This is a genomic window from Ideonella lacteola, from assembly GCF_038066555.1.
Classification (GTDB): Bacteria; Pseudomonadota; Gammaproteobacteria; order Burkholderiales; family Burkholderiaceae_C; genus Ideonella; species Ideonella lacteola.
The window spans coordinates 115,344-173,014 of record NZ_JBBUTG010000013.1 but is presented as its reverse complement, the minus strand read 5'-3'; the positions used below and the strand labels follow the sequence as shown (position 1 = coordinate 173,014).

The 57,671-nt window shown below is 67.4% G+C and carries 46 protein-coding genes (2 of these 46 cut by a window edge); 24 read left to right on the top strand and 22 right to left on the bottom strand.

What is annotated here, in order from left to right; translation table 11 throughout:
* The 3 genes in view from tssM to AACH06_RS19660 are tightly spaced (at most 2 nt apart) and all read left to right on the top strand, a layout consistent with a single transcriptional unit that may run on beyond the window.
* Window positions 1-887, top strand: the final stretch of a protein-coding gene (tssM, locus tag AACH06_RS19670; RefSeq protein WP_341427469.1) for a type VI secretion system membrane subunit TssM. It extends 2,899 nt beyond the left edge of the window; 887 of the gene's 3,786 nt are visible here — the last part of the coding sequence; its start codon lies off the left edge, out of view; it ends in the stop codon at window positions 885-887.
* Complete coding sequence (tagF, locus tag AACH06_RS19665; protein WP_341427468.1) at window positions 884-1,882, top strand: type VI secretion system-associated protein TagF; 999 nt, start codon at window positions 884-886, stop codon at window positions 1,880-1,882. The genes tssM and tagF overlap by 4 nt, the downstream gene beginning before the upstream one ends.
* A gap of 2 nt (window positions 1,883-1,884) precedes the next feature.
* Window positions 1,885-2,688, top strand: a complete 804-nt coding sequence (locus tag AACH06_RS19660; protein WP_341427467.1) for an OmpA family protein — start codon at window positions 1,885-1,887, stop codon at window positions 2,686-2,688.
* Window positions 2,689-2,694: 6 nt separating this feature from the next.
* On the opposite strand, the gene AACH06_RS19655 is transcribed toward AACH06_RS19660, so the two are convergent.
* The 4 genes from AACH06_RS19655 to AACH06_RS19640 form a co-directional block, all read right to left on the bottom strand.
* Window positions 2,695-3,144, bottom strand: a complete 450-nt coding sequence (locus tag AACH06_RS19655) for a hypothetical protein (protein ID WP_341427466.1) — start codon at window positions 3,142-3,144, stop codon at window positions 2,695-2,697.
* 94 nt (window positions 3,145-3,238) lie between these two features.
* Complete coding sequence (tssA, locus tag AACH06_RS19650) at window positions 3,239-4,315, bottom strand: type VI secretion system protein TssA (protein WP_341427465.1); 1,077 nt, start codon at window positions 4,313-4,315, stop codon at window positions 3,239-3,241.
* Window positions 4,316-4,392: 77 nt separating this feature from the next.
* Window positions 4,393-5,298 (bottom strand): DUF4424 family protein, encoded by a 906-nt coding sequence (locus AACH06_RS19645; RefSeq protein ID WP_341427464.1) that lies wholly within the window; start codon window positions 5,296-5,298, stop codon window positions 4,393-4,395.
* A gap of 80 nt (window positions 5,299-5,378) precedes the next feature.
* Entirely contained in the window at window positions 5,379-6,116 is a 738-nt protein-coding gene (locus tag AACH06_RS19640; protein WP_341427463.1) for a flavin reductase family protein, read from the bottom strand.
* Window positions 6,117-6,259: 143 nt separating this feature from the next.
* On the opposite strand from AACH06_RS19640, the gene AACH06_RS19635 reads away from it, so the two are divergent.
* Entirely contained in the window at window positions 6,260-7,297 is a 1,038-nt protein-coding gene (locus AACH06_RS19635) for an SMP-30/gluconolactonase/LRE family protein (protein WP_341427462.1), read from the top strand.
* A gap of 144 nt (window positions 7,298-7,441) precedes the next feature.
* Here the strand turns inward: AACH06_RS19635 and AACH06_RS19630 are convergent, their stop codons facing one another.
* A complete protein-coding gene (locus tag AACH06_RS19630; RefSeq protein ID WP_341427461.1) occupies window positions 7,442-8,407 on the bottom strand; it encodes a helix-turn-helix transcriptional regulator in 966 nt (321 codons plus the stop codon).
* Between the two features lie 144 nt (window positions 8,408-8,551).
* Between AACH06_RS19630 and AACH06_RS19625 the strand changes: the two genes are divergently transcribed.
* Entirely contained in the window at window positions 8,552-9,769 is a 1,218-nt protein-coding gene (locus tag AACH06_RS19625; protein WP_341427460.1) for a pyridoxal phosphate-dependent aminotransferase, read from the top strand.
* 469 nt (window positions 9,770-10,238) lie between these two features.
* Window positions 10,239-13,523 carry a carbohydrate binding domain-containing protein gene (locus AACH06_RS19620; RefSeq protein WP_341427459.1) on the top strand — a complete coding sequence of 1,095 codons (3,285 nt, stop codon included), beginning with the start codon at window positions 10,239-10,241 and terminating at the stop codon, window positions 13,521-13,523.
* Between the two features lie 16 nt (window positions 13,524-13,539).
* On the opposite strand, the gene chrA is transcribed toward AACH06_RS19620, so the two are convergent.
* A complete protein-coding gene (gene chrA / locus AACH06_RS19615; RefSeq protein WP_341427458.1) occupies window positions 13,540-14,769 on the bottom strand; it encodes a chromate efflux transporter in 1,230 nt (409 codons plus the stop codon).
* A gap of 19 nt (window positions 14,770-14,788) precedes the next feature.
* Window positions 14,789-15,799 (bottom strand): sulfotransferase family protein, encoded by a 1,011-nt coding sequence (locus tag AACH06_RS19610; protein WP_341427457.1) that lies wholly within the window; start codon window positions 15,797-15,799, stop codon window positions 14,789-14,791.
* A 375-nt stretch (window positions 15,800-16,174) separates the two neighbouring features.
* On the opposite strand from AACH06_RS19610, the gene AACH06_RS19605 reads away from it, so the two are divergent.
* Both AACH06_RS19605 and AACH06_RS19600 read left to right on the top strand, forming a co-directional pair.
* Window positions 16,175-16,729: a hypothetical protein gene (locus tag AACH06_RS19605; protein WP_341427456.1), complete on the top strand. Its 555-nt coding sequence runs from the start codon at window positions 16,175-16,177 to the stop codon at window positions 16,727-16,729.
* Between the two features lie 105 nt (window positions 16,730-16,834).
* Window positions 16,835-18,376: a methyl-accepting chemotaxis protein gene (locus tag AACH06_RS19600; RefSeq protein WP_341427455.1), complete on the top strand. Its 1,542-nt coding sequence runs from the start codon at window positions 16,835-16,837 to the stop codon at window positions 18,374-18,376.
* A gap of 107 nt (window positions 18,377-18,483) precedes the next feature.
* Here AACH06_RS19600 and pdxR (AACH06_RS19595) read toward each other — a convergent pair whose 3' ends face one another.
* Window positions 18,484-19,956, bottom strand: a complete 1,473-nt coding sequence (gene pdxR, locus AACH06_RS19595) for a MocR-like pyridoxine biosynthesis transcription factor PdxR (RefSeq protein ID WP_341427454.1) — start codon at window positions 19,954-19,956, stop codon at window positions 18,484-18,486.
* A 79-nt stretch (window positions 19,957-20,035) separates the two neighbouring features.
* On the opposite strand from pdxR (AACH06_RS19595), the gene AACH06_RS19590 reads away from it, so the two are divergent.
* Window positions 20,036-20,842 carry an MBL fold metallo-hydrolase gene (locus AACH06_RS19590; protein WP_341427453.1) on the top strand — a complete coding sequence of 269 codons (807 nt, stop codon included), beginning with the start codon at window positions 20,036-20,038 and terminating at the stop codon, window positions 20,840-20,842.
* Here AACH06_RS19590 and AACH06_RS19585 read toward each other — a convergent pair.
* A complete protein-coding gene (locus AACH06_RS19585; protein WP_341427452.1) occupies window positions 20,818-21,177 on the bottom strand; it encodes a thioredoxin family protein in 360 nt (119 codons plus the stop codon). The two genes, AACH06_RS19590 and AACH06_RS19585, sit on opposite strands and share 25 nt — an antisense overlap.
* 28 nt (window positions 21,178-21,205) lie before the next feature.
* A complete protein-coding gene (locus AACH06_RS19580) occupies window positions 21,206-22,351 on the bottom strand; it encodes a response regulator (RefSeq protein WP_341427451.1) in 1,146 nt (381 codons plus the stop codon).
* A gap of 290 nt (window positions 22,352-22,641) precedes the next feature.
* Here AACH06_RS19580 and AACH06_RS19575 point away from each other — a divergent pair, with 290 nt between their 5' ends.
* The 6 genes from AACH06_RS19575 to AACH06_RS19550 all read left to right on the top strand — a co-directional run bounded on the left by AACH06_RS19575 (window position 22,642) and on the right by AACH06_RS19550 (window position 33,541).
* Window positions 22,642-26,070 (top strand): response regulator, encoded by a 3,429-nt coding sequence (locus AACH06_RS19575; RefSeq protein WP_423222063.1) that lies wholly within the window; start codon window positions 22,642-22,644, stop codon window positions 26,068-26,070.
* A complete protein-coding gene (locus tag AACH06_RS19570) occupies window positions 26,055-26,930 on the top strand; it encodes a CheR family methyltransferase (RefSeq protein WP_423222062.1) in 876 nt (291 codons plus the stop codon). Before AACH06_RS19575 ends, AACH06_RS19570 begins: the two co-directional genes overlap by 16 nt.
* Window positions 26,927-27,556 carry a chemotaxis protein CheB gene (locus AACH06_RS19565; RefSeq protein ID WP_341427448.1) on the top strand — a complete coding sequence of 210 codons (630 nt, stop codon included), beginning with the start codon at window positions 26,927-26,929 and terminating at the stop codon, window positions 27,554-27,556. The genes AACH06_RS19570 and AACH06_RS19565 overlap by 4 nt, the downstream gene beginning before the upstream one ends.
* On the top strand, window positions 27,553-28,650 hold the full coding sequence (locus tag AACH06_RS19560; RefSeq protein WP_341427447.1) for a hybrid sensor histidine kinase/response regulator: 1,098 nt from the start codon (window positions 27,553-27,555) through the stop codon (window positions 28,648-28,650). Before AACH06_RS19565 ends, AACH06_RS19560 begins: the two co-directional genes overlap by 4 nt.
* A gap of 168 nt (window positions 28,651-28,818) precedes the next feature.
* Window positions 28,819-31,155, top strand: coding sequence for a WD40/YVTN/BNR-like repeat-containing protein (locus AACH06_RS19555; protein WP_341427446.1), 2,337 nt, complete (start codon window positions 28,819-28,821; stop codon window positions 31,153-31,155).
* Between the two features lie 58 nt (window positions 31,156-31,213).
* Window positions 31,214-33,541, top strand: coding sequence for a glycosyl hydrolase family 28-related protein (locus AACH06_RS19550; RefSeq protein ID WP_341427445.1), 2,328 nt, complete (start codon window positions 31,214-31,216; stop codon window positions 33,539-33,541).
* Window positions 33,542-33,722: 181 nt separating this feature from the next.
* Here the strand turns inward: AACH06_RS19550 and AACH06_RS19545 are convergent, their stop codons facing one another.
* Window positions 33,723-35,540, bottom strand: a complete 1,818-nt coding sequence (locus AACH06_RS19545) for an ATP-binding response regulator (protein WP_341427444.1) — start codon at window positions 35,538-35,540, stop codon at window positions 33,723-33,725.
* A 166-nt stretch (window positions 35,541-35,706) separates the two neighbouring features.
* Here AACH06_RS19545 and AACH06_RS19540 point away from each other — a divergent pair, with 166 nt between their 5' ends.
* The gene (locus AACH06_RS19540) at window positions 35,707-36,663 is read left to right on the top strand and encodes an MBL fold metallo-hydrolase (protein ID WP_341427443.1); all 957 of its coding nucleotides are present in this window, start codon (window positions 35,707-35,709) and stop codon (window positions 36,661-36,663) included.
* A 329-nt stretch (window positions 36,664-36,992) separates the two neighbouring features.
* Window positions 36,993-38,048 carry a pectate lyase family protein gene (locus tag AACH06_RS19535; protein ID WP_341427442.1) on the top strand — a complete coding sequence of 352 codons (1,056 nt, stop codon included), beginning with the start codon at window positions 36,993-36,995 and terminating at the stop codon, window positions 38,046-38,048.
* Window positions 38,049-38,120: 72 nt separating this feature from the next.
* On the opposite strand, the gene AACH06_RS19530 is transcribed toward AACH06_RS19535, so the two are convergent.
* From AACH06_RS19530 to AACH06_RS19520, 3 genes are read right to left on the bottom strand one after another with little or no spacing between them, the layout of a single operon-like run.
* Window positions 38,121-38,423: a hypothetical protein gene (locus AACH06_RS19530; RefSeq protein ID WP_341427441.1), complete on the bottom strand. Its 303-nt coding sequence runs from the start codon at window positions 38,421-38,423 to the stop codon at window positions 38,121-38,123.
* A complete protein-coding gene (locus AACH06_RS19525) occupies window positions 38,411-38,707 on the bottom strand; it encodes a hypothetical protein (protein ID WP_341427440.1) in 297 nt (98 codons plus the stop codon). The genes AACH06_RS19530 and AACH06_RS19525 overlap by 13 nt, the downstream gene beginning before the upstream one ends.
* Before the next feature lie 26 nt (window positions 38,708-38,733).
* Window positions 38,734-38,982: a hypothetical protein gene (locus AACH06_RS19520; RefSeq protein ID WP_341427439.1), complete on the bottom strand. Its 249-nt coding sequence runs from the start codon at window positions 38,980-38,982 to the stop codon at window positions 38,734-38,736.
* Between the two features lie 253 nt (window positions 38,983-39,235).
* Here AACH06_RS19520 and AACH06_RS19515 point away from each other — a divergent pair, with 253 nt between their 5' ends.
* Genes AACH06_RS19515 through glgA form a run of 3 tightly spaced genes read left to right on the top strand, consistent with a single transcriptional unit; the run spans window position 39,236 to window position 42,646 of the window.
* Window positions 39,236-40,924, top strand: coding sequence for an FAD-dependent oxidoreductase (locus AACH06_RS19515; protein ID WP_341427438.1), 1,689 nt, complete (start codon window positions 39,236-39,238; stop codon window positions 40,922-40,924).
* A gap of 22 nt (window positions 40,925-40,946) precedes the next feature.
* Window positions 40,947-41,195: a DUF2783 domain-containing protein gene (locus AACH06_RS19510; protein ID WP_341427437.1), complete on the top strand. Its 249-nt coding sequence runs from the start codon at window positions 40,947-40,949 to the stop codon at window positions 41,193-41,195.
* A complete protein-coding gene (gene glgA / locus AACH06_RS19505) occupies window positions 41,192-42,646 on the top strand; it encodes a glycogen synthase GlgA (RefSeq protein WP_341427436.1) in 1,455 nt (484 codons plus the stop codon). The genes AACH06_RS19510 and glgA overlap by 4 nt, the downstream gene beginning before the upstream one ends.
* Window positions 42,647-42,682: 36 nt before the next feature.
* Here the strand turns inward: glgA and AACH06_RS19500 are convergent, their stop codons facing one another.
* The 5 genes from AACH06_RS19500 to AACH06_RS19480 form a co-directional block, all read right to left on the bottom strand.
* Window positions 42,683-42,934, bottom strand: a complete 252-nt coding sequence (locus AACH06_RS19500) for a hypothetical protein (RefSeq protein WP_341427435.1) — start codon at window positions 42,932-42,934, stop codon at window positions 42,683-42,685.
* Between the two features lie 20 nt (window positions 42,935-42,954).
* Window positions 42,955-43,896, bottom strand: coding sequence for a DMT family transporter (locus AACH06_RS19495; protein ID WP_341427434.1), 942 nt, complete (start codon window positions 43,894-43,896; stop codon window positions 42,955-42,957).
* Window positions 43,893-44,804, bottom strand: coding sequence for a PHP domain-containing protein (locus AACH06_RS19490; protein WP_341427433.1), 912 nt, complete (start codon window positions 44,802-44,804; stop codon window positions 43,893-43,895). The genes AACH06_RS19495 and AACH06_RS19490 overlap by 4 nt, the downstream gene beginning before the upstream one ends.
* Before the next feature lie 139 nt (window positions 44,805-44,943).
* Complete coding sequence (locus AACH06_RS19485) at window positions 44,944-46,860, bottom strand: M48 family metalloprotease (RefSeq protein ID WP_341427432.1); 1,917 nt, start codon at window positions 46,858-46,860, stop codon at window positions 44,944-44,946.
* A 279-nt stretch (window positions 46,861-47,139) separates the two neighbouring features.
* On the bottom strand, window positions 47,140-48,348 hold the full coding sequence (locus AACH06_RS19480; protein ID WP_341427431.1) for a PQQ-dependent sugar dehydrogenase: 1,209 nt from the start codon (window positions 48,346-48,348) through the stop codon (window positions 47,140-47,142).
* 173 nt (window positions 48,349-48,521) lie between these two features.
* Between AACH06_RS19480 and AACH06_RS19475 the strand changes: the two genes are divergently transcribed.
* Window positions 48,522-49,232 (top strand): hypothetical protein, encoded by a 711-nt coding sequence (locus AACH06_RS19475; protein WP_341427430.1) that lies wholly within the window; start codon window positions 48,522-48,524, stop codon window positions 49,230-49,232.
* A gap of 68 nt (window positions 49,233-49,300) precedes the next feature.
* Here the strand turns inward: AACH06_RS19475 and AACH06_RS19470 are convergent, their stop codons facing one another.
* Together AACH06_RS19470 and pdxR (AACH06_RS19465) are read right to left on the bottom strand one after the other, a co-directional pair.
* Window positions 49,301-50,377: a glycoside hydrolase family 5 protein gene (locus AACH06_RS19470; RefSeq protein WP_341427429.1), complete on the bottom strand. Its 1,077-nt coding sequence runs from the start codon at window positions 50,375-50,377 to the stop codon at window positions 49,301-49,303.
* A 107-nt stretch (window positions 50,378-50,484) separates the two neighbouring features.
* Window positions 50,485-52,068, bottom strand: coding sequence for a MocR-like pyridoxine biosynthesis transcription factor PdxR (gene pdxR, locus AACH06_RS19465; protein WP_341427428.1), 1,584 nt, complete (start codon window positions 52,066-52,068; stop codon window positions 50,485-50,487).
* Window positions 52,069-52,185: 117 nt separating this feature from the next.
* Between pdxR (AACH06_RS19465) and AACH06_RS19460 the strand changes: the two genes are divergently transcribed.
* Window positions 52,186-53,592 carry a glutamine synthetase family protein gene (locus tag AACH06_RS19460; protein WP_341427427.1) on the top strand — a complete coding sequence of 469 codons (1,407 nt, stop codon included), beginning with the start codon at window positions 52,186-52,188 and terminating at the stop codon, window positions 53,590-53,592.
* Window positions 53,593-53,748: 156 nt separating this feature from the next.
* Window positions 53,749-55,044, top strand: a complete 1,296-nt coding sequence (locus AACH06_RS19455) for an NAD(P)/FAD-dependent oxidoreductase (protein WP_341427426.1) — start codon at window positions 53,749-53,751, stop codon at window positions 55,042-55,044.
* A gap of 58 nt (window positions 55,045-55,102) precedes the next feature.
* Here AACH06_RS19455 and AACH06_RS19450 read toward each other — a convergent pair whose 3' ends face one another.
* Window positions 55,103-56,986 carry a DUF3857 domain-containing transglutaminase family protein gene (locus AACH06_RS19450; RefSeq protein WP_341427425.1) on the bottom strand — a complete coding sequence of 628 codons (1,884 nt, stop codon included), beginning with the start codon at window positions 56,984-56,986 and terminating at the stop codon, window positions 55,103-55,105.
* Window positions 56,987-57,355: 369 nt separating this feature from the next.
* On the opposite strand from AACH06_RS19450, the gene AACH06_RS19445 reads away from it, so the two are divergent.
* Window positions 57,356-57,671: the beginning of a hypothetical protein gene (locus AACH06_RS19445; RefSeq protein ID WP_341427424.1), read on the top strand. It continues 602 nt past the right edge of the window; only the first 316 of its 918 coding nucleotides appear in the window; the start codon lies at window positions 57,356-57,358; the stop codon falls past the right edge of the window.

Below are 57,671 nucleotides of genomic sequence, written 5' to 3'. Positions count from 1 at the left end.
CCGAGGCGCTGCGCTACGTCGACGAGCAGATGCTCACGGGCCTGAGCGATACCGCCAAGGCGGCGCTGCGGCCGCTGTTGGTGCGGCCACTGATGCAGTCGTTCGCGGTGATCGTGCCGCCGACCGAAGTCGAGCTGAACCGCCTCTGGCAAGCGCAGGTGATTCAGCCCTTCCAGGCGTCGCTGGCCGGCAAGTACCCGTTCGAGGTCAGCTCCAAGGTGGAGGCATCCCCCCAGGAAGTGGCCAAGGTCTTCGGCCCGACCGGGGCCATCGCCAAATTCGCCAACGAGTCGATCGGGCCGCTGGCCACGCGCCGCGGTGAGACCATCTCGGCCCGCACCTGGGCCGACATGGGTGTGCGGATGCGGCCGGAGTTCGTCAACGGATTCGCCACGTGGGTGATGCCGCTGGAGGGGGCCGCGGGCGCCGCGCCGACACCCAGCGCGCCGGCACCCACGCAAACGACCTTTCAGCTGATGCCCACGGGCGCTCCGGGCTACATGGAGTACACGGTGGAGATCGATGGCCAGGTGCTGCGCTATCGCAATGGTGCCGCACAGTGGACCAGCTTTGCCTGGCCCAACCCGGGCGCGGCCCAGGGCGCACGCATCTACGGCCGAGCGCTCGACGGCAGCACCGTCGAGCTGTTCAACCAGCCGGGCGCATACGGGTTCGAGAAGCTGATCGACGCGGCCAAGGTTCGCAAGCTGCCGGATGGGGTGCGCGAACTCAGCTGGGGCGTGGGCCTGCAAACGATCACGTTGCACTATCGCGCGATCACCAGCCCAGGGCCTGCCGCCACCTCGGCCGGGACGGGTGGTGGGGGCAGCAACAGCGGTCTGCGCGGCCTGAGCCTGCCGGCCTTGGTGGTGGGGGTGTCGTCATGAGCCGCACGTCTTCCGTCCGCCCGGCGTACTTCGGCAAGCTCGCTTCACGAGGCGATTTCATCCGCAGTTCTCATAACGGTGCCTTGCTGCAGATGCTGGACACCTGGTTGACCCAGGGCCTCGAGCTGCTGTCGACCGATCCGCAATGGAAGCACTTCTACGACCAGACGGCGGCCACCCATTTCGCCTTTCTGTCGGCGCGGTCTCACCAGGCGTTGGCGGGGCATCTGGTCCCCAGCATCGATGCCTCTGGCCGACGCTTCCCGTTCGTGACCACTGGAGCCTTCGAGGTCGAGCAGCCCTTGGCCTTCATGAAGCATGCTCCGATGGCCTTGGCGCGGCTCTGGGCGCGCCTCGAATCGTTGGCGAAGCAAGCCCACCAGGCCCAGGATGCGACAGCGGTTCTGGCCAGTGCTGCGCAGCAGCAGAGCTCGATCGAGGTGGCGCCGGAAGCCTATGCCGCGAGCTTTCGCGATTTCGTCGAGCTGCAAACCATGGGGTCGCTCGAAGCGCTGTTGAAGTCGATGCACCCCGAGGTAGACCTGCGCCGCGTGCTGCTCGGCTTGGGCATGCTGCTTCAGCCGGTGCCCGCGAGTGGCAAGTCGCAGCTGGACAAAGGCTTGCGGCTGCCTTTGCCGCGTGATCCGCTTTACGCGCCGATGGTGGGCGGCCTGTGGCTGCACCTCATCTGCCCGTTTCTCTCGCGGGGCGACTTTGAACTGGTCATCTTCGTGCCGGGTGCGGATGTGGCGGCCTCCGGCGAAGCACCGTGGTTGTCGATTGGCTTTGCAGGCGGCGCCGCTTCGACCGTGCAAGCCTTGTTCGATCCGCAGAAGTCCCAACAGGCTTTCATCACCCTGTCGTCACCCGAGTGGGCCGAGGCGCAGAGCCACGACGACCATGCGATGAAGAAGCTGTCCAGCTACTTGCAGCAGCCGCAGTTGTCGATGGCGCAGGCCCTGTCGACCTTCGGCGAATGTTTTCTGGGAACCTGAGCATGACGTCGATTGCAACGCAGGGCCGCGCGGCAGCCCTCGTCTTCTTCGTGGCCGGCCTCGCGGGCTGGGGCGCCTGGGCGCAAACGCCTGCGCCTGCGGCGCGCGCCGCTGACAAGGTCGTCGTCTCGGGCGTGGTGCCCGATGAAGCCACCCGCAGTGCCATCGTTGCGCGCATGCGCGAGCTGTACGGGGCCGATCGCGTCGTCGATCAATTGGGCGTCGACCGCCTCGTGGCGCCGCCCAATTGGAACCAACACATCCAGCGCTTGTTGACACCCGATCTGAAGCGGGTGACGAAAGGGCAGCTCAGCATCACGGGCAACGTGGTCGAGCTGAGTGGTGAGGTCGACAACGAAGCCACGCGGCAGCAACTGCTCAGCCAGATGGCCACGCAACTGAACAATCCCACCTACACGGTGCGCGATCAGCTGCGCATCGGTTCGTCGGGTCAGGCGCAGCTGGATGCCGCGTTGGCGCGGCGAACGATCGAGTTCGAAACCGGCAATGCCAAGCTCACCAGCGCGGGCGCTCGGGTTCTCGATGATCTGGTGCCGATCCTCAACCAATTCGCGGGGCGACGCTTCGAGATCATCGGCCACACCGACGATGTCGGCGCCCACGATGCCAACATGGCGCTCTCGGCCGCGCGGGCCGATGCGGTGAAGGCCTATCTCGTCGGCAAGGGCATTCCCGCGGCCGACCTGCTGACGAGTGGCGCAGGCCCCGATCGGCCAGTGACCACCAACACCACGGCCGAAGGCCGCGCCCGCAACCGGCGCATCGAGTTCCGCGTGCTGGCCTGACGCCGCTCAGGGCTTCGGGCGGGCGTCTGCCATCGACTTCAGGTCCAGCAGGCTGGAGACGTGCTGGTAGCCACCGTCTCGCTCGGTGAAGAGCTGAAAGACCACGGGTTCACCGTAGACGCCGTGGTGATCGCTGCCCACAGCGACATCGACATACGCGACCACGCCAGGGCGTATTTCAAAGCGCACCTCCGCGCAGAGCGGGAAGTCTTGGCCGGCGTCGGCCGGGTTGCCCGTCTGCTCGCCGCAATCGTTGACCTCCCAGTCCATTCTGGAGCCCGGGGCGGCGATGCTGCGGACCCATTCAGCGAAGGGTATCCGCGGCAGCTGGGGATCCAGGGCGTGCGCCGATACGTTTTGCGCCACCTTGATCATCTGCGCGTCGGAGTTGGTGTCGGCGTAGCCGATGGCGTGCACCAGGCACAACGCCACGGCACATGGAATGGTTCGATTCATGTCGGTGCTGAGTCAGCGGGACGGTCAGAGGTGAGGCATCGTCGCCGCTTTGTACCGATCGAGTGAATCCCCAAGTTCACCGGGCCAGCTGGCATCAAGACGTCTGGTCGGGCGGCGGCTCGGTTCCCAGCAGGTCTTCCAACTGCGCCAACGCGCCTTGATCCTTGACCACCGTTCGCAGCCACGCGTGCAAAGGCATGTCGCCCCAGCGAGCGGCCTTGTCGGCCAGGTAGGCCACCGGGCTGTGAGGTTCGGTGCGGCGGAAGTAGTCAGCGACCTGACGCAGTTGCTGCAAGGCTTGGGCGCGGCTGTTCAACACGCCGGGGGCATTGCTGACGTGGGCTGCAGCGGCAGGCGCGACAGGGGCTGCGCCGGTTCCCGATGCGGTTTCCGGGTCGTTGGCCGACGCTGCTTCGCCACCCGCCGAATGGGTGGCGACGCCGCTGTCTCGGGCCAGGCGCACCCAGGCGTCTCGCGCCGATTCAAGCGAGCGCCGTGCCGGCCCGAACGAGGGCCCAGCGAGGCCGAGTTCCGCGTCGATCAAGGCCTGCAACCGGGCCAGCTCGTGAAGGCAGCCGTCCATCGCGGCCTTCTGCTGCTCGAAGGCGGAGAGCCCGGCGTTCGACACGGCGCGCTGGATGCTGGCCAGTGTCGGTGGGCCCGGTTGATCGCTGCGGCCCGCGTTGGGGCCGGCGGCCCGGGCGGCTTCGAGGTCGAGCAGCGTGAAGCCGACGGGTGATGCGGTGGCGAGCGAAATGTGCCGCGGCAGCTCTTCCACCCGGTGCAGCAGCCACGAGAGGTTGCCGATGCGCTGTTCTTGATCACCGTCGTCCGGCTGAGGGTGCAGTTGCGGCCAGTGGCGCTCCACCAACTGGGCCGTGACCGCCAGGCCGTCGTACAGACCTGCGAACCCCCGCAGCCGTGCCCACGCATCCACCAGCCATCCGACGACGCGCAGATCTTTCGTGCGGGTGCAGAGCAGGTCTTCGCAGGCCTTCGCCACACCCGGCCAATCGGCCACCTTCAGCTCGGTGACCCACTCCCCCTGGTCGAGCGAGGGGTCATCGGCACGCCGCATTTCCTGGATGGTGTCGAACTCCGACGAAAAGCTCAGGTCTTCGCCGCAAGGGTTGTCACCGGGGAGGGCATCGACGAGTTGAGGAAAGTTCATGGTTCTGTGGGCGGGCTTCTACCGGGGCGTGCGCGGCCCACATTGTGGTGTGCGCGGCGGTGCGGGGCAACGGACGCCTATTCTGGCTTCCGGCGCCGCAAGAAGAGGATCTTGAGGTCCCGCGTCGGTCGGAAGTCGGACTGGCGGAACTCGAAGGTCAGCGGGTCGGTCTTCTTGAAGGCGCCGTCGAAACACAGGCTGAAGACATCGGTGGGCTGGCGTTTGCGGATCGTGAGCTTGAAATCCTTGATCGGCCCCTGCCAATGGTTGGCGGTGGTCAGGATGTAGCTGAGGAAGTTGTATTCCCATCCGCCTTCGCCGTCGCGCTTCTCGATGCCGGCGATGAGCGCCTTGTCGGGGCACGTCTCCTTCCCGTAGGCCTCGAACAACGTTGACCACGACTGGGGCACCCCGGTGGTCACGCTCGGGACATAGCTGTGGCGAATCGTCAGTGGCTTGCCGGCCGGGAAAGTCTGCTGCCAGACGTGGTACTTGCTGATCGTGATCAGCGGTTCGCCGTTGGTGTCGAACCAGTGGGATGGCAGCGGCTTCTTGCCTTTGGGCGTGCCGCCGCCTTGCATCAGACGGAAGATGTCGTCGGTGGTCCAGCCCCATCGCCGAACCTGGTCGGAGACGTCGACCTCGCCTCGGCGGATGACCCACTTTTGTTCAGCGTTCACCAATCGACCATCGGCCCAGACCTTGAAGTTCTCGATCTCGGTGTGGTCGCTGTCGCCAAAGTAGGCCGGCGGCATGGGAAACGCCACGGGCGTGACCACGTCGGCTGGCCCGTTGTTGGTGAAGACATAGTCCACCGTCACCAACGCTTCGCTGATGAACAGCGCCTCGCTGTCCATGCTGACGTGTGGTAACTGCTTGAACGTGATCGTGCCGTTGTCGTCGCCAATGGCGGTGTCGTTGGCGTGGCTGGCCGCGCTGCCCGACAGGGCAACGGCGAGCACGATGGCGCGCGTGATCTTCATGGCTTCTACCGCGGTTGCTGGGCGGCCCCGTCATCGCGCGGCCATCAAGGCGGGCCAGTGCCCGCCACTCCCGAAGCCCTTCATTCTGAGGCCTCATCGCAGGCGAGTGCGTCGGCTGGCGACAGCTGGCGCGCAGGCTGCACGATCGAGGGAGCCAGCCGAGCCCGATCCACATCCGGGCTTCGGTACGCCGCCTCCGGGATGGAAGACAGCGTCGATGATCGCAGTTGCTGATCGCCCAGGCCGTAGAACTTCTGGAAGCTCATGATCAGCGGGCGCCACTTGTCCGGGTCGACTCGGTCGGTGTGACCGTCCATCAGGATGGACGGATGCAGGTGGATGCGCTGGACACGCACCTCGATGTTCAGGATGTGGCCACGAAGGCGTTCATCGTCGTCGGCCACGCCGTGAATGGCCTCGACCACCGCTTCCATCTGCACGGGGCATTCTTGCACCCGTGGGGGGGCGACGGTGGTCGATGCCTGAGGGTGCAGCCCCGCCGCGGCGAACTTGTCGGCCACATGCCGGTAGCCGCGTGCGGCCTTGAACGCAGGCACGGGATGAGCACCGGTGGTCAATGCCAGTCGATCCACTTCGGTGACCAGATGTTGCGATGGCAGGTTCAACACGCATTCGCGGCGACGTCTCAGGTTGCCGGCGGTTTGCGACGAGGCGCCGAGCCCCAGCACACAGCGCCAGCCGAGCCAAAAGGCCGATGACATCGGGGCCAGGTTGGGGGTGCCGTCGTCGTTGAGGGTGCTGATCACCACCACAGGTGTGCCGAAGTAGAGGATCGAGGGTTCGCGGGTCTGGTGCATGCCTTGGCCTCATGGGCTTTGTTACGGGTGGCGGCACTGTGCCGAACGACAATCGGCGTGTCGCGCCAGATTCGGACACGGGTTTCGTGCATGGTGGCCGCCGCGAGGTGGCGTTCTCAGGTTCCTATTTCGAGGTCTCATCGATGTTCACCGCTTGTTCGTCCACCTCCCTTCGGGCCCCGCATCCTGTGGGCTCGGCAGCGCGCTCGAGCGCCTGGGTTCGCTCGGTGGGGGCCGTGCTGTGTGCCGTGCCGGTGTGGGCGCAGGCGGCGTGGTCATGCCCGGCGGGGCCCTTCGATTTCCCGGTGCCCCCGGGTGCGCAGATCGCGCGCATCAGCAACGCACTGCCGATCGATGCCTTCAACCAGAACGGCCAGTTGAACGCGAATGTGGAAGGGCCGGTGTGGCGCGACGGCTCGGTCTACTTCACGGAGTTTGGTGCGGGGGCGAATCCGCCACCTTCGCGCATCATTCGCTACACCGCCGACGGCCCCGGCGTCGTGTTTGCGCCGACCGCGGGCACCAATGGCCTGGCCACCGATCCTTCGGGCCGCTTGCACGGCGCCAGCCACAAGGTGGGCGGCATCGTGAAGTTCGGTGGGGCCGGCGAGGAGACAGTCGTCGTCAAGGGCTATCAGGGTGTGCGGTTCAATTCGCCGAACGACCTGACCTTCCGCAGCGACGGCACGCTGTACTTCACCGATCCGACCTGGCAGGCCGTGAATCCCCCGCCGCAGGCGCAGACCCGGGTCTACCGCGTGGCCCCAGGCTCGAAGAAAGCCAAGGTCATCGATGCCGATCGCAACCAGCCCAACGGCATCACCCTGTCGCCTGACGAGAAGACGCTGTACGTGTCGTCGTTGAGCGGCCTGTACCAGTACGCGGTGGCCGCCAATGGCTCAGTGGGGGCGCCGCAGCGCTTTGCGAGCCAGATCGGCGGTGCCGACGGCATGGTGGTGGACTGCGCTGGCAACCTCTACGTCACCAGCGGCGACGTCATCATCGTGAATCCCCAGGGCAATGAGATCGCGCGGTTGAAGATGCCGGCAGGATCGGGCAGTGTCACCAACGTCGCGTTCGGTGGCAACAATCGCAAGACGCTGTTCGTCACCGCCATGGGGCAGGGCCAGGCGCGCGGGCTGTTCAAGGTCGACTTGGCGGTGCCGGGCATGCCCTATTGAAGTCGTGTGCGGGCCGGGTGGGTGGTGCCCCCTCGGCGCTGGCCACCCGGACGGCGCGCTTCGTGCCCTCAGCGTCCACAGCGCCCACAGTGCCCTTAGCGCTGTCAATGGCCTATCAACGCCGTCAACGCCCTGTCAACGCCGTCAAGCCTCGTACAGCGCCACCAGTTGCTTCACCCTTTCGAGGGTAGATCGCCGCAAGGCGGGTGGTCCGAGCACCTCGACATCGGGCGCCAGCCTCAGCAGTTGCCCCGTGGCATGGTCGATCGATTCGATGGGGATGCGCAACTCCACACGCTCGTCATCGGCAGCGGGCCGCTGAATCGCTGACACGGCCTTCGCCACGGCTGCGCTCAGGTGAGACAGTGCCTTCAGGCCCGCCGCGTTGGCGCGAACGATCGCCTCGCCCTGGATCAGTTGGGCTTCAAAGCGCCGGACGGATTCGCGCCAGTACGCCGTCAGGTCGAAACCCTTGGGCCGATGGACAGTGCCGTCCAGCAACTCGGCCTGCAGGATGTTCGAGACCCGGTAGGTGCGCGCCTGTTCGCCGCTGGACGCCACCAGGTACCAGGCGCCCGCCTTCAACACCAGGCCCAAGGGATGGATGGCGCGCCGGGATGTGAGCTTCCAGCTCTCGTAGTGGATGGCTACCGGTCGCTCCTCCCACACGGCGGACGCCACCGTGGCCAGGTGGGGCAACGGCTCAGACTCGCGGTACCAGTCGATCGGATCGAGGTACAGCCGCGAGCTGACGCGCCTTGCATCGTCGCGCCATGCGGCCGGCAGCGCGGCGAGCAGCTTCAGCTGCGCCTGTTCGACATCGCTGCCCAGGCCGAGATCGGCAGCCGGCCCGGCCAGGCCGCTGAGGAACACCGCCTGTGCCTCGGAGGGGGTGAGCCCGGTGAGCGTGGTCTTCCAGCCGCGCATCAGCTCAAAGCCGCCCGCGCGGCCGCGCTCGGCATACACGGGCACGCCAGCGGCGGTCAGCTCGTCGATGTCGCGGTACAGCGTTCGCACCGAGATTTCGAGCGCATCGGCCAGCGCGCGCGCACTCATGCGCCCGCGCGTTTCCAGCAGCATCTGAATCGACAGCAGTCGGCTGGCGCGCATGGGTGTGGGGCTTGTTCGAGGCGGTGAAGTGCCAGTGTCGATGCTAATGCTGCCTCAGCCTGGCAGGTTTCATGGAGCCCTCCGCCGCGGAGCATTCCGGCAAGGCCGTAGCATCGGCCACCCCCAGCCCCTGATCGTCCTGCCATGAGCATGAAGCCCGACACCGATGCCCGCCTGATTGCCCACCTGCCCTTGGCACGCGAGAGCGTCCGGGCACTGCGTGCCTCGCAGATTCGCGAGGTGGCCAACGCTGGCTTCGGCCTGCCCGATGTGCTGCCCTTTTGGTTCGGCGAATCCGATCGGCCCACGCCGGCGTTCATCCGGGAGGCGGCATCGCAGGCGTTGGCCGAAGGGGACACCTTCTATTCGCACAACCTGGGCATCGCTGCGCTGCGAGAAACCATCGCGGCCTACGTCTCTCGGCTGCATGGTGAAACCACACCGGCGCAGATCGCGGTGACCAGTGCCGGGGTCAATGCGCTGATGCTCGCGGCGCAGCTGGTGGTGGATGCCGGCTCACGCGTGGTCGCGGTCACGCCGCTGTGGCCCAACCTGGTCGAGATTCCGAAGATTCTGGGTGCCGAGATGCAGACCGTGTCGTTGCGCTTCGGTGCCGAAGGCTGGGCTCTGGATGTCGACGAACTGCTGGCCGCGCTGACGGCCGACACCCGCGCGCTGCTGATCAACTCTCCGAACAACCCCACCGGTTGGGTCATGAGCGCTGCGGACCAGCGCCGCGTGCTCGATCATTGCCGCAGCCTGGGCATCTGGGTCATCGCGGACGAGGTCTACGAGCGCTTGTACTATGGTGGCGAAGGTGAAGGCAAAGGCGTGGGCGTGGCGCCATCGTTCCTCGATCATGCGCGCCGGGATGAGCGCGTCATCGCTGTCAATTCGTTCTCGAAGGCTTGGCTGATGACCGGTTGGCGGCTGGGCTGGATCGTGGCCCCCGAGGTGCTCGTGGGCGAGCTCGGCAAGCTCATCGAATACAACACCTCGTGTGCGCCCGTGATGGTGCAGCGCGCCGGTGTGGCCGCCATCTCCGAAGGTGAGCCGTTGGTGTCTGGCCTTGTGGCCGATATGCGCCAGGCACGCGACCACCTGGTGCGTCAGCTCTCGGCGCTGCCCGGCGTGCAGGTGAAAGCCCCGGCCGGGGCGATGTACGTTTTCTTCTCTTTGCCCGGATCGGAGCACAGCCTCGCGCTGTGCAAGGCGCTGGTGCGCGAGGTGGGCTTGGGCTTGGCACCCGGCAGCGCGTTCGGCCTGGAGGGCGAGGGCTTCGTGCGTTGGTGCTATGCCTGCGAACCCGCGAGGCTGGACCAGGGCGTATCGCGCTTGGCCGCCTACCTGAGCAGGTCCTGAGTCCGTATCTGTAGTTTGACTACGTTGAAACTACAGCGTAGTCGAAAAAGCTATGAGGGATGAGTGGGGTGAAGAGGCACGTTGCTGCGCCTCGCCACTACGCAATCGGCCTCAGGGAAAACGAAGGAGAACGGGTAGTTTTATTCCAGTAGGATGCGCCGCCGTGGCACCACCCGACCTGGGCGTGGAGCCGCCTCACGGCCATGGAGAACGGGCCGAACAGCGCCAACACGGTGCTGGCACCTGCACATCACCACCCACTGGGAGACAAGCCATGCCGTTTCTGCCACCGATCGACGGGCCCTGAAGGCACTCAATCCCCGGCGGCGCTGCCATGGCGCTGCCGTGAGCACGGTCTCAGGCGCGGCGGCTCATGCCGCCTGCCACCCCGTTGGCTGCGACACCGCTAACCCGTCAAGTCGCGGACCCCTCTTCGTCACCATTCCTGCGCGAGCGGGAAGGAGGCTTCATGCACGCTCGATGGATCCCTCGCACTGTGGCTGCCGCCGCAGCGGCCTGCCTGGCTTCGGCCGCCCCGCCGGCTCTGGCGGCCAGCATTCCCGCGGCGCACGTGTATCACAACCACATGCCCAACTTCTGGCCGTTCTATGGTGTGGACGTGATGGCCACCTACAACGCCACGGCGGTGGGGCAGCCCATCCGATACGCCTACGACGGCCAGGTGATCAACCTGAAGAAATCGCCGCCGCCGGGCTACAGCTACTTCCTGCCCGCGTCGCAAGGCGGCGGCATCATGCCGCACGACGACCTCGTCGCCTACTACTCGCCTGATGCGAAGACTGGCGCCTACCAATGGTGGCCCCAACAGGACGCCGCCGAGGTGAAGAGTTGGTCCGGCGGCAGTGGCCAGGTGCACGTGACGATGTCGGGCGCGGTGGTGAACAACGTCAACAGCCTGGAGAACCTGCAGAACGTGCCCGGGTACACCAACCCGAATTGGGGCGCGTCGTGGGTCTCGGCCTACGACGGATTGCCGACGCAGCACGGCCACCGCACACTCGATCTCATCCACTTCACCGGCCACCACACGATGGGCCCGCTGGTGGGGGCGGACTATTTCCTGAAGGATCTGATCTTTCACGGTGCCGCGCTCGCGCAGCCCTACTTCCTGGGCAGCCGCTACACCTCGTCGCGCGGCTTCTTTCCCACCGAGCTGGGCTTTTCCGAGCGACTGATCCCCTCGCTGGCCAAGCTGGGCATCCAGTGGACGGTGGTCGGGAACAACCACTTCTCTCGCACCTTGAAAGACTACCCGTTCGCCACTCACGACGCGACCGGCGACACGCTCATCTCACCGCCCAACCGGGCCGACCTGCGCAACACGTCCGATGTGGGCACGTGGGTGGCCAATGGCATGGCGCACGAGAAGCAGGTCATCGTCAACAAGTTTCCCTTCGCCTCGACGCCGCATTGGGTGCGCGCGGTCGATCCGGCGACAGGCGAGGTGTCGAAGGTCGCCGCCATCCCGGTCAGCCAGAACGGCTCCTGGGCCGAGGGCTGGGATGGCTCGACCACCGTGGATGAGCTGATGCCCTTCACCGCGCTGGAGCCCCGCCAGTTCTACGTGATCGCCCACGACGGCGACAACTCCAGTGGCCGCGCCGGCTCGCTGGACACGTGGCAGAACGGACACCGGGTCACCTGCGCCGGTAACGGCTTCTGCCAGGGCATCGACGAGTACCTGGCGGCCCGCCCCATTCCTGCCTCGGACGTGCAGCACGTGCAGGACGGCTCGTGGGTAGACACCCGCGACAGCTCGTCCGACCCGACGTGGTACCACTGGCACCTGCCTCCGCTCATCTGGCAGGGGCAGTTCGCCGACTTCAACCGCGTCACCGGATTGAACCTCGCGCCTAAGAAGAACCTGAAGGGGCAGAGCGAGGGCGCCACAGTGAGCCTGGAGCATGGCTGGCACTACCTCGAGCGCAACTTCGCGCTGCTGCAGGCGGCGCTGAACTATGCCAAGACGGCGGAGCAGATCTGGCTCGATGCGCACCCCAACCATTGGTCGCCGACCACCGCGCTGGATCGGCAGATCACCCACGCAGGCAACCAGCTCAACCCGTGGATGCTGTCGTTCCCGGTCAAGGGCCAGGCCTCGTCCGACTACGCCGGCGGTGCCAACCCGGCCGAACTGGCTTGGTACTTCCTGCTGCCGGCGATGGATTCAGGCTTCGGCTACTACGACGAGAACAAGGACGACGTGGTCAAGCCCACGCTCGCCTTCAACAACTCGCTCGCCTTCTCGAAGCCCTATGTCGCCGCTCGCGCCACGAGTGACCGCACCGGCCCATCGATCTGGTGGCCGCAGCGCTACCCGTACAACCCGGGGTCGGTCAATGGCTCGAAGGCCGAGGGCTGGACGGTTCAGCACTACAGCCACGATTTCGCGGTCTACACCTACGGCTTCGATGTCTCCGGCATCGCTTCGGCGCAGTTGATGGTGCGGCCGCACCAGCAGAAGACGATCGACAACGATGACGACACCTACAAGGTCTACAGTCCGAAAAGGATGGTGGGCCTGCCGGGCCTGAACATCACCCCCAGCCGGGTGGGCGAGTGGCGCTCTTATCCCATGAAGATGCGCGATCTGGCCCCAGTGATGAACGGCGTGGCCTGGGTGCAGCCGACCATGGACACGTTGAAGGTCGTTCCGGCGCAAGACATCGGCAACCTCTACTACGCCTACGTCTCGGACTACCGAGACCAGTTGCTCGACTACTACGTGAAGATGACGGACGCGGCCGGCAACGTCACCCGATCGGAGATCCAGCAGGTCTATGTCGGAGCGGGCACGTACCGGGCTGGCGGCAACTCGGGCTACACCGAAGACATCCATGGCGACATCCCCGGCGTCTACCCCTTCCTGGTCGTCGATGACACGCCACCCAGCGCGCCCACCAAGCCCACAGCCAGCGGTCTGACGGACCGCAGCGTGCAACTCGATTGGCCGGCGTCGAGCGACAACATTGGCGTGACCGGCTACCGCGTCTATCGCGACGGCATCCAGGTCGGCACCAGCCCCACCAACCGCTACGCCGACACCGGCCTCGCGCCCCAGACGCTCTACCGCTACCGGGTGGCGGCGTTCGATGCCGCGGGCAACCTGTCTGCCCAAAGCAAGGCGCGCCAGGTGACCACGCTGGCGCCAGACCAAGAGCCGCCCACGGCGCCCGGTGCGCCGCAGGCCAGCGATGTCACGGGCAACACGCTCACGCTGTCATGGCCCCCCGCCACGGACAACTATGGCGTGGCCCGCTACCGTGTGCTGCGCAACGGCGTGGAGGTGGGCAGCTCCATGGGCCTGAGCTTCGGCGACAACGGCCTGACGCCGTCGACCACCTACCGCTACACCGTGAAAGCGGAGGACGCTGCAGGCTGGGTGTCGGCACCATCGCCTGCGACGCAGGTGACCACCGCAGCGGGGAATTCGGCCACCGTCTACTACAAGGTGCCCACGGGTTGGTCGACGGTGAACATCCACTACGCGCCCAACGGCGGGTCGTGGACGCCCGTGCCCGGAGTGCCGATGAGTGCGGCCTGTGCGGGATGGGACGTGTACACCGTGAACCTGGGCCAGGCCACCGGTTGGCAGACGGTGTTCAACAACGGCAACGGCACCTGGGACAACAACGGCGGCCGCAACTACAGCCTCGGCACCGGGCTGTGGCAGGTGGCCAATGGGGTGGCCACCAGCGGCGTGAACCCGTGCGCGGCTCAGCGCCGCCGTTGACGATGGCCTGAGCCCCTCACAGCACCAGCCAGGCCAGCGCCACGCCCACCGGCAACGATACGTACGGCGGTTGCTTGAACCGCCAGACGGTCGCGTAGGCTGCACACAGCATGGCGATGGTCTGCCACGGCAACGCCTTGAACGGCAGCTTGGTGAGCAGGGAGATCGCGGCGCCGACGATCAAGCCCACCACCGCGCAGCGCACGCCGACCATCGCATGCTGGAACGCGCGCGAGCCCTTCAGCCGGTCGGCCACGCCGCTCACCCCCACGCTGATCAGGGCCGTGGGCAGGTAGATGCCCACCGTGGCAGCGACCGCACCGGCCAGTCCTGCGGCCTCCATGCCGGTGAAGGTGGCGATGCTCAGGATCGGCCCCGGTGTCAGCTGGCTCGCCGCCAGCCCTGCGCTGAACCCCGCGTGATCGAGCCAACCGAAGTGGTCGACGATGTAGCCTTCGAGCAAGGGCACCATCACCATGCCGCCCCCGAACAAGGTGGTGCTCAGGCCCGCGAAGGCCAGGCCCACCTGCGTCAAGCGCGATTCGGGCATCAGTGAAGGCACGAGCTGGACGATGGCAAGGCTGATCGGCGCGAAACACAGCAGCATCTCCATGGGCCGCAGCGCCCGTGTCGCCGTGGCCTCCGGTTGCTGCGGCGCCGGGAACATCACCGTCGACACAAAGGCGCCGAACGCCAGCACGTAGATGGGCGCCGCCCACAGCGGCATCAGCAGCAACAGGCCGGTCGAGGCGGCGGCGAGCATCTTCTCGCGCAAGCCCGGCGTGGCCTTCTTCGCCTGGTTGAAGGCCGCCAGAATCAAGATCATCGCCAACGGCGGCACCACGCCCACCGTGACCGCGCGCAGCACGCGCGGATAGCCGGCGAGGAACGAGTAGCCGTACCACAGCGTCAGGATGATCAGGAAGCCCGGCAGCACGATGCCCATCAGTGCCGCCGCGAAGCCACCCCAGCCCGCAACGCGGTGGCCCATCGTCGCGATCGCGTTGACGGCCTGCGGCCCCGGCAGCATCGTGACCAGCGCAATGAGGTCGAGAAACTCTTTCTCCGCCACCCATTGCCGCTGTTTGACGAAGCGCTCCTGTGCCTGCGCCAGCAGCGCCATGAAGCCGCCCCAGGCGGTGAGGCCAAGCAGCGCGCAGTCGGTGAACAGAACCGTCTTGCTGACGGGCGAAGGCGTCGGCCCGGCGAGGGCGCCGGGCTCGACGGGGCTGATGACGTCGCTCATGGTCGGCCCGCGGTGCGGCTCAGATCGACACCAGGCGTGAGCGGATCATCGCGAGCAGGTCTTCCTGCGGCTTGCGGGCCGCCAGGTCCTCAGGGGGCAGCTCTTCCTTCACCGCGGACTTGCGGTGGCGGTTGTCCGCATCGAGCGAGGCCTTGGTGGCCGCGTCATAGCTGCGAGCCGACACTTGCCGGCCGACGAACTCGAGTTGGTAGCCCAGCTGCGTCAACGAGCGCCCGGCCACCGACTCGAAATCGATGATCTGGTCGCGCGTCATGCCGGTGAGCCACTTCTTCGTGTTGGCGGCCATCACGGGCTTCTTCACGTTTTCCCAGAGCTTGCCGGACGCAGCGGTCTTCGAAGCCTCTTCCGACGAGTGGAAATCCAGCATCGCGGCGCTGAACTCGATGCCCAGCCAACGGCACAGCAGACGCAGCGTCGATTCCGGGTTGCGGGTGAGCTCTTCGTACGACAGGGCCAGGAACTGTCCTGACGGTACGCGGCGGCCACATTCGAGGGCCAGTTGCTGCTCGATGTCCCACTGCTTTGCCACGTGGTAGGCCGTCTTCTCGCCGACCACCGCCTTCAGGAAGGACAGGCACACGTCGCGGCCATCGCGGTACAGGTACAGGTATCGGGCGTCGTCGCCAAAGTAGCGCTCAATCTCGGGCAGGAAATGCACATTGGCGAGCGACTTGCACATCCAGTCGGGCTTGCCGTAGCTCTCGGCCATGCGGTCCATCACCGAGCCGAACACGGCCACCAGACTGCGGTCGCGGCATCGCAGGAAGATGTCGCCACGGTTGAACTCGACGCCCCACGAGACGGGATTCACCTCGACCAGCCGCACCACATCGTCGACCAGGCGAGCGAAGTTGTCGTCGTGGTCGAGGTTGCCATAAGCCGGCAGCAGCGGCGTGAAGCGTTCCAGCATGTGGGGAGGGTGGGGCGCCGCAATCGTGGGAGCTTGGTTGACCATCAGGCGCAGCAGGTTGGAGCCAGAGCGCTGGGTGCCGATCATGAAGACTTTCATCGCGGGCCTCTCTGAATGTAGGTATCGCTGCAGCCCTCCGTCTGTGCGGGTGTCGGGCGTGCAGGTGGGGACGGTCGCGCCGCGGGTGGGGGGGAAGCTCGTGCCTCAGCACGATCCGCCCGTGGCGTTCCGGGGGGATCGGCCGGGCAGGGGTGCTGTTGATCGATCAGGTGTGCAAAACCGCACATGAGTGCGGGACATCACTTCTCACATTGAGTTGACGCCTGTAGCAGCGAACAGCCTCGCGAAAGAACCCCACTTCATGTGACACGGCACTCAAGCGACTTGAGCATCGGCCGATACCCCTGGCGGTGTCGGCGACAACGTATCGCCCAGGGCACCGGTGTTGAACCAACCAACTTTTCAGGGACCACAATGAACGACTTCTCGCGCTTGGCCGCGCTGATGGCCATTTCCGCATCGAGCTGGGCCTGCCTCGTGACCCCGGCCCTCGCCGGTGAACTGCCTGCCGATGTCGCGGCGAAGGTGGAGAAGGCCAAGAAGCGGCTGGTCGAGCTGGCGGCCGACCCGACCGTCCTGGCCGCGGTGCGCGATGCCAACAGCCACAGCGCGGCCGGCATGAACAACGGCAAGTGGATCGAGCTGGGTGACAACGACCCGGCCGTCAAGAACACCTTGTCCAGCAAGGTCAGCCTGCAGATCGCCAAGTGGGAGCAGTCCGACGACACGGTCAACAAGATCGTGTTGCGCGATCAAAAGGGCAACCTCGTCGGCGCGAGCACCCGCCCGCTGATCTTCAACAACGCGAATCGGCCGGTTTTCTCGCAAGCCATCAAGGGCCAACCCTGGGCAGCCAGCGAGATCAAGCCTGACACCTCGACCCAGGTCCCCAGCGTCCACGTGGCCGCGCCTGTGGTCGACGGTGGCAAGACGATCGGCGTGCTGCACGCCGGCGTGACCGCCAAGTGATCTGTTGAGACGCCAGCCCAGGTGCCGGGCTCGGCATGGGGGTGGCGTGGACCCGCTTCGTTGTCGCATGGGCCGCCGTTGACCGGGCGGCCGCTGGAGAACCCGATGTTGAAGAACCTGAAGGTGAGCGCTCGCATGGCGCTCGGCTTTGCTGCCGTGCTGGTGCTGATGTCGCTGATCAGCGCCATTTCGCTGAGCCAGCTGTCTGAGATCAAGCGAGATCTCGAGGCCGTCACGGGTGAGGCCCCGGAGCGCCTGGCCAACACCATGCGCGATCTGGTGCGCAACCAGGGCATGGCCCTGCGCGATGCGGTGATGCAGGACGACGTGGCCTTCAAGAAGAAGGAATTCGACCAGATGAAGAAGGCGCGGGCCGATTACGAGCGCACCGCCGCCCAACTGGCAGCGATGCCGATCGAGCCCGAGGTCCGGGCGGCACTCGACAAGGCCGGCGCGGCGCTGCTGGCCACGAAGGCGCCGATCGAGAAGGCGATCGACCTGTCGATGTCCGATGACATGGCGGGCGCCGCCCAGGCGATGCGCGAAGAGGTACGCCCGGCCCAGTTCGCGCAAATCAAGGCGCTGGACGACGTGATCGAGGCCATCAAGGCGGCCTCGAAGCAGCGCAATGACGTGGCCGACGTGGCCTACCGCCACGCGGTGGCGCTGATCATCGCCTTGTCGGTGACGGCGCTGGTGGCCGGCGGGCTCATCGCCTGGCGCATCCAGCTGAGCATCACCCGGCCCTTGAACCAGGCGGTGCAGGTGGCGCAGGCGGTGGCAGAGGGTGACCTCACCCGCGACATCACCGTCGCTTCGAACGACGAGGTCGGTCGCTTGCTGCAGGCCCTCAAGAAGGTCAATGAAGACCTGAGCCGCACGATGCACCAGGTGAGGCTTGCTGCCGAGACGATGCAGACGGCCACCATCGAGATCGCCGCCGGCAACAACGACCTGAGCCGCCGCACCGAGACCCAGGCTTCCAGCCTGCAGCAGACGGCGGCCTCGATGGAGCAGCTGAACTCGACGGTGAAGAACAACGCCGATACCGCCCGCAGCGCCTCGCAGATGGCCAGCTCGGCCAGTGCGGCGGCGGCCAAGGGTGGCGAGGTGGTGAATCAGGTGGTGGCGACGATGCAGGAGATCGCGACCAGCTCCAAGCGCATCGCCGACATCATCGGCACCATCGATGGCATCGCCTTCCAGACGAACATCCTGGCGCTGAATGCGGCGGTGGAAGCCGCCCGCGCCGGCGAACAAGGTCGCGGTTTTGCGGTGGTGGCCGGTGAGGTGCGGGCACTGGCCCAGCGGTCCGCCAACGCCGCCAAGGAAATCAAGACACTGATCGGCGCCAGCGTCGTGAGTGTCGAGACCGGTTCCCGCCTGGTGGGCGACGCCGGCATGACGATGAGCGACATCGTGAGCCAGGTGCAGCGCGTGACCGACCTGATCGGCGAGATCAGCAGCGCCACCCAGGAGCAGACCAGCGGCATCGGCCAGGTCAACCAGGCGGTGGTTCAGCTCGACGAGGTCACGCAGCAGAACTCGGCGCTGGTCGAACAGAGTGCGGCCGCGGCAGACAGCCTGAAGCAGCAGGCCGAAGGGCTGGTCAGCGCGGTCAACATCTTCCGCCTTCAGCCCGCGTGATGCGGCAGGCCGCGCCTTGCTGCGCGCCCTGCCAAACATCGGCGAGCATTGATTTCTCTTAGGGCGTGTTCACACTACGCATCGGGGCTCCGTAGTGTGAACACGCCCTATGACCCGCCCTGCACCTGCAGGGCGCGCCGCATTCGGCGCAACGCGGGGACGATGGCCTCTGCATCCACCGTGCCGTAGCCGAAGCTCAGCGCCCACGGCGGGCCGGAGGCCATCGAGTACTCGGCACTGGTCTGCGCGCCGGGCAGGCAGCGGCGCATGGCGTTGACGATCGCATCGGTATGCGCGGTATCGACGATGCGCGCGGCCATGTGCAAGCCGGCTTCAGACGGGATCGGCCGCAGCCAGGCCGCCAGTTCGCGTTGCAGCCCTTCCAGCAGCACCTGGCGCCGCGCGGCGTAGAGAGCGCGCATGCGCCGAACGTGCCGCGCGAGATGCCCCTCGTGGATGAAGGCGGCCAGTGCAGACTGGGTGATGGTGTCGCAATGCGAGTCTGCGCAGTGCTTGACCGCCAGCAGGGCATCGCGCGCCCAGGGCGGTGACACGACGAAGCCTTTGCGCAGTGACGGAAACATGCACTTCGAAAAGGTGCCGATGTAGAACACGATGCCGTCCCGATCGAGGGTCTGCAGTGCGTCGAGCGGCCGGGCGCCAAACCGGAATTCACCGTCGTAGTCGTCTTCCAGGATCACCGCGTGCCGAGCGCGAGCCCAATCCAGCAGGGCAGCGCGGCGGTGCAACGACAACGCGGCACCCGTCGGCGATTGGTGGGAGGGCGTCACGCTGACCACCCGAACCGTATCGGGCAGCTGATCCACGCGCAGCCCCTCGTCATCAACGGGCACCGGCACCAACACCGCGCCGGCCGCAGCGAAAGCGGCCCGCAGCGGCGGATACCCTGGCTCTTCGACCGCCACCTGGGTCCGCCCCGGCGTCACCAGCAGGCGGGCCAGCAGATCAAAGGCCTGTTGCGCGCCGGAGGTGACGACGACATCGCGAGCCTCGCAGGCCACCGCGCGCGAGAAGCCCAGGTGCTTGGCAATTGCCTCGCGCAAGGCGGGCAGCCCTTCGGTCGGTGGATAGCCGAACGGCGAGCGAGACCATTCGCGCAGCGAGCGTGCCGTCAAGCGACGCCACACAGCGTGCGGAAACGGCCGGTGGTCCGGCACGCCGAGCCGGAAGTTGCGTTCGGGCAAGGTGCGCGCTGCATCCGGGCCCATCTGGGGTGCGCGCCACAGGGGAACGATCCGTTCGGTCTGCCAGGCCTGGGTGAGCACGGAAGAGCCGCCGGCGGCCTTCGAGCCGGCCCGCCTGGTGGCGATGGGGGCCACCACCGAGCGCGCGCCCGATCGGGGCAGCACATAGCCCTCGGCCACCAGCAGGTCGTAGGCGGCCACGACCGTGTTGCGGCTCAGCCCCAGCGCCTGTGCCGCGGTGCGGGTGGACGGCAGGGGGCTGCCCGCCGGCAGGCGGCCGTCGAGCACCGCGTCGCGCAACACGCGGTGCAGGGCTTGCGCCAATCCACCCGTGTCCCGGGGCAGCGTGAAGTCGAAGGGGAAAACTGGCACCATGATCTTCAACGGAACTGGACCATTCTAGGAGCCAGTCGTTTCCTATGCTGGGTGTCATCTCGACGACTGGAACGACACCATGCCCTGCTACATCTGCGAAACCTGCGGCACCCAGCACAGCGACACCCCTGCGCCACCGTCGCGCTGCCTCATCTGCGAGGACGAGCGCCAGTACGTGGGCTGGCAGGGACAGCAGTGGACGACCCACGACGAGCTGCTGCGGCGTCACACGCTGCGCATAGGCCACGACGATGGACTCCTGGCGTTCGCGCTGGAGGGCCGGTTCGGCATCGGGCAGCGCGCGCTGCTGTTGCCCACCGACGCAGGCAACATCCTTTGGGAGTGTCTGAGCCTGGTGACGCCTGAAGCCATCGAGGCCGTGCGTGCCGAAGGGGGCGTCGATCGCATCGTCATCTCGCATCCGCACTTCTACAGCGCGATGGTCGAATGGAGCGAGGCACTCGGTGGTGTGCCCATCCTGCTCCACGAGGCCGACAGGCAATGGGTGATGCGCCCGGCCACGCAGGTCCAGTTCTGGTCGGGGGACGTGAAGGCGCTGTCGGCCTCCGTCAGCCTGATCCGCTGCGGTGGCCACTTCGAAGGCAGCACGGCATTGCACTGGCGCGCCGGCCCCCAGCCGGGCGGTGCGCTGTTCCCGGGCGATTCGCCCCAGGTGGCCAGCGACCGGCGCCACGCCGCCTTCATGTACAGCTATCCGAACTTCATTCCGATGCGACCAGCGGATGTGAGTGCCATGCGAGAACGGCTGCGGCCCTTCGAATTCGATCAGGCGTATGGCTACAACTGGGGCCGCAACATCACCCGGGGCGCCAAGGCGGCCGTCGACGCCTCGTTCGAGCGCTACTTCGGCGCGATCGGCGGCTGAGCTGCCGATGGCTGGACGAGCCTGTGCAGGGCCTCGGCCAGCTCTTCTGCACTGGCGGGCCGCACGAGGCGCTCTACCTCCTGGCCGTCGCGCAGCAAGATCAAGGTGGGCCACAGCTTGACGCGGAACGACCGGCCGAGCGGTCGCCCCGGCCCATCCTCGACCTTGACGTGGTGCAGATTCGGGTGGCGCTCGAACGCGCTGGCGATCAGGGGCTGCGCCCTCAGGCAGAAGCCGCACCAGGGGGTGCCAAACTCGATGACGGCGGTGCCCTGCCAGCCATCAACGTCGGCACGCGGGGGCTCCGGGTTCGTGAAATGGGTGGTGAATGCCATGCCGGCCACCCTATCGCAAATCCGCGTGTCATGCAGCCAGGGCCACATCCCCCCGCGGCAGCATCAGCTCGAAGCTGGTGCCGTCGCGTGCGCGTGTGCTGGCCACCAGCGATCCGCCATGGGCCCGCGCGATGCGCTCGGGCTCGCGCAGCCCGGCGCCCACGGGGGGCGGAAGCTCGCTCCATGGCAGCGAAGAGCCCAGCAGGTGGGCGGCCGCCGCCTCGTGCAGTGGCTGGTCGAAGCTCACTCGGAAGCCCACCGCGCCACGGGCCCGGCCGTCAACCATCATGTTCAATGGGGCACCGTGGGCGTGGGCTTCGGCCTGCAACAGCAACTGGTCGACGGCCGTGGCGAGCAGGTTGGCGTCCCAGTGCCCAAGGGTGTCGCCCTCGATCGTCAACTCGCCATGCGCCAAAGGGAGCGAGCCGCCCAAACCGTGCTGCCACCGTTCGCGCACCAACGCCGCCAGATCGGTCAGCGTGGCCTCAACCTTCAATCCGTCGCCGGGCGCCTTGGCCAGGCTGATCAGGTGTGCCACTTGCCGCCTCAGCAGTGCGGCCGCAGCCTTCTGGCGCTGGGCTGCCTGGCGGATGGCAGGCGCATCGCTGCGTTGAAGAACCAGCTCGGCATTGAGTGACAAGGCCGCCAGGGGCTCCTGAAGATCGTGTGACAGCGCGGACAGCATCAGTGCGTTCGCACGGGCCAGCCGCGCCAGTTGTGCCGCGTGGTCGGCGATGGTGCGGCGCTGGAGGTGCAGCTCGACGAACACCTGGATCTTGCTGCGCAATACCCGCTCGTCGAGCGGCTTGTGCAAGAAATCCACAGCGCCCGTCTCGTAGCCGCGAAAGGTGCCCCGTGCCTCTTGCGTGCCGGCCGTCAGGAAGATGATGGGCACGTGGCGGGTGCGCTCGCTGCCGCGCATCAGCTCGGCCAAGGCGTATCCGTCCATGGTGGGCATCTGCACGTCCAGCAACGCCAGCGCCACATCGTGCACCAGCAGCAGCTCGAGCGCTTCGGCGCCTGAACTGGCGAGCAGCACCTCCAGATCGTCGTCGGCCAGCAGGGCCTTCATGGCCACGAGATTGGCGTTCATGTCGTCGACCACCAGCACCTTGGCGGGGGCGGGCGTCGGCGCATCACGAGAGCCGGTGGGGGACAGTGGCGAAACGTTCATGGCAGTGCAGATACAACGGCCGCAAGAGGTCGCGGCGGACGGCCTGACGAGGGCAAACAGCGTGCCTGGCCCCGGTGTGGCGCGTGTGCCGACAGCCGCTTGAAAAGCGAGTCGGGAAGCTCGCGCGGTGCGGAACATTTGTGGGATGCTGCGGCTCCCTGATAGCCGCACGGATCCCACGATGCGTGTGGTCTCGACGGCCCCGCGGCTTGCTCGTGGTGCCCAGATCAGAACTGATCCAGCCTCTCACATTCATGCCTCAACGCCTCATCGCGCGCGCGGCCCGCGCCATGGCACTGCCCACCGGCTGGTCGGGATGGTTGCCGCCCCTCACCGTCATTGGGTTCGGTGTCGCCATCCTGGCCGTCGTGGTCATCGCCTTGTTTTCATACCAGGCGGACTTGAGCCGGTCGGCAGCGGCCCAGGCCCTGTCGTCCTCCAACGAGGCCATCCGGCAGGTCCAGGCGCTGGCCTCGACGGTCAAGGACGCGGAGACCGGGCAGCGCGGCTTCCTTCTCACCGGCGCCGAGCAATATCTGCAACCCTACGAGAACGCGAGGGCACAGGTCGGCAATCAGTTCCGCATGTTGCGCGACCTGTTGGGCGAGAGCGAGCGGCTGCCGATCGACGCGCTGGAGAAACTGGTCAACGAGAAGCTGGAAGAGCTTCGCCAGACGATTGCGCTCAAGCGTGAGGGCAAAGAGGCGTTGGCGATGGACGCAGTGCGGTCCGATCTCGGGCGCGAATTGATGGACCGCATCCGCGCTTCCATTGGCGCCATGGAGGCCGAGCAGCGCGAGCTGTTCCGCGTCCGTCGCGATGAATGGGTCGAGGCGGTGTGGATGCTTCGCATGGTCACCTGGGGCGGTGCGGGGACGCTGCTCGCGCTGATCCTGGTCGCCGCGTTGATGACTTCGCGCGACTACCGCGCCAGGGAAATCGAGTCGTGGCTCAAGGCCGGGCAGACGGGCGTTGGCCAGAGCCTGGAGGGTGACCTGCGGCTGGACCACATGGGCCAGAAGGTGCTGTCGTTTCTCGCAGACTTCCTCGGCGCGCAGGTCGGCGCCATCTACGTGGTCGAGCGCAGCGGACAGCTGCGTCGCATGGCCAGCCACGCGATCAGCTCGTTGATGGACCGTGAGGCGGTTGCGCCGGGCCAAGGGTTGCTCGGCCAAGCGGTCAAGGACCGGCGCGCGATGCACGTGACGGATGTGCCCGCGGGCTACCTGAACGTGAGCTCGAGCATCGGCAGTGCGTCGCCGTGCGAGCTGCTGCTGCAGCCGGCCTCGGTGGATGGGGTGGTGCACTGCGTGCTGGAGCTGGGCTTCTTTCGGCCGGTGCGTGCCGAGCACCGTGAGCTGCTCGCTCGCATTTCCGAAACGTTGGCCATGGCCACCCGGGCGTCCAAAGATCGCACCCGCATGGAAGAGCTGCTGGAGGAGACCCAGCGGCAGGCTGAAGAACTGCAGGCTCAACAGGAAGAGCTGCGCGTCAGCAATGAAGAGCTGGAAGAGCAGGGGCGCGCGTTGCGAGAATCGCAGGTGCGGTTGGAGAACCAGCAGGCCGAGTTGGAGCAGACCAACACCCAGCTCGAAGAGCAAGCCGAGCGACTGGCCGCGCAAAAGAACGAGCTGGCCCGCGCCCAGGGGGAGTTGCAGCAGCGTGCGGACGATTTGGAGCGCGCCAATCAGTACAAGAGCGAGTTCCTCGCCAACATGAGCCACGAGCTGCGCACGCCGCTGAACTCGACACTCATCCTGGCCAAGCTGCTGGCCGACAACAAAGCGGGCAACCTGAACGAAGAGCAGGTCAAGTTTGCGCAGACCATCGCCTCGGCGGGCAACGACCTGCTCACATTGATCAACGACATCCTCGATCTGTCGAAGATCGAGGCCGGCAAGGTCGAGGTGCAGCTGGAGACGGTGGCGGTGCAACGCCTGGTCCACAGCATGTCCGCCACCTTCGAGCCACAGGCGCGGCACCGGGGCCTGGCGTTCGAGGTGAGCGTGGATCCGCAGGTGCCAGCCTCGTTCGTCACCGACGACATGCGGTGCGGCCAAGTCTTGAAAAACTTGCTGTCCAACGCGCTGAAGTTCACCGAGAAGGGCGGCGTCTCGCTGCGGGTGTCCAGCGATGCATCGGCCGGGACCCTCTCCTTTGCCGTGCACGATTCGGGCATCGGCATCGCCGAGCATCAGCGAGAGATCATCTTCGAAGCCTTCCGCCAGGCCGATGGCAGCACGCACCGCAAGTATGGCGGCACCGGCCTGGGCCTCTCGATCGCGCGCGACCTGGCTCGCCTGTTGGGCGGCGACATCGAGGTGCAGAGCACACCCGGTCGCGGCAGCGTCTTCACACTCACCTTGCCGGTTCAGCCGCTGCCAGCCGGGCAGGGCGTGGCGGCCGCGCCAGCGCCGACGAGCGCGGCACCGGCAGCTCGGCCCATCGCCGCGCCCCGTCCGACGCCGGCTGCGTCACCCACGCCGGCGCACGAGCCTGCCCTCGATGACGACCGAGACCGGCTCGATGCTGAGACCAGGCGCATCCTCGTCATCGAAGACGATCTGCATTTCGCAGAGATCTTGCGTGACCTGATCCGTGAGCTGGGCTTCCAGTGCCTGCTCGCGCACACCGCCGGCGATGGGCTCGCCGCGGCCGTGCGATACCTGCCCAACGCGATCCTGCTGGACATCAACCTGCCCGACCACTCGGGCTTGGGCGTGCTCGACCAGCTCAAGCGCAACTCGGCGACGCGACACATTCCGGTGCATGTCACGTCGGTGGCCGACTACGCGCATGAGGCGTTGGAGATGGGGGCGGTGGGCTATGCGCTCAAGCCGGTCAAGCGCGAAGAGTTGATCGAGGCGCTCCGGCGCCTGGAGAAGCGATTCACGCAGGGGCTGCGCCGGGTGCTGGTGGTCGAAGACGATGCGCGACAGCGCGAGAGCGTGGCGCAGTTGCTGGCCAGCAGCGACGTGCAGATTCTGGGTGCAGACAGCGCGGCCGAGGCGCTGCGCCAGCTCGGCGAGACCACCTTCGACTGCATGGTGCTCGATCTGAATTTGCCGGACTTGAGCGGCTACGAATTGCTGGAGAAGATGGCCGAGCAGGACAGCGTGTCGTTTCCGCCGGTCATCGTCTACACCGGGCGTTCACTCACGACGGATCAAGAGCAGCAACTGCGCCGCTTCTCCAAGGCCATCATCGTCAAGGACGCCCGTTCGCCCGAGCGCCTGCTCGACGAAGTCACCCTGTTCCTGCATCAGGTCGAAGCGAATCTGCCGGCCGATCGGCAGCGCATGCTCAAGGCCGCCCGCAACCGCGAGACGGCGCTGGAAGGTCGCCGCGTGCTGATCGTGGAAGATGATGTGCGCAACATCTTTGCGTTGTCTGCCGTGCTCGAGCCGAAGGGCATGAAGGTGGAGATTGCCCGCAACGGCCTCGAAGCGCTGGAGCGGCTGGCTGCGCCGGTGACACGCGCCGAGGCGATCCACCTCGTGCTGATGGACGTGATGATGCCGGAGATGGATGGCCTCACCGCCATGCGCGAAATCCGCAAGCGACCCGAGCTCGCCAAGTTGCCCATCATCGCGCTGACCGCCAAGGCCATGAAAGACGACCAGGAGAAGTGCCTGGCCGCGGGCGCGAACGACTACATTGCCAAACCTCTCGATGTGGAGAAGCTGCTGTCGCTGATCCGCGTGTGGATGCCCAAGTGAGTGCCGAGGAACACGAGCCGTCTGGCGACGAGGTGCCGGACAAGACCTTCGACATCGAGCTGCGGCTGTTCGTCGAGGCGGTCTACCTGCGCTATCACTATGATTTTCGAGCGTATGCGCCGTCGTCGCTGAAGCGCCGGTTGCGCGCGGCGTTGACGCAGTTCGGCTGCCGCACCTTGTCGCAACTGCAGGATCGCCTGCTGCACGACGAGACGGCCTTTGCCCCGTTGCTGGATTACCTCACCGTGCAGGTGAGCGACATGTTCCGCGACCCGCCGTACTTCAAGGCGCTGCGGGAGCAGGTGGTGCCGATGCTGCGCACCTACCCGTCGCTGAAGGTGTGGGTCGCCGGATGCAGCACTGGCGAAGAGGCCTGGTCGATGGCGATCCTGTTGCGCGAAGAGGGTCTGCTCGAACGCACCTTGATCTACGCGACCGACATCAACGCCCGCGCCTTGCAGGTGGCCGAAGCGGGCGTTTACGCCGCCGATCGGGTGGCCGGCTTCACCGACAACCACCGCTTGTCAGGAGCCCGGGCTTCATTGTCCGAACACTACACCGCGGCCTATGGCAACGCGGTGTTCGACAAGCGGCTGAAGAAGCACATCGTGTTCTCCGACCACAGCCTGGCCACCGACAGCGTGTTCGCCGAGATGCAGTTGGTGTCGTGCCGGAATGTGCTCATCTATTTCAATCGCGCTCTGCAGGATCGCGCGATCGGCCTGTTTCGCGAGGCGCTGTGCCACCAGGGCTTCCTGGGCATCGGGCTGAAAGAGTCGCTGCGGTTCTCTGCCCACGGCGAGGCCTTCGCCGAGGTGGCACCGACGCTGAGGCTCTTCCAGAAGCGGGGTGGGGCGTGAGCGCCGCCTTGGCCGGTGCGTCGGCATTGCCAGGGGCTGCGCCACGGCGCGAACCCTTCCGCGCGGTGGCGATCGGCACCTCGGCGGGGGGCATCGATGCGCTGGCGGCGCTGCTGCCCTGTCTGCCAACAGGGGCGACCTTGTCAGTCTTCATCGTGGTGCACCTGCCACCGTCGGTGCCCAGCCTGTTGTGCGACATCTTCCGCCCCAAGTGCGCGCTGCGGGTGATGGAGGCCGAAGACAAGTGCCCCGTTGAGCCAGGCACGTTGTACTTCGCGCCACCCAACTACCATCTGCTGATTGATCCGGGCCCGCAGCTGGCGTTGTCGATCGATCCGGCGGTTCACTTCTCTCGGCCCGCGATTGATGTGCTCTTCGAGTCGGCCGCCGACATCTACCGACAATACCTGCTCGGCATCGTTCTGACGGGCGCCAGCGAAGATGGTGCGCGGGGCCTGTTGGCGGTTCACCGGGCAGGCGGGGCGGTGGTGGTGCAAAGCCCCGATACCGCGATGGCGCCGGCCATGCCCCTGCATGCGATTCGGCGCTGCCCCGAAGCCGCCGTGCTGACCCTGAACGACATAGGCAAGTTGCTGCAAGAGGCAGCCCGAGGATCGGCCGGATGAAGACGCGTGTGAAGTGCCTGTTGGTCGACGACCTCGACGACAACCTGCTGACGATGTCAGCTCTGCTGCGTGCCGATGATGTGGAGGTTCTGACCGCGCGCTCGGGTCGCGAGGCGCTGGAGCTGTTGCTGGTGCATGACGTGGCGCTCGCGCTGCTGGACGTGCAGATGCCCGAGATGGACGGCTTCGAGCTGGCAGAGCTGATGCGCAGCAGCGAGCGCACGAACCAGGTGCCGCTGATCTTCGTCACCGCCGGGGCGCGCGAGATGCAACCCCTGTTCAAGGGCTATGACGCGGGGGCGGTCGACTTTCTTTTCAAGCCGATCGAGCCTTGGGTGTTGCGCAGCAAGGCGCAGGTCTTCTTCGACCTCTACCGGGCGAGGCAGCAGTTGAGCGACGAGCTGCGCGAGCGCACCGAAACGCTGCGGCTGAACGAGCTGTTCACCGCGGTGCTCGCGCACGACCTGCGTGATCCGCTGAACGCGATGATGACCGCGGCGATGCTGATCGAGCGTCAGGCCGAGCTCGAATCGGTGCAGCGGTCGGCGGCCCGCATCGTGTCGAGCGGGCGGTCGATGAGCCGCATGATCTCGGATGTGCTCGATCTGGCCCGGGCCCGCCTGGCCGGCGGCATCCCCGTGCACCGCGAGCCGGCCCAGCTGGGGCGAGTGGCCCAACGGGTGATCGACGAGCAGCGGCTCGCGCATCCGCAGCGCGCCGTGGAACTGCACAGCCAGGGTGACCTGCAGGGCATCTGGGATGAGGATCGATTGGCCCAGGCCGTGGGCAATCTCGTCGGCAATGCCTTGGTCCATGGCCGGCCTGACCTGCCGGTCGTTCTGCGGCTCGATGGCTCGGCGATCGACGACGTGCACCTGAGCGTCATCAGCGCGGGCACCATCTCGACGGAGTTGCTGCCCCACATCTTCGACCCCTTCCGCGGCAGCACGCGGCCACGCGCCAGCCGCGCCGGACTGGGTTTGGGCCTGTACATCGTGGACCAGATCGCGCGAGCGCACCGCGGCCGCGTGGCGGTCTGCTGTGAAGGTGGCCACACCACCTTCACGCTCAGCCTGCCGCGCCGCCTCGCCTGACCGGCCGCTCTCGGGGTTGACCCTGCCTCGCGGCGCTGGCTGCGGGGCGCGCGCGCGTCCACGCACGCAGGTGCTTTCTGGTTGTTACACCACATGCTTTCTGCGGCTTGTTGGGCCTCGCGGCAGCGTGCTAAAACCGCCGCCGCTTCGTCATTCATCGAGATTCGTATGACTTTTCCATTGAGGCATCAGGCCTGGATTCTGGTGTTGGCCACGTCGCTGGCGGCCATCAGCCAGGCGGCTGTCACACAGGCGGCCGGGGTATCAGCCGCTGAAGGCGCACCGGCACCGCTGGCCGCGACGTACTCATGGAAAAACGTGCCTATTCGGGGCGGCGGCTTCATCTCCGGCATCGTCTTCAGCCAGGCCCAGAAAGACCTGATCTACGCCCGCACCGACATCGGTGGCATGTACCGCTGGAGCGCCGCGACCAAGTCATGGAAGCCGCTGCTGGACTGGGTCGGCTGGAAGAACTGGGGCTACAACGGGGTGGTCAGCGTGGCCGCCGATCCGAGCGACGCCAACCGCGTCTATGCCGCCGTCGGCATGTACACCAACAGCTGGGATCCGAACAACGGCGCCATGCTGCGTTCGGACGACCAGGGCCGCACCTGGCAGACGACGCCACTGCCTTTCAAGCTTGGCGGCAACATGCCGGGCCGTGGCATGGGCGAGCGACTCGCCGTCGATCCGAACCAGGGCAAGGTGCTGTATTTCGGCGCCCCGAGCGGCAAGGGCCTGTGGAAGAGCGTGGACCGCGGCGCGACCTGGGCCCAGGTCGAATCCTTCCCCAATCCCGGCAACTATGTGGCCGATCCGAACGACACGTCGGGCTACCTCTCGGACAACCAGGGCGTGCTGTGGGTGGCCTTCGATCCGCGCAGCAGCCAAGCCGGCAAGGCGTCGCGCGTGATCTACGTGGGCGTGGCCGACAAGCAGAACATCATCTACCGCTCGAACGACGCGGGCGCCACGTGGGAGCGCGTGGCCAATCAGCCGGTGGGCTACCTGCCGCAAAAGGGCGTGCTCGATCCCGTCAACGGCTTCCTTTACATCGCCACCAGTGATACCGGCGGCCCGTATGACGGATCGAAGGGTGATGTGTGGAAGCTCAACACGGCCACCGGCGCGTGGACGCAGATCAGCCCGATCCCGTCGTCCAGCGCTGACGCCTACTTCGGCTACACCGGCATCACCGTCGATCGCCAGAACCCGAAGGTGCTGATGGTGGCCACCCAGATTTCTTGGTGGCCCGATGGGCAGTTCTTCCGCAGCACCGACGGCGGCGCCACCTGGACGCGCGCCTGGGAGTTCACGAGCTATCCGAGCCGCAGCTTCCGCTACACGATGGACGTGTCCGACGTGCCCTGGCTGACCTTCGGTGCCAGCCCGCAGCCGCCAGAGGTCACGCCCAAGCTGGGCTGGATGACGCAGGCCGTCGAGATCGATCCGTTCAACTCCAACCGCTTCATGTACGGCACCGGGGCCACGCTGTATGGCAGCGACAACCTGCTGAACTGGGACCAGGTCGGCGGCAGCATCACCATCAAGCCGATGGTCAAGGGCCTGGAGGAGACGGCGGTGCTCGATCTCGTCAGCCCGCCGTCGGGCCCGCCGCTGATCTCGGCATTGGGTGACATCGGAGGCTTTCGCCACGACGACCTGAAGAAGGTGCCCGCGCTGATGCATGTGACGCCGAACTTCACCAGCACCAACAGCATGGACTTCGCCGAGCTGAACCCGTCGGTGGTCGCGCGCGTCGGTCAGCTGGACAAGACGGCCTTCCCGTACATCAACCGCATCGGCGTTTCGAGCGACGGTGGCCACAGCTGGTATGGCGGGCAGGAGCCGGCCGGCGGCGGCGCCGGCGGCGTCATTGCCGTCGCGGCCGATGCCAGCACCTTCGTGTGGAGCCCGTCGGGTGGGGCCCCGGTGGTCTACTCGATCAGCCGTGGCAGCTCGTGGGCGGTGTCCTCGGGCGTGCCGGCCGGTGCGCAGGTGCGGTCCGACCGGGTGAACCCCAGCAAGTTCTACGCATTCGCCGCCGGCCGCTTCTACCGCAGCACCAATGGCGGCGCGTCGTTCGCCGAAACGACCGCGTCGAACCTGCCTGCGCTGGGCAATGTGAAGTTCAAGACGGTGCCGGGCCGGGAAGGCGACATCTGGCTGGCCGGTGGCAGCACGTCGGGCGCCTATGGCCTGTGGCACTCCACCGACGGCGGGGCGAGCTTCAGCAAGGTGAAGGGCGTGCAAGAGGCCGACAACATCGGCTTCGGCAAGGCTCCGGATGGCGCGAACTACCCCACGCTGTATGCGGTGGCCAAGGCGGGCGGCGCCCGCGGCTTGTTCCGATCGCTCGATGCCGGGGCCAGCTGGCAGCGCATCAACGACAACGACCACCAGTACGGCAACTTCGGCGAAGCCCTCACGGGTGACCCCCGGGTGTTCGGCCGCGTCTACGTCGGCACCAACGGGCGCGGCATCATCATCGGCGAGCCGAAGTGAAGCTCACGGCCTGCAGAGGGCGCAGAGGCCTGGCTTGGGCGTGATGCGGCCGTCCCCGATGTCGCAGCCGTCGAGGGCGCTGGTCGGGCAGCTGTCGGTGGTGTGTGGAGTCGCGTGTGGAGTCGCTTTTGGGGCTGTGCATGCGGCGGCCGGTGACCCGCCGGTCATCCTGAATGCGCCCGCCAGCGCCAAGCCGGGTGACATCGTGGGCCTGCAGGGCGAAGGCTTTGGCGCGGCCGCGGTAGTGTGGCTCGATCCCTCGCCCACCTCGCTGACATCGCTGCCGTCGCGCAACGGCATCGCTGCGCGTTCACTGCCAGTGCTCAACCGTGTCGGCACGGGCTGGGTCGCGGTGCAAATCCCACCCGACGCGACCGGCGCGCTCTGGCTGCGGGTGGCGCGAGGTGGCCTCAGCAGCGAGCCGGTCGCGGTGAATGCCGCCAAGCCGTTTCATCTGGAGGCGCTCGAGATCGTGCCTGGCACGGTGTTCCGGGTGTTCGGCCGCAGCCTGAAGCTGCCGGGCAGCACGCCACGCGTCACCGTCGACGGCCTGGCGGCCGAGGTCGACATGGCGCAGAGCCATGAGCAGATGCTGGTGGTGCGGGCGCCTGACGGGTTGCGCGCCACCGATTCGGCCAGGCTGCTGATCGACAACGGCAACGGCACGGGTGCCGCCCGGCTTGACCGGCCGGTGCGCGTGGTGCGCAGCGGCCACGGCGATCCCTTCGGCCTCGGCGTGGGTTGGGCCGCGGCCTTCTCGCACCTGACCCGCACGGTGGTCGATGCCGCCACCGACACACGCCTGCCGGTTCGTGTGGCCTGCGACGGCCAGGTGGACGACGCCGCGGCCATCCAGGCGGCGGTGGACTTGGCTGCCACGCTGGGCGGCGGCGTGGTGCAACTGCCGGCGGGCACCTGCCGCCTGGCAGGCGGCTTCGGCTTGCGCAGCCGGGTGGTGGTGCAGGGCCGCAGCATGGCGCAGACCGTGCTGCGGTATGAAAGCGACTATCCCTTCTGGGGTACCCAACTCGACCTGACCGGCGTTCGGCGCCTCACGCTGCGCCAGGCCGGCAGCGCGTCCCAGGCGGCGTCGCTCGTGCAGAGCTCGCGCGTGGTGGTGCAGCAGGTGCGTTTCGAGCTGACCCGCTCGCGCCAGCTGTTTTTCACCGACAACCGGCAGGCGGCGTTCGTCGGCAACCAGTTCATCCAGACGGGCAGCGTCGATGAGCAAGGGGCCTTCGTCATGAACGGCAGCAGCGGGCTGGCGTTTCTCGACAACACGGTGCAGTTCGTCAACGGTGCCAGCAGCTTTCGGCGCGTGCACGATGCGTGGCTGCAGGGCAACCATTTCACCCGCGATGCGCGCCAGCAGACCAGCCCCGGCATCGTGCATGCCATGGTGCTTGATTTCGCGCACCGGGTGGCAGTGGTGGGCAACACCTTCGACGTGGCCCATGGGCCGATCACCCAGCGCCAGCGCAACGACGGCGAAACCATCCTCACCGAGGGGGGTGGAGCAGGGCGCACCGAGAACCTCGGCCAGGTGGAGTCGGCCACGCGGCACACGCTGCGCGACCCGGCCAACGTGCTGAACGTGGATCCGTTCGGCGAAGGCGCCATCCCCGAGAACTACGGCGTGGCCATCGTCGCCGGTCGCGGAATGGGCCAGACGCGCCGGGTGACCGCCTATGCCGATGCCACGCTGACGGTGGATGCGCCCTGGTCGGTGGTGCCCGATGCGAGCTCGCGCTACGCGACCTTCGTCTGGGGGCTGGAGAAGTCGCTCATTCGTGGCAACACCCTGTCGCAGAACCCGCGCGGCATCTGGCTCTACCAGGCGGCGGTTCGCGAGGTGGATGTGGTGGGCAACCACATCAGCGAAGGCGGTGGCATCTACCTGCGCTCGTACCAGAACCTCGCCAACCAGGCCTTCGATCCGATCTACGACGTTCGCATCCAGGACAACCGCATTCGGAACACGACCGCGCAGTGGACCTCGGCGTTGAACACGATGTTCATCAATGCGGATGCCCGGGCCTTCGGCACGGGCCTGCTCGGCATCGAGGTGCGCGACAACCGGCTTCGGGCCAACCAGCCCAACCTGAGTCTGCCGACCGAGGAATACGCTGGCACCGAGGGCTTCACCAACATGATGCGTGTCGAGGACTACTCGCGCTTTGAGCCGATGGCGACGCCGCGGGTGCTGGGCACCGTCTACCAGCGCAATCAATGCAGCCATTGCGACGTGGCGGTTCGACTGGGTACCGGGGTGGGGGGCACGGTGATCGCCGACACCATCCTGCGCGACACCGGCACGCTGTGGACCAATTCGCTCATCACCGATCTGTCCGATGACGTTGCCACCGACACCCTCGTGCTGCGTTGAGGGCCCGGCCGTGGCCGCCTCAGGGGCTGAGAGTTTTTCGGCGGTGCCCGAAAGGGGCGCCCAGGCGACCCGGATCGAGGCGCAAAGCACAGCCATAGCTCGGGCTATGGCGAGCATTTGCAACGAAGAGCCGGGGCGTTGGGGGGGTCAAGACGGGCATCGGCGAAAAACTCTCAGCCTCTCAGGCCAGCAGCTTGTCCACCTCTCGCAGCGCCGCGTCGAAGTTGTAGGGCTTCGAGAGGTAGGCCTGCGCGCCTGCCTGCATGGCGCGGCCGACGCTGGCGTCCATCGCATCGGCCGAGACCACCACCACCGGCAGGTCGTGGTGCTGCGGGTCCTCTCGCAACGCCTGCAAAAGAACCAGGCCTTCGCCATCGGGCAGGTTCATGTCCAGCAGCACCAGATCGGGCGTGTGCAGGCCAATCTGCATGCTGGCGGATGCCAGGTCGGGCGCCACCTCCAGCGTGATCATCGGGCGGGCCTGCAGCAGCGCGCGCATCACCTCGACATTGACCGGGTCGTCTTCCACGTAGAGCACGGTGCGCCGCAGCCCGGCGGCCGGCCCGAGCTTGGCGGGGCGCGTGGCCAGCGGCTCGGCCGGCACGTCGCTGGCGGGCAGCCACACGGTGAAATGCGAGCCCACGCCGGCGGCGCTGTCGACCTGGATCTGTCCGTTCATCATCTCGACCAGGCGCTGGGTGATCACCAGGCCGATGCCGGTGCCCGAGGCGCCCGAGTCTTCACGCCCGAGTCGGTTGAAGGGCTGGAAGAGCATCGCCAGTTGCTCGGGGCTCATGCCCAGTCCGGTGTCGCTCACGCGGATCCACACCCGCCCGTCCCGGGCGCCCGCATCGAGCTGCAACTGCCCGCCCTCGCGGTTGTACTTGATGGCATTGCTGACCAGGTTGATCAGCACCTGCTGCAGCCGCAGTGGATCGGCCACCGCGGCCGGCAATCGGTGGTGGCCCACATGGCTGTCGACCACGACGCGCCGAGCCTCGGCCTCGGTGCGCAGCATGGCGACCGCGGCGTCCACGGTGCTGCCCACGTCGACCGGCCCCAAGGCGATCCGCGCGGTGCCGGACTCGATGCGCGACAGGTCGAGCACATCGTCGATCAGCGACTTCAGGTGCCAGCCCGAGCGCAGCATCAGACGGGCGTAGCGCAACAGCGTCTCATTGCCGGCCACGGCGGGGTGGCGTCTGAAGGCCTGCGCAAAGCCGAGGATGCCGTTCAGGGGCGTGCGCAGCTCATGGCTCATGCGCGAGAGGAAATCCGACTTCGCCTGGCTCGCCGCCTCGGCCGAGTCGCGCTCACGCGCCAGGCGCCGGACGGCCTCACGGTCGCGCAGGTGTTGGTCGAGCACCTCGGCCAGCAGCACCAACTCGTCCCGCCCGGTGATGCGGTTCATCGGAACGGTGATGGTGGCGGGGGTGCCGTCGGCCGGTGCGGCCTGCAGCTGTTGGGACAGGCGGGTCAGCCGCCGCGTCACCAGCATGTGCACCACCACCAGAACGACGGCCATCAACAGCAGCACCTTCACCAACTCGCCCGCAAACAGCCAGGCCGAGCGTCGGCTCACCTCGGCTTCGATGTCGCGCAGCGACTGGGTCACTTGCAACTCGCCGATCGGCGTCTTGCCGTCGGGCGAATGCAGGGCGACGCGGCGCTGCGTGGTGGGGCCGGGCGGCGTGCTGCCCGCTTCAGCGAGGGTGGTGCCATCCGGGGCCACCACGCGGGCGTGCACGATGGCCCGGTTCTCAAGCAGGCCGCGTGTGTGCGCAGCCAGCAGGCGCTGGTCGAGCAGCCACGCGGCCAGCGCGATCGGCTCGGCACTCGCCTCGATCGCCGACTGGGCCGATTCGGTGGCGGCCTGCAGCGAGCGCGAACGATCCACCTCGCTGGCAATGACACCCCAGACCAGCGAGACTGCCACACCCAGCCCGCCCACCAGGAGCAGGATCCGCTTGACCAGAGGGGAGGCAGGTGCGCCGGTCATGTCAGGGCGCGAGTCTCGCACGCACCTTCGCGGCGTTCCACCCCAAGAAGGCCTTCTGCCCACCGGTGCACCGTGCTGGAGCAGGGGGGCCTTAAGATCGTCGGCAGACCCGGCGCGACCGCCGGCTTGCACCCCGCCGGCCACCGGCCCTTGCAGCGAGCCCGTCATGACCCACAAAGCCTTTGCCTCGCAGGCCGACCTCGAAGAGAAGAAGGTCAGCTTCACCAAGCTCTCGGACAACGCCTATGCCTACACGGCCGAGGGCGACCCGAACACCGGGGTGATCGTGGGCGACGATGCGGTGATGGTGATCGACACCCAGGCCACGCCGGTCATGGCGCAAGACGTGATCCGCCGCATCCGCGAAGTGACCGACAAGCCGATCAAGTACGTGGTGCTCAGCCACTACCACGCGGTTCGGGTGCTGGGCGCTTCGGGTTACCAGCCCGAGCACATCATCGCCAGCCGCGACACCTACGACCTGATCGTCGAGCGGGGCGAGCAGGACAAGGCCAGCGAGATCGGTCGGTTTCCGCGCCTGTTCCGCAATGTCGAATCCGTGCCGGCCGGACTCACCTGGCCGACCATCACGTTCTCGGGCCGAATGAGCCTGTGGCTCGGCAGCCTGGAGGTGCAGCTCATCCAGCTGGGCCGGGGCCACACCAAGGGCGACACAGTGGCCTGGCTGCCCGAGCAGAAGATCCTCTTCTCGGGCGACCTGGTCGAGTTCGATGCGACGCCCTATGCAGGCGACGCGTACTTCCAGGATTGGCCCGCGACGCTGGACGCGATCGCGCGCCTGCAACCCCGCGCGCTGGTGCCGGGCCGCGGGGCGGCGTTGACCACGCCCGAGCAGGTGACCGCCGGGCTGGCAGGAACGCGCGCCTTCATCAGCGACATGTGGGCCCACGTGAAGGCCGGCGTGGAGGCGGGGCAGGATCTCAACGCGGTCTACAAGGCCACCTATGCCGCCTTGAAGCCGAAGTACGGGCACTGGGTGATCTTCGATCATTGCCTGCCCTTCGACGTGACGCGCTGCCACGACGAGGCCCGGGGCCTCACCGACCCACGCATCTGGACCGCCGAGCGCGACCGGGAGATGTGGGCCACGCTGGAAGGCTAGCCCCGCCACGGCAGGCCGGGCCGCTGCTGGCTCGGCCACTCGGGCCATGCGCCCAGGCGGTTCATCAGGCAGTCCATCAGGCCCCTCGCGCACGCGCACGGCTGTTCGTCTTCCCCGGATCCCGGAGCCACCGGCCGGCCCTGTTTGAAGGGGCCCGCAAGGGGCCGGCCGCTTACGGTGTTCCTCTCGGCCTCCGCCGCCTCATGACGAGGCGCTGCGGACGGCCTGCCCGCGACCCTGTCCGCCCCTCGGACGGGCATCGGCGCGCCCTGCGTCGATTTTTCTCACGACCTATTCCAACAACCAACCCCCGGAAAGGAAGACCCTCCATGAACGCGACCCTGTTGTCACGCAGCCTGGCCATTGCGCTGGCCTGCCTGTCTACCTCAGCCTTCGCCGCCAAGCCCATCGGCTACGGCGCCGGCACCACCGGCGGCGGCGACAAGACGCCCATCAAAGTCGCCACGCTGGCGGCCGCCCAGGCGGCGATCGACAGCTACAGCGGCAGCGGAGGCCTGGTGCTGCTCTACACCGGCGTGTTCGACTATGCGCAGATCACGGACGTCTGCGCCCAATGGAAGAAGCCCGCGCAGAAGCTGGTGATCAAGGACAAGAGCGACATCACGGTCAAGGGCGCCAACGGATCGTCGGCGAACTTCGGTGTGCACATCGTCAGTGACGCGAAGAACATCATCGTGCAGAACATGACGATCGGCCTGCTGCCGGGTGGCGAAGACTCCGACGCCATCGGTGTCGAAGGCGACAGCAGCGGCAAGCCGAACAAGATCTGGATCGACCACAACACCATCTTCAGCAGCCTGACGCACTGCCCGGGCGCGGGGGATGCGTCGTGGGATGGCGCTATCGACCACAAGCGGGGCGCCTATGACATCACCATCTCCTACAACTACATCCACGATCACCAGAAGGTCACGCTCAACGGGCACAGCGACGACGACGACACCAATGCCTCCATGCGGGCGACCTACCACCACAACCGCTACGAGAACGTCGAATCGAGATTGCCTCTGCAGCGCCTGGGCCGCACCCACCTCTACAACAACTACTACAACAACGTGATCACGTCCGGCATCAATGTGCGCATGGGCGGCCTGTCGCTGATCGAATCGAACTACTTCGAGAACGTCAAGAACCCGGTCACCTCGCGTGACAGCGACGCCATCGGCTACTGGGAGCTCCGCGACAACTTCGTGGGCAGCGGCATCACCTGGGACGACCCGGGCAGCTCGGGCGTGAACGCCACGGACTGGAAGACCACCAAGGCCTATGGCCCCACGGGCTACACCTACAAGCTGACGCCCGCGGCCAAGGTCAAGGCCAAGGTCATCGCCAACGCAGGTGCGGGCCAGAAGCGTCTGAACTGAGGACGGGAGAGTCTCAGGGCGCCGTTCACGCCCTTCTTGTCCTTCACGCCCTCGCGCCCCTCATGCCGCGCCTCAAGGCCGCGGCATGAGGGTGGCGCCTTCCGGGCGGGCCAGCAACCGACGCACGATGCGCCAGGCGCCCACGGCCAATGCGGCACCCGCCAAGGCGGCCAGCGCCTTCGCATCGGTATCGGCCGCCCGGCCCAGACCCGCGATGACGCTGCCCGACGGCGCCACCGCCCATCCGCCGAGCAGCCCACCCAGCAGGCCGACGACGAGGTCGCCTCGGGTGGGCAGCCATTGACGGTGCTCCAGGAAGAGCGTGGCTGTCCAGCCCACCAGGGCACCCAGGAGCAGGCTGATCAGGTGGTCCATGTCTCGATCCTCCCGTTGACATTCGCCGCCAGCGTGTCGATGGCCGGCCGCATCACGCAGTCATAGATGAGATGACCGCTGTGCAGATCGCGCACACCGGCCCGCACCCCCAACTCGCCATGCAGGGCGTGCACCAGATCGATCGCGTCGTCCAGCTCGTCCGGCCGTGCAGGAGAGCGGTCACTGAACGCGAACATCAGACCGGCTTCGTCCTCGTCGCTGATGCACACGCCGCGCCAGCCGGGTACCGGGGGGCGGGCATCGAACACTTCCACTTGAAACATCGCGGTGCTCCTCCTGATGAGTGGGCTCATGCGCAGGTGCTGCTCGACGCCGCCGGGGCGTTCAAGTACAGCATGGCTTGTTCGATCGCATAGCGGCAGGCGGCTTGCGCATCGCCGAACAAGGGGACAAAGCGCAGCACGTGATCGACCGACGATCGGCCTTGGCCGCCGCGGATGGACACGCAGGCGGCGTATTCGCCCTCGCTGGTGGGTTTGGCAAACGGGCAGACAGTGTGTTTGCCCACGGCAATCGGCGCGTCGAAGAATGCGGACATGACAGGTCTGAAGAAGGTGGTTGGGGTTGGAACTTCGGTGAGCGGCGGCGCTGCCGCTCGGTCCGTGCAGCATTGAATCGTCGAGCGGGGCCCACACCAAGCGGCCGGATGGCCATCTGCGTGTAGGACGCGGCCGACCCACGCCGGGCGGGCGGCGCCTGCCGAGGCGCGCGCCGCCCGGCGGTGCTGGCGAATGGTGAGATAGTCGGCGCTGTGCGGCCTGCCGGTGCCGGGCCGTGAGGCGATGTCAGTCATGTTGTCGACCTACCGCTACCCGACCTTTGCCTACCAACGGCCCCCTGAACTCGATGCGTCGTCGGTCGCGCGAAGGCCGGTGGTGGTGGTCGGCGCCGGGCCGGTCGGCCTCACCGCCGCGATCGACTTGGCGCAGCGTGGCGTGCCTGTGTTGCTGTTTGATGACGATGACACGGTGAGCATCGGCTCACGGGGCGTCTGCTACGCCAAGCGCACGCTGGAAGTGCTCGATCGCCTGGGCTGCGGCCAGGCCATGGTCGACAAGGGCGTCACCTGGAATGTGGGGCGCACGTTCTTCGACACCCAGGAGGTGTTCCACTTCAACCTGCTGCCCGAGGCCGGTCACGAACGGCCCGGGATGATCAACCTGCAGCAGTACTACCTGGAAGAGTTCCTGGTGCGCCGCGCCGAGCAGTTGCCCGGGCTGGAGCTGCGCTGGAAGCATCGTGTTTCGCAGGTCGAGCCCCAGCGCGATGGGGTGCGCCTTCAGGTGGAGACGGCCGATGGCGGTTTCACGATGGAAGCGGATTGGCTGGTGGTGGCGGATGGCGCCCGCAGCCCGATACGACGGCAGTTGGGGCTGGATATCGAGGGCCAGGTCTTCCACGACCGATTCCTGATTGCCGACGTGGTGATGCAGGCCGACTTTCCCGCCGAGCGCTGGTTCTGGTTCGACCCGCCGTTCCACCGAGGGCAAAGCGTGCTCCTGCACAAGCAGGCCGACCGGGTCTGGCGCATCGACTTCCAGCTGGGCTGGAACGCCGACCCGGAAGAGGAGAAGAAGCCCGAGCGGGTCATTCCCCGCATTCAGGCGATGCTGTCTCAGCACCGTGGCGCCGACGACCAGCCGGCCACGGCGTGCCCGGAATTCGAGCTGGAGTGGGTCAGCGTCTACACCTTCCAGTGCCGCCGGATGCCGCAGTTTCGGCATGGCCGGGTGCTTTTCGTCGGCGATGCGGCGCACCAGGTGTCGCCCTTTGGTGCCCGGGGCGCGAATTCGGGTATCCAGGACGCTGACAACCTGGGCTGGAAGCTGCACGCCGTCATCCAGGGCGCCGCCCCTGAAGCGCTGCTGGACAGCTATGCCCACGAGCGGGGCCGTGCCGCCGACGAAAACATCCTCAACTCCACCCGGTCGACCGACTTCATCACGCCCAAGAGCGCCACCTCCAAGCTGTTTCGCGATGCGGTGCTCGGGCTGGCACGCGACCACGCATTTGCCCGCGCGCTGGTGAACTCGGGACGCCTGTCGGTGCCTACGCTGGCACTGGACTCGCCCCTGAACACGCCCGACGACTCGGGCTTTGGCGGTGGCTTGCGCCCTGGCGCCCCGATGGACGATGCGCCAGTGCTGATCGAGGGCCGATCCGCGTGGCTGCTGCGCGAAGTGGCGAACCGATCCGACGGTTTCGTGCTGCTGCTGTTCGGTGACGAGCCTCCACCGGATTGGTCAGCGTGGCCCGAGTCGCCGGTGCCACTGCGGCTGGTGCAGGTATCGGCGCGGCCACGGCCCGGGGCGTTGGTCGATGCCGAGGGGCTCGCCGCCCGACGCTACGACGCCCAGCCCGGCACCTGCTACCTCATTCGACCCGACCAGCATGTGGCTGCCCGTTGGCGCCGCTTCGACAGCGCCGCGGTGGCCGCGGCACTGTCGCGCGCCCTGCAACGTGCGCCTGCGGTGGTCTGACCCGGCCAGTGAGACGATCCCCATGCCCACTTACCTCTGTACCGAGCCGAACTTCGGCATCCCCGGCGAACGGCCCGTGCGAGCCTATTCGCCCGGCGACGACTTCTACGAAGCCTTGATCGAGACCCATCGTGGCTTGAGTGACGAGCAGAGCCAGCTCGTCAACGCCCGGCTGGTCTTGCTGCTGGCCAACCACATCGGCGACTTGCGTGTGCTGCGCGAGGCCTTGACCGCAGCGCGGGCGGGCGTGGAACCCGGGGCGGCGGCATGAGCAGCTTGCGCGTGCTCTCGGTCGCGTCGGAGATGTTCCCGCTCATCAAGACGGGCGGCCTGGCCGACGTGACCGGCGCGCTGCCCGCCGCGCTTGAATCCCATGGGGTGCAGACCTGCACGCTGCTTCCCGGCTACCCGGCGGTGCTTCGTGCCTTGACGGACACGCAGCGGATGGCCGTCTGGCCTGACTTCTTCGGTGGCGGGGCGCGCCTGCTGCAAGCCAGGTTCGAAGGGCGCGACCTGCTGGTGCTCGATGCGCCGCACCTGTATGCGCGTGAAGGCAACCCTTACCTGGGCCCCGATGGCCACGACTGGCCCGACAACGCCGAACGCTTCGCCGCCCTGTCTTTCGCAGCGGCTCGTGTGGCCTGGGGCCAGGCGGGCGTCGAGCCGCCCCAGGTGATTCACGCGCATGACTGGCAAGCTGCACTCACCCCGGCCTATCTGCACTACCTGGGTGAGGGGCTGCCTCGGCCGCGCCAAGTGCTCACGGTGCACAACCTGGCGTTCCAGGGCCGGTTCGACCGCAAGGTGTTCGGCCGGCTGGGCCTGCCCATGGGGGCCTTCACCAGCGAAGGCCTGGAATACCACGGTGACGTGGGCTTCCTGAAGACCGGCTTGCTGCTGGCCGATGCGATCACTGCGGTGAGCCCGGGCTATGCCGACGAGGTCCGCACCAGCCAGGGTGGCATGGGCCTCGATGGCATTTTGCGCTGGCGTGCCGAGGCGGTGACCGGCATCGTCAACGGCATCGATACCGAGGTCTGGAACCCGCGCACGGATGCCCACCTGGCGGCGCGCTACGACGAAGACCACCTCGACGCACGTCGTCACAACCGCCGCGCGGTCGAGCAGCACTTTGGCCTGCTGCCTGAAGACGAGGGCCTTCTGCTGTGCATGATCAGCCGGATGGCCGACCAGAAGGGCACCGACCTCGTCCTTGACGCGCTGGATGCGCTGCTGAAGGGCGGCACGCGCCTGGTGGTGCTGGGCTCTGGCGATCGCGAACTTGAAGCCAGGTGGCGTTCCGCCGCCGACCACTATCGTGGCCGACTTGGCGTTCAGGTGGGCTACGACGAACGCGTGTCGCACCTGATGCAGGGCGGCTGCGATGCGATCGTCATTCCGTCCCGCTTCGAGCCTTGCGGCCTCACCCAGCTCTGCGGCTTGCGCTATGGCTGTGTGCCCATCGTCGCCCATGTGGGTGGGCTGGCCGACACCGTCATCGATGCGAACGATGCCGCGCTGCGTGCCGGCGTGGCCACCGGCCTGCACCTGCGGTCGGTCAACCACGAAGGCCTGGTGAATGGCGTGAACAAGGCGACGCAGCTGCACGCCGATCGCCCCACTTGGCAACGCCTGCAGCGCGCCGGCATGCTCAGCGATGTGGGTTGGGAGGCCTCTGCCGCCCGCTATGCGGCGCTGTACCGACGAGGGGTGGGGCAGTGAGGGTGGTCGTGACCGCGGCGAAGCGGCCGCCGCCGACTACGGCTTGGTGACCCCGGCGGCCGACGCGTCCGGCGCCGGCGAGGCGGGGATCAACATCACATCGGCTCTGCCGCCGACGCAGCCGGTGGTCTGCCCCTTTTCGCAAGGCTTGCCGTTGTCGGGGAACTTGCGCTGGTGCCAGCCGGGCCGAAGCAGCAGCAGCATCCACAGCGCCACGACGGTGGCCACGGTGACGGCGATGATGATCAGGCGCTGGCGGCGCGAGGTGGGACGGTAGCGGTCGCTCATGGCGCGATTGTCCCAGGCCCTCAATCGGCGATCGTGTCCACCACGACCGGGTCGGCCGGCTTGGCCGCGGTGCGCAGGTTGAGCCAGGCGCCGGCGGCGCCGCAGGCCGCGATGACGCCCATGCCGACGAAGGCCCAGCCGTCTGGCACCTGCCTGAAGATCAACCACCCCAGCCCGGTGGCCACTGCGATCTGAAGGTAGACAAAGGGCATCAGCGTCGCCGTGGGGGCCATGCCCAGCGCCAGGATCAGCAGCAGGTGGCCGACGGTGCCCAGCGCGCCGATCACCAGCATCAGGCCGATGTGCGACACCGGCGCGGCCTGCAGCGTGGCCCAGACCGGGATCGGGCTGGCCATCAGGATCGGGGTGAGGATGAGTGTGCCGGTGAGGCCGGTGTAGAAGTGCGTCGCATACGGGCTCTCGCTGGACGACAGGCGACGCGTGAGCACCTGGAAGCTGGCGTAGAACAGGGCGCCGGCGAGGGGAAAGAGCACGGCCCAGCCGAACACGCCGGAGCCGGGCCGAATCACGATGAGCGCCCCGACGAACCCACCCGCCACAAGGGCCCAGCGAATGCGGCTGACCTTCTCGTGCAGCCACCATCCGGCCAGCACGATCACGACCAGCGGCGTCAGCATGTTGATGGCGGTGAACTCCGGCACCGGCATCTGCTGCACGCCGTAGAAGCTCATCGCACTGGTGGCCGCGAGCAGCAGGCCGCGGATGATCTGAAACCGCGGCTGCGCGGTGGCAAAGGCGCGCCGCCCGCCTCGTGCGGACAGCCAGATCCCCATCACCGCGGCTTGAAAGCAGTAGCGGGCCCAGAAGAAGATCAGCACCGGCATCAAGCCCCCCAGGTAGCGCGAGGTGCTGTCCATCGTCGCGAAGCAGGTCGCGGCGGATGCGATCAACAGCACGCCCAGCAGGGGGCGCTGGCGCGGCAGACCGGCGGGTGCCGTCACAGGGCGATGGCGTCGGCCGGCAGGGCGCCCGGCTGCCCCGCGCGAGGCGACTGGCGGCCTGTCAAGGTCTCGGCCCACAACGACCACAGCGGCTCGACCTTGCCTGGCAGATCCGGCAGGCTGCCGAGCGGCGTACGGCTCTCGTCGGGGGCGTGGAAGTCACTGCCGCGCGAGGCCAGGAGGTCGAATTCCAGGGCCATGTCGGCGTACTTCGATACCTCATCCGGGAAGTGGCTGCCGCAGGTGACCTCGACACCGCGGCCGCCGTGAGCCTGGAACTCGCTGAACAGCGCGAACTCGACGGTGGGCGTGAACCGGTATCGGGCGGGGTGCGCGATGGCGGCAACGCCGCCCGCCGAATGGACCCAGCGCAACGCCTCACCCAGGCCCGCCCAGCGGTGCGGCACGAAGCCGGGTTTACCTTCCTTCAGGAAGCGGCTGAACACCTCGTGCACGCTGCTGCAGTGGCCTTGCTCGACCAGGAAGCGCGCAAAGTGGGTGCGCGAAACCAGCTCGGGGTTCGGGGCCAAGGCCAGCGCGCCCTCATAGGCGCCCTCGATGCCCGCTTTGGCCAGGCTTTCGCCCATCTCCTGGGCTCGGGTGATGCGGCCTGCGCGCAACTGGGCCAAGCCCTGCACCAGGCCCGGGTGATCGGGATCGAAACCGAATCCGAGAATGTGCACGGTTTCGCCAGCGAAGCTCACCGAGATCTCGACGCCGCTGACATAGGCCATGCCCAGCGCCTCGGCGGCAGAGCGGGCTTCCTGCTGGCCCGCGACTTCGTCGTGGTCGGTCAGGGACCAGAGGCGGACGCCGCCATCGAACGCCCGTTGGGCGAGCTCGGTGGGGCTGAGGCTGCCGTCCGACGAGGTCGAATGGGAATGAAGGTCGGCGTTCAGCAAGTGCACCCCGGGATTGTAAAAACTCGTTGCCTCTCGCGCTGGCGAAGGGGCTTCGCGCGTCGTGCGTTTCGGCCGATCCCGGCTGCAACTTTGCAGGGGCGTCGCCCCCAACCAAGGCCGACGTTGGGCCGGACCTTGGGGGAGGTCAGTTGCCTCGCGCCGCGTAGATGCGGCCGCCCGAGGTCTCCTGGATCTGTTGCACCAGGTCCATGCGGCGGGGGCCGATCCAGTCGGGGTGCGACAGATCGATCACGCGGCAGATCACGGGCGCGTCGAGCAGCGCCTGCAACTCCGCCCATTCGTGCCGAGGGCCAGGCTGCTCCAGCGAGGTCGAGCGCTCGATCACCAGCAGGTGCAACACCCAGCCTCGCGCGCGGGTGTCGGTCTTCGCCAGCAGCCAGGCTCGGCCCACGGCCGGCTCGCGCTTCAGGCGATCGAGCAGCGGGCGCAGCGATCGGCCGCCCATCTTCGCGGGCCCCAACAGCTGCAGGCCGGAGAAGTCGGTGAGCACGTCCATCGCCTTGGCCGCGTCGCGTTCGAGTTCGGCGATGCGCAGCCGCACGGCCCGCAGCGCCTCGATGCCCTCGCGTTGGATCAACGCGCGCTCCAGGCGGCGGGCCGCGGGCAGGGCCCAGGCCTGGTCGTGGCTGTCGCTGGCGCCACCGCGCGCGTCGTCGGCGTGTTCGTCTGAGAGCTCGCGCAGCAGCCCCAGCGCTTCGTTGGCGTCCGGCGGCAGATCGGGCAGCAGGTGCCGCGATGGCAGCAGCCCCCGCGCGTCCAGCAGCGTGCAGGCCAGCAGGAACCGCGCCCCGGGGCTCTTGGGGTATCGAGAGACGGCTTCGCGTGCGATGGGCACGGCGCTGGCCGGCCCCTTCACCAGGCTGGCGGTGCGGATCCACAGCAGGTGGTCGTCGAGGGCCAGCGGGCGCGAGGTATGGCTTTCGACCAGCTCGGTCAGCAGCTTCTCCCGCTCGCGGTGGGTGGCGTGCACTTCGGCCCACTGCGCGGCAGCTTCTCGTTGCCAGTAGGTGTCGAGCAGGTCGATCCAGCTGTCGAGTTGGCGCCCCAGCAGGGCGTCGGCGGCACTGCGGCCCTCGCTGGCCCGCTTGGACAGGCGCGCCGCATCGCCGGTGAGCGCCAGCCGATCGCGCAGCGAAGCCCGAAGGTCGCCCTTGGGGGGCAGGGCCTGCAGCGAATCATGCAACCAGCCGGTCGCCTGGGGGTGGCGCAGGCTGGCGCCGATCAAGGCGCGCAATTCGCGCAGCGGCAGCACATTGGGCAGATGGGATTCGCGGGCGCTGGCCCAACGCTGCGGCCAGAACACCTCGTCGAGAAAGCGCCGTTGAACCGCCGGGCCCATCAAGCCCGTGGCCAGCGCAGTGGCGCCGCATTGGCTGAGAACCAGCCGGTCGGCGATGGCCGCTTCCTCGCGGCCCAGCACCACCGCCCGGGCGTTGAAGCGCGGCAGGAACCGCTCCATGAACGGGGCCAGCAGCGCGTCTTGCCACCAGGGCAGCAAGCGCGACCGCGTCCAGCCGTCTTCCAGCACCTGCCAGGTGCGGCGTTGGCGTTCGACCCAGGCGGCCGGTTCGCGAAGCGCTTCTTTCAGCGCATCGCGCCAGTTGCCTTGCTTGCGCAGGGGCGCCAGGGCATGCGTGATCAGGGCGGCCAAGGGCTCGGTGCCCAGCGCCATCATCAGCGGCAGGCCGATGATCAGCACTCGCCGAGGCAGGCCGAGGATGCCCAGGCGCGGCTGCATCACGAGCTTCACGTCCAGCGAGACGTCGAAGCGGAGTTCATCCACGGGGGCGGCGTCCAGCCCGGCGCGCATTTTCTCGACCAGGGCATGGACTTCCTTGGCCTGGTGGGGATCGATCGCCACACCTTCCAGCGGCGGCGCCTGAAGCCTCAGGGCACGGACCACCGGCCAGCTGGCCGCCAGCAGCAGCAGCCCCGGAATCAGCCACAGTGCGCCCCAGGACCCATGCAGCCAGCCGATCAGGCAGACGAGCAGGCCCAGGCCCAGCAGCAGGGCCAGCCCCGCGATGGCGCCCAATGCCAAGGCAGCATCACGCCCGGTGCGGCGTGCAAATTCGCGCGGACGATCGCGCCAAGTGTTGGTATGCCGGCCGACTTGCCGGCGAAACCATGCGTCATCCATCATGCGTGGAAGCGTTTCTCTCAACTGCAGAATTCCCGAGCCTGGATTGTCCGCCCTGCGCGGAACGCACAGCGTGACGTCGTACGCGTTGTCAAGAAGCCCGATCGCGCAATGTGAAACGTGATGTGACGGTCGGACGTGAATTCCGCCCGCCCTGTGCGCGGTCTGGCACTCGGGTGGTCAGCGTTCGACCCGAAGCAGTTGGCCGCTGTCGGTCAGCAGATAGATCCACCCATCCGGCCCCTGACGCACACACCGCACGCGGGTGTGCAGCATGCCGGAAAGCGGCTGGTCGCGCGAGACCTCGCTGTTGCCATTGAGCACCACTCGCCACAAAGTCTGTCCCGCCAGCGCCCCGATGAAGACGTTGCCCTGCCACTCGGGGAAGCCGCTGCCGGTGTAGAACAGCAATGAACTCGGGGCGGTGGAGATGGGCACCCAGTAGGACACCGGCTCCACGTACTGCGGTGCATGGGTGCCACCACCGATGCGGCAGCCTTCTCCGACGGGCGAGCCATAAGGGCAGCCGTAGCTCACCAGCGGCCAGCCATGGTTGCCGCCGCGCTGCACGCGGTTGAGTTCGTCGCCGCCTTGCGGGCCGTGCTCGGTGTTCCACAAGTCACCCGTCGAGGGGCGTATGGCGATGCCCTGCGGGTTGCGGTGGCCGTAGCTCCACAGCTCGGGCCGCGCGCCGGTTCCGATCGTCGGGTTGTCAGGCGGTATCGAGCCATCCGGGCGAATGCGGACGATCTTGCCCAGCGAAGTGGCCAGATCCTGGGCGGGCGTGCCCTTCTGGCGCTCGCCCAGCGAGATGAACAAGCTGCCATCCGAGCCGAACACCATGCGCGAGCCGAAATGCCCGCTGCCGCTGGTCTTGGGCACCTGACGATAGATGACTTCGAGACCCTGCAGCGCATTGCCCACCAGGCGGCCCCGCGCCACGGCGGTGCCCGACAAGCCGGCCTCCGAGCCGGTGCCGCGCTCGGCGTAGCTGAGGTAGACCCACGGCGTCGTGGCGAACTGAGGGTCGATCACCACATCCAACAGACCGCCCTGGCCCTCGTCGACCACCGCCGGAACGCCGCTGATGTCGGCCTCGATGCTCTTGCCGTCGGCCGACAGGCGACGCAGGCGGCCGGCCTTCTCGGCCACCAGCATGCGCCCATCGGGCAGGAAGGCCAGGCTCCAGGGGTTGGCGAGCTGGGTGTTGAGGGTGGTCAGCTTCGTGCCGGAAGGAGGCGGAGGTGACGGCGGGTTGCCGGCCGCGCTGCCACCTCCACACCCCGCGAGCAACCCCGCCCACAAGGCGGTGAGGGCGCCAAGGCGCGCGGCGTGTTGCACCCAGGCGCGGGGCGAAGGGGCGGTGGGGGTGAAAGCGGTTCGAGACATGCGGTCGATGGTCGCATTCTGTGGTGTCGTTGCCAAGCGCGAACGCCGCGACGCCGGTGTCGGCCCGGGCGATCGCGTCGTCGTCCTACAGGGTGGGGGCGGGTGCTCCGATGTGGGCGGCAGCGGGCACGGGGCAGCATCGAGCTGACTTGCCACTGCTTCAGGAGGGCCCGATGAGCTTGACCCGATTGACCTCTCGCGCCGCAAGGGCGTCCACGCTGAAGGGCGCTTGCCTCGTGGCGTGCACGCTCGTCGCATTCGCGTCGGCCCCGGCCAATGCCGCCGGCACGTCGACAGCGACGGCACCCGCGGCAACCAGCCCCTCGGCCGCCCGCGCGCAGTACGCGCGGGACACGGCGCGATGCCGGACGCTGCCCTTGAAGTCCACCCAGCGCGCCAACTGCCTCAGCGAGGCGAGCACGGCCTTGGCCCAGGCTCAGCCCGACAAGCCGACCGAGGCCCCGGACGTACTCATCCGCAATGCCATGCGCCGTTGCGACCCCTTGCCCGAGCCAGACAAGCGCGATTGCCTGGCCCGCATGCAAGGCCAGGGCACCCTCAGCGGCAGTGTGGCCAGCGGCGGCATCCTGCGCGAGCTGGTGACGCGCGAGGTGGTGGATCCCTCCAAGTTGCCGCCCACGGCGGCCGGGGCGCCTGTGTCGGGCGCATCTGGCGCATCCGGGGCGTCCAGCGCGTCGGGCGTGACGCCCCCTGTGCCTGCGCCGGCCGCCGCACCCGCACCTGCGGTCCCCACGCCGCAGCCCTCATCGGCCGACCCGGCGAGGGCCCCCATGCCGCCCACGCCGCCCATGCCCCCGGCGCCACCCGTCGAGCAGGTGCCGCCCGCGGGGTACCCCCCGCTGCCGATGCGGCCCACCCCTTGAGGGGGCCGCTGCGGTAGCAGCAACGGCAGCAGCAGCCACGGGGCGGGCGCCGAGCCCGCCCCGACTCATCACTGTTTGAAGAAGGGCGTGATCGCGTCCATCCAGTCCCGCTTGGCGAGCCATTGGTTGCCGCGCTGGTACATCACGCCGTATTCGTTCGGATTGTTGGCGCCCCGGTATTCCCAGTAGGCGAAGCCGATGCGGTTGTCGACCAGGTGCGACAGCACCACCTTCACTGCCTTGACGTTCGGGTCTTCACCTGAGCGAACGCCCACCTGCTGCACGAACACCGGCACCTTGTGCTCAGTGCGCAGCGCCAGCAGCATCTTGGCCCGGCTGCGCAGCTCGTCGAGGCTCGCCTCATCGGCGCCGCGCCTGGCATGCAGAAACAGGTTGCCGGTGTACACGACATCCTTCCAACCCGGATCGTAAACCTGGGCGATGGCGGGTGCCTTGTAGGCGCGGCCACCAATCAGCGTCGGCACGCCGGGGGCCGCCTCCCGGATGACGCCCATCACTTCAGCGTAGAAGGCCTTGATCTGTTCGTCGGGCACCCCGGGCGGGTTGGGCTCGGGCAGCGGTTCGAACATCCCGATGTAGGGCGTGTCCTTGTAGCGGTTGGCGATGAAGCGCCAGACGGCGAGGAACTTCTGGCGCATGGCCTTGTCCGTCCAGAAGTTGTGGCCCTGCACGAATTCCCCTTTGGGATCGCAGTAGCGCTTCTCCTCAGCGTTCTGGGTGCCGTTCTGGCCGCAATCTGAATCGATGAACAGAACGATCCAGAGCTTGGCGCTGGAGGCCCACTGGACCATCTCGTCCAGGTGCTTGAGGTGCGCAGCGCTGATGCCGGCCGTGGAGGTGGCGTTGTCGTCGCGGCTGTCGATGCCGTGCCCCTCGTAGAAGCCCCACCACCGCAGCGGGATCCGCACCACGTTCGCACCCTGGGCCGCGTTGTCGCTCGCATCCGTGGGTTGGGCCTTGCCCCAGTGTCCCCAATTCCACCCGCGCAGCAAGATGGGCTGGCCGGATGGGTCGACGATTTCCTGGCCGCGCACCGCGAGGTGCGGGGTGGCGGCCGTGGCGCTGGTGTGGGCGGTCAGGGCCAGAGGCAGGCACCAGGCCGCGCAGAGGCGACGTGAAAACATGAGGGGTTCCTTGGGAATGCGTGGACAGGCGCAGCGGCAAACGGCTTGCCCGCCGCAGTCTGCATGCCGAATCACCTGACTTGGCCCCGGCGACAGGAAACCAGACGTCAGTGTTGGCTCAAGCCGCGTCGGATCACCGGGGCAATGCGGGCCACCAGCGCCGCGATTTGTGGGACCGGGCTTCCCGCATACGAGAGCACCAGCCCACGCCGCAGGGTGCCGACGCAGTACACCGACAGTGGGATGACCGTGGCACCGGCCGAGCGACATTGCAAGGCCAGGGCCTGATCGTCGACGGCGTCCGGCAGGCCGATCGTCAGGTGCACGCCGCGCGCGCCGCCCAACAGCCGCAGCCGGTCCGGGCTGTCCAGCCCATCGGGCAGGTGCTGCCACAGAGCCTGGACCAAGGCTTCACGTCGGGCGCCGAACTCTCGCCGCAGCGCGCGCACATGGGCCGCGTAGTGCCCCTCGGCCATGAAGCGCGCCAATGCGTGCTGCACGAGTTGGTCGCCATCGCGGTAGAAATCGGCCGAGGCGTCGCCGAACACGGTGGCCAGCGCCGCCGGCACCACCATGAAGCCCACGCGGATGCCGGGGTACATCGTCTTGCTGAAGCTGCCCAGGTAGAGCACCCGGCCACCCGCATCCACGTCGCTGTCCAGCCCTTGCAGCGAGGGGAAGGGCATGCCGGTGTAGCGGTACTCGCTGTCGTAGTCGTCTTCAATCAACAGCATGTCGTGCTGCCGAGCATGGGCCAACCAGTCGAGCCGGCGCGCCAGCGGCATGACGGCGCCGGTGGGGAACTGGTGCGACGGTGTCAGGTACGCCAGGCGAACCCGCGCTGCTTGCCGGCCCGCAGCGGGCGGCACGGGCACGCCATCGGCGTCGACATCGATGGGGTGCAATGCCAGCCCGAGGTCCGACAGCGTCTGGCTCGCGCCCCAGTAACAGGGGTTCTCGATCCACACCCGGTCGCCCGGATCGCACAACAGCCGCGCGATCAGGTCGAGCGACTGCGCGGTGCTGTCCGTGATGATGACCTGCTGCGCCTCGCAGCGCACGCCGCGCGTGGCACGCACATGCTGCGCAATCGCCTGCCGCAGGGCCGGGGCCCCACCAGGCTCACCGGCGCCCAGCAGTGCCGCATCGGCCTGCCGCAGCGGCTGGGCGAGCAGCCGATTCCACAGCCCGTGCGGGAACAGGTCGGCATCGAACAGGCCGGGGCAGAAGGGCTCCCGGCTCCAGAAACGGTGCAATGGGTGGGCCTGGTAGCGCAGGCCGCGTGCCGACAGGCTGGGCGCCGACAGGCCGGGCGCAAAGGGGCTGGATGACGACAAGCCGGTCGACTTGGCCGGTGCCCGGGCAGGCCGTGCGTTCGGCCGTGCGACCACCCGCTCGGGCATCACCTTGCAGGCATACGTGCCCGAGCCTTGTCCCGCCACCACGAAGCCCTCGGCCGCCAACTGGGCGTACACCGCCACCAACGTGTTGCGGGCCACGCCCAAACGCAGGGCCAGGGCGCGGGTCGCCGGCAGACGTTGGCCTGGAGCGATCACGCCCTGCAGCACGGCATCGCGCAGGGATTGCGCCAGGCGGGTGCCGAGAGCCAGCTCCGGCCGGGAAGACAGGCGGGCGGCGATCCAACCGGCCAGCGTGTCGTGCAATGCAAGCGTGGACGAAGCCTGTGCCATGGTTCACATCCGGCGAGGCGGGCAATCAAAGTGGACCAATGCATGCCGCCTCAATTGGCCCAGTTGATTGGGCCAATCTGATCCTATCATCCCGCCAGGATTGCTTTCCACAAAAACATGACGCCGATCACGCCCTTGCCGCCCATCGATCCCGCACAGGCTGCTGCCGCCCTGTCTCGCCTTGGTGTGAAGGCGGTGGAATGCGCGCTGGGTGATTTCACCTCGTTGGCCCGTGGCAAGCGGGTGAACTGCGACGACTTCCTCTCGTTGGGCGGCTGCAAGCTGCCCTCGGTCATTCTGGGACTGACGCTGACCGCCGGTGAGCCGGACGACGTTTTCGGCCCGATGCTGCCCACCAGCTACATCGACATGAACCTCGTGCCCGATCTGTCGACGCTGGCGCCTCGGCCCGGTCGTCCGGGCGAGGCCTCGGTGATCTGCGAGCCGACCGGGCGTTGGTGGTCGGCCCACCATGGCCGCGAGATCGATGCGAGCGAGTTGTCGCCCCGGGCTGCGTTGCGTCGGGTGATCGCCGGGTTCGAAGCGCAGGGACTTCAGGCGCTGGTGGCACCGGAGCTTGAGCTCTTCTTGCTGCACCGCGAAGAGGCCGAGGGCCAGGTGGCTCTCAGCAGTGCCCGCGCCAAGCCCGGTGCCTTGGCGCGTGAATCGGCGTGCGAAGCCTTTTCGCTGGAGCGCGCTGGCCACTTCGAAGCCTATTTCGACGAGCTTTACGCGGCGTGTGAAGCGCTGGGCATTCCGCTGTCGGGCCATGCGCATGAATCTGCGCTGTCGCAGTTTGAAGTGAATTTCCGCCCCGGCGATCCCCTGGCGCAGGCCGATGCGGTCTTCCGCTTCAAGCGGGTGGCGCGCGAAATCGCGGCCCGCCACGGCTTCCTGGCCAGCTTTGCAGCGAAGCCCTTCCTGGATCAGCCCGGCACCGGCATGCACTGGCACTTCAGCGTGCAGCGCCGCGGCGGTGAAGGTGAATGGCCGCATCTGTTTGCGCACGCGTCGGGCGACAGCAGCCCCCAGCTGGGCCACTTCATCGCGGGCCTGCAAACCCACACCCCCGCGGCGATGGCGTTCTTCGCGCCTTATGACATGGCCTATGACCGCATCGCGCTCAGCGATGCGTCACCCTCGCATTCGAGCTGGGGGCCTGAAGACCGCTCGTTCGCATTCCGCATTCCCAGCTCGGGCCCGCAGGCGCGGCGCGTTGAAAACCGGCTGCCCGGGGGCGATGCCAACCCGTATCTGACGGTGGCCGCCACCTTGGGCCTGGGCCTGGCCGGTTTGGCTGCGGGCCAGGCGCCGCACGCAGGGGTTGACGACGCCCACGCTCTGCCGCGCACCTTGCCGACCGCGCTCGATGCCCTGTCTGCCAGCACCACGTTGCGTGAGCTGTTCGGCGCGCCGCTCGTCGATGCGTATGTCGCGATCAAGCGCCACGAGCATGCCGAGCGATCGAAGTTCGCCGAACCCCGGCACCAGTGGGATCTGACCCATCTGGTCGAACTGGCCTGATCTCGCTCGACGCCACCGATTTCGTCTTCCACCCCTTCACTCACCGTTGTTCCACGCACCCCGACGGGTGCGCGCCGGGCCTGTCCCGGACGCAGCCGTCGCGGCGGTCAGCCCCCTTCCATGGGTTGATCGGCCCGGTGCAGAAAGGCCCATCCGATGTTCCGCAGCAGCTCTCAGCACACCGACACCTACTACGCCGCCACTTCGCGCGAGTGGCAAGTGCCCCGTGCCTCCCTCGATGAGCACCTGAGCGCGGACGTGTGCGTCGTCGGTGCCGGCTTTTTCGGCCTGTACTGCGCTCTCGAGCTGGCCCGCGCCGGCAAGAAGGTGGTGGTGCTCGACGCCAGCCGCGTGGGCTGGGGCGCCTCGGGCCGCAATGGCGGCCAGATGATCATCGGCTTTCCCTGCGGCATGCAGCGGCTGAAGAACGTCATGGGCTACGAGCGAGCCAAGGAGATGTTCGACGAATCGCGCCGCGCGGTGCGCCGCATCCGCACGCTGATGCGTGAAGAGCAGATCGATTGCGACCTCGTCGAGGGCCACCTCGAAGTGGCGGTGCTGCCCCGCCGTGTGGCCGACCTCACCGGCTGGATCGAGGAATGCCAGAAAGAATGGTTCTACGACAAGCTTCAGTTCGTCGACAAGACCGAATTGCCGAAGTACCTGAACTCGGCGCGCTACCAGGCCGGGATCATCGACCCGGAAGGGGCGCACATTCACCCGCTGAAGTATGTGCTGGGCCTGGCCCGGGCCGTCGAAGCCGCGGGCGTCCGCATCTTCGAGCAGACGAAGGTCGAGGGCTATGACGAGGGCCCCAACGGCATCACCGTGCGGGTGGCCGGGGGCCTGCGCGTCAAGTGCGATCAGATCGTGCTCGGTGCCAATGCCTACGTCGATCGCGTCGAGCCCAAGCTGGCCTCGCGCATGCTGCCGGTGGGCACCTTCATCGGTGTCACCGAGGTGCTCGGCGAATCCGTCTGCCGCAGCATGATCCCGAAGAACCACGCGGTCTACGACAACCAGTTCATCCTGGAGTACTTCCGCACCACGGCCGATCACCGCCTGCTCTTCGGTGGCAAGTGCACCTACCTGGGTGGCACACCGACCAATTTGCCGGAGGCGATGAAGACCAACATCACGCGAGCATTCCCGCAGTTGAAGGACGCCAAGATGGAGTACGCCTGGGGTGGCCACATCGACATCACCATGCGACGCATGCCCGACTGGGGCCGCCGCAACGATCGCGTCTTCTGGGCGCAGGGCTTCTGCGGCCACGGCGTGGTGCCCACCCGTGTGGCGGCGACCTTGGTCACCGAAGCGATGCTGGGCAACACGGAGCGGCTGGACTGGTTCTCCGGCATCGTCAACCCGCCGTTCCCCGGCGGCGAACGCCTGGGCGGCCTGATGCAGGCCGTGGGCATGAGCTACTACCGCGTCCGCGATTTCGTCTGAGACCACGCCCCACCCGCAGGCCGGGAGGCCCGCGGGTGGGGCGGCACCCTCCGGATCGCTACTTGTACAGCACCTGCAGTTTCAGGTTCTCATAGACGGCGTTGCCGAGCGTCCGGTATTCCTTCAGCAGGGCGGGGCTGCACACCGCCGTGGACGTCCTGTCTTCGAAGACACGACGCGCCTGCAGCACCTGGCCTTTGAGCTGGTAGCTCGCTTCGTACCGCTGCACTGAGTTGCTCAGCTTGGCCTTGTCCGGCAGCGACACCACCTTCATCCGGCGCGGCAGCTCGATCGTGTACTCCTCGATCACGCGACCGCTGGTACATGTGCCGGGGTGCTCGATGGGCTCGCCGGTGTCTGGCTCCGCTGTCGTGCTGACGACCTGGCCGCCCACCAGCGGCGTCAGGTAGAAGGCGCCGCTGCCGGGGAACCGCACGAACTTCTCGGCCTTGTCGATGACGAGCTTGAGCCGGAAACGGTCGGTGAGGTCGGTGGCGTCGTCCATTTCGACCCGGCCATTGCCGTTGATGCCCATCGAACGCAGCATCTCTTTCACCATGTCCTGCCGCGTCTCGGGCGTCAACTCGCGGGCCCACTGGCGCATGCGGATCGCGGTGTCGCCCAGGTAGTGGGCCTCGACCGTGCCAGAGAGCGAGCCGTCATCGCCCAACTTCAGCTTGCTGATGCTGCGCTGTTCGCTCGCCACGGAGGGCACGGGCAGCCGGGGCGGCTCACCCGCCTTGGCATCCACCAGCAGCACCGGCTTGCCGCGCAGGCTGGGCGGCAAATGTCCGAAGGGGGTGGTCTCGGAGGTGGAGTCGACGTACAGGTTCAGAGACGGGATGTAGTTGATCACGTGGTTGATCGCGCTCACCCGCGGGATGCGGGGCAGCGTGTACACCGAACCGGCGTTGACCAGCGCCTGCACGCTCGGGATGCCGCGCGCGGCCAACAGCGCCTGCAGCAAGGTGGCGTGGTCTTTGCAATCTCCCATGCGGTTGTCGACCACCACATCGAGATCGCGCGGAACCACCGTGCCCACGCCGACACAATTCCCGCCGTAGGTGATCTTGGTGGCGACCCACTCGTACAGGGCGCGTGCCTGATCGGCAGGCGCCTGCCGATCGCCGACGATCTCGGCGGCCAGCTGCTTCACCCTGTCGGTGACCGCCGCCTTGGGTGTGGCACGTTCGCCGTAGGCCCGAGCGATGGTGGCGTAATCCGGGAAGGTCGAGAAATCAAACCCGATCATCTGATCGGGGTCGATCACCGAGAAATCGGTGCGCAGGTTGCGGACGGGCTTCGGGTTCGACCAGGTCCACTGCACGGTGCGGCGAGCACCGCTCTCGCGCTCGGATTGCGGCATCTGCCGCCCCTCGAAGCGCACAGGAAGCGACGCTGGGTAGTCGACGGTGACCTTCACGTCGTCGTACGCCGTCTGGGTGGAAAAGGTCTGCCCCGCGTCGAAATGGCGCGGGAAGATCGCCTCGCTTTGGGTCAGCCGATAGGTGAACACGACGGTGTCACCGACCGCCACATCGGGAAAGACGACCGACATCGACGACCGGTCTGAGAACGCCGGCCCGCCGGATTCACGACCCTTGCTGATGTTGAGCTGGTAGTTGTCCTTGGGCACATCGATGCGGCGGCCGTCGGTTTTGCGGGTGTAGGCCTCGATGACTTCGGCCTTTTGCACGCTCGTGCTGTAGCTGACGCTGGCCTGCTTCATCCATTCGAGCGCCTGGGGCTTGAGCACGGTGGCCGACCACGAGCGGGTCTCGGTGGAGGTCACGTCGTCGTTGACGACATAGTCCACGTGGTAGTGGCCGAAACGCAATGGAATCTCTTGCAAAGGTTCCGGCGTTTCGGATTTCGCGAACGCGGGCGCCAGCATCCAGCTGCTGGCCAAAGGCAGCAGCAGCGCCCTCCAAGTCTTCTTCATCACAGATCTCCCTCGATATCCGGCCAGGCAGGTCGCCCGGCCCGGGCGGGCATCGTACCTGACGCGTTAGGGTGGCCTGCGTTACGGCGTTAGGGCGTTAGGGCGTTAGGGCGGCCTGCGAGGGCCTGGGTGTTGAATCGATCTCCGGCGCGGTGGGTGCTGTCGCCGGTGTCTTGCGCCGTTGGGCTGATTGACATCCTGGTAGCCGGGGCAGATCATCCGCACGCGCAGGTGCATGAAGTCCCTTGAGGTTGTTTCCGTTTTCGAGTGAAGCGGGAGGTCCGCATGCGGAAGTGTCTGGTGGCGGGGTGCCTGGTTGGCACGTGGTGCATGGCGTCCGGCTCAGGTTTGAGTTATCACCTGACCTCCTTGGAGCCATTGCCGGGGTTCAATGCCAGCTCGACCACCGGGATCAACGATCTCGGCGAGGTCGTGGGGGAATCCAGCATTCAGAACCAGTACCCCGATCGCCCGGTAGCGACAGTGTGGCGAGACGGGCGGCCGGCCGGCTTTGCCGCCGGGTTGAGCCCCAGCACGGCGGCGGCCATCAACCGGCACGGCCAGGTGGTGGGGACGCTGCTTTCGCCGCCTCGCAGCACCTCTCGCACCTTCAGGGTCTTGTCGCGCGGTCGTCCGCCTGCGCTGCTGCCTGGCAGGAACTCGTGGGGCACGGCCATCAACGACG

Coding starts and splice junctions, on each gene's coding strand:
- AACH06_RS19520 (WP_341427439.1), bottom strand. CDS start 38,982: ATGTCCGCATTCTTCGACGCGCCGATTGCCGTGGGCAAACACACTGTC.
- pdxR (WP_341427454.1), bottom strand. CDS start 19,956: ATGGTGCCAGTTTTCCCCTTCGACTTCACGCTGCCCCGGGACACGGGT.
- AACH06_RS19580 (WP_341427451.1), bottom strand. CDS start 22,351: ATGAACGTTTCGCCACTGTCCCCCACCGGCTCTCGTGATGCGCCGACG.
- AACH06_RS19625 (WP_341427460.1), top strand. CDS start 8,552: ATGAGCATGAAGCCCGACACCGATGCCCGCCTGATTGCCCACCTGCCC.
- AACH06_RS19500 (WP_341427435.1), bottom strand. CDS start 42,934: ATGAGCGACCGCTACCGTCCCACCTCGCGCCGCCAGCGCCTGATCATC.
- AACH06_RS19600 (WP_341427455.1), top strand. CDS start 16,835: ATGTTGAAGAACCTGAAGGTGAGCGCTCGCATGGCGCTCGGCTTTGCT.
- pdxR (WP_341427428.1), bottom strand. CDS start 52,068: ATGGCACAGGCTTCGTCCACGCTTGCATTGCACGACACGCTGGCCGGT.
- AACH06_RS19455 (WP_341427426.1), top strand. CDS start 53,749: ATGTTCCGCAGCAGCTCTCAGCACACCGACACCTACTACGCCGCCACT.
- AACH06_RS19560 (WP_341427447.1), top strand. CDS start 27,553: ATGAAGACGCGTGTGAAGTGCCTGTTGGTCGACGACCTCGACGACAAC.
- AACH06_RS19655 (WP_341427466.1), bottom strand. CDS start 3,144: ATGAATCGAACCATTCCATGTGCCGTGGCGTTGTGCCTGGTGCACGCC.
- AACH06_RS19575 (WP_423222063.1), top strand. CDS start 22,642: ATGGCACTGCCCACCGGCTGGTCGGGATGGTTGCCGCCCCTCACCGTC.
- AACH06_RS19530 (WP_341427441.1), bottom strand. CDS start 38,423: ATGGACCACCTGATCAGCCTGCTCCTGGGTGCCCTGGTGGGCTGGACA.
- AACH06_RS19590 (WP_341427453.1), top strand. CDS start 20,036: ATGCCCTGCTACATCTGCGAAACCTGCGGCACCCAGCACAGCGACACC.
- AACH06_RS19510 (WP_341427437.1), top strand. CDS start 40,947: ATGCCCACTTACCTCTGTACCGAGCCGAACTTCGGCATCCCCGGCGAA.
- AACH06_RS19630 (WP_341427461.1), bottom strand. CDS start 8,407: ATGCGCGCCAGCCGACTGCTGTCGATTCAGATGCTGCTGGAAACGCGC.
- AACH06_RS19540 (WP_341427443.1), top strand. CDS start 35,707: ATGACCCACAAAGCCTTTGCCTCGCAGGCCGACCTCGAAGAGAAGAAG.
- AACH06_RS19480 (WP_341427431.1), bottom strand. CDS start 48,348: ATGTCTCGAACCGCTTTCACCCCCACCGCCCCTTCGCCCCGCGCCTGG.
- AACH06_RS19640 (WP_341427463.1), bottom strand. CDS start 6,116: ATGCACCAGACCCGCGAACCCTCGATCCTCTACTTCGGCACACCTGTG.
- AACH06_RS19535 (WP_341427442.1), top strand. CDS start 36,993: ATGAACGCGACCCTGTTGTCACGCAGCCTGGCCATTGCGCTGGCCTGC.
- glgA (WP_341427436.1), top strand. CDS start 41,192: ATGAGCAGCTTGCGCGTGCTCTCGGTCGCGTCGGAGATGTTCCCGCTC.
- AACH06_RS19525 (WP_341427440.1), bottom strand. CDS start 38,707: ATGTTTCAAGTGGAAGTGTTCGATGCCCGCCCCCCGGTACCCGGCTGG.
- AACH06_RS19620 (WP_341427459.1), top strand. CDS start 10,239: ATGCACGCTCGATGGATCCCTCGCACTGTGGCTGCCGCCGCAGCGGCC.
- tssA (WP_341427465.1), bottom strand. CDS start 4,315: ATGAACTTTCCTCAACTCGTCGATGCCCTCCCCGGTGACAACCCTTGC.
- AACH06_RS19635 (WP_341427462.1), top strand. CDS start 6,260: ATGTTCACCGCTTGTTCGTCCACCTCCCTTCGGGCCCCGCATCCTGTG.
- AACH06_RS19515 (WP_341427438.1), top strand. CDS start 39,236: ATGTTGTCGACCTACCGCTACCCGACCTTTGCCTACCAACGGCCCCCT.
- AACH06_RS19450 (WP_341427425.1), bottom strand. CDS start 56,986: ATGAAGAAGACTTGGAGGGCGCTGCTGCTGCCTTTGGCCAGCAGCTGG.
- chrA (WP_341427458.1), bottom strand. CDS start 14,769: ATGAGCGACGTCATCAGCCCCGTCGAGCCCGGCGCCCTCGCCGGGCCG.
- AACH06_RS19545 (WP_341427444.1), bottom strand. CDS start 35,540: ATGACCGGCGCACCTGCCTCCCCTCTGGTCAAGCGGATCCTGCTCCTG.
- AACH06_RS19660 (WP_341427467.1), top strand. CDS start 1,885: ATGACGTCGATTGCAACGCAGGGCCGCGCGGCAGCCCTCGTCTTCTTC.
- AACH06_RS19645 (WP_341427464.1), bottom strand. CDS start 5,298: ATGAAGATCACGCGCGCCATCGTGCTCGCCGTTGCCCTGTCGGGCAGC.
- AACH06_RS19585 (WP_341427452.1), bottom strand. CDS start 21,177: ATGGCATTCACCACCCATTTCACGAACCCGGAGCCCCCGCGTGCCGAC.
- AACH06_RS19475 (WP_341427430.1), top strand. CDS start 48,522: ATGAGCTTGACCCGATTGACCTCTCGCGCCGCAAGGGCGTCCACGCTG.
- AACH06_RS19550 (WP_341427445.1), top strand. CDS start 31,214: ATGTCGCAGCCGTCGAGGGCGCTGGTCGGGCAGCTGTCGGTGGTGTGT.
- AACH06_RS19605 (WP_341427456.1), top strand. CDS start 16,175: ATGAACGACTTCTCGCGCTTGGCCGCGCTGATGGCCATTTCCGCATCG.
- AACH06_RS19470 (WP_341427429.1), bottom strand. CDS start 50,377: ATGTTTTCACGTCGCCTCTGCGCGGCCTGGTGCCTGCCTCTGGCCCTG.
- tagF (WP_341427468.1), top strand. CDS start 884: ATGAGCCGCACGTCTTCCGTCCGCCCGGCGTACTTCGGCAAGCTCGCT.
- AACH06_RS19610 (WP_341427457.1), bottom strand. CDS start 15,799: ATGAAAGTCTTCATGATCGGCACCCAGCGCTCTGGCTCCAACCTGCTG.
- AACH06_RS19555 (WP_341427446.1), top strand. CDS start 28,819: ATGACTTTTCCATTGAGGCATCAGGCCTGGATTCTGGTGTTGGCCACG.
- AACH06_RS19460 (WP_341427427.1), top strand. CDS start 52,186: ATGACGCCGATCACGCCCTTGCCGCCCATCGATCCCGCACAGGCTGCT.